Genomic DNA, 44,201 nt, shown 5'->3' with positions numbered 1-44,201 from the left:
GAGTCGTCAGCTAGGTTTATATTTAGGAATTTATCAAGGACTATTACGGTATTTTACACCAGCAGGAGAGTTAGTTCCCACACCTGAAGAAACCGCAGAAAAAGAAACTAAAAGAGCAGAAAAAGAAGTGAGAAAATCAGAGCGTTTAGCAGCAAAATTGCGGGAATTAAATATAGATCCTGATACAATTTAATGCCAAATTCTCAAATAGTAGCCGATATATTTCACATAATGACAGAGATAAATAAAGAATTAGATACACAAAGAAAAAGAGAAAAACGAAAAATTAAAGATTTAATTAAGAAAGGAAATACACCAGATAAATCTACATATAAAGCAACATTAGCCAGATTAAAGAATAGTAAATATCCTTTACTTAAGAATGAAGATAAGTTAACCAAAGAGCAATTAGAGAAACTTATTCAAGGTAAAAATGTCTCGTCTATTTTGAAGGAAACGCACGAATTTAAAGAAAAGATTTAATACTACACAGGATTGGTATACAAGAGCTAAATATCAGTAAATTATAGCTTACTTTGATAATAGGACAACCTTAGATTAGATTAGAGTTTATTTTATTGATCAGGACTAAGGAAACTACACTAAAAACCTCCACCTGAACAGGCGAAATATCTGGTTTATATTAACACAAAATAATACATATTCAAAAAGTTATGAATAAACTAAAGTGTCTATAAAATTTGTTTATTTATGTACATTTTTAAATAAATAACTGGTAACTTTAAGCAATAAATTAGAGCATTTTTTCATATTAATTTTTATAGAATTAAGTCAGAAAAGAAACTGTTACATGATAACAATATAATGAACGTCTTTAGCTGCATACTAAAAAGACTTAGAGCAATATATTTCCCTGTTCCCTAAAACTAAAAAACTTTGTATCTCAGGAGCATGGGAACTGGTATATATTACCAGATTAGGATTTTAGATTTGGTATCAAACTTATGTTCTGGAGAGGTCATGATATTTAACAATTTTCAGCAGAAACTGCACGAAGAAGCGGGACATTGGCGAGATGAAGGAATTATTAGTTCTTCTCAATATGACCAAATAGTTAAGCGACATAAACTGAAAACTAGTGAAGAATTTACTCGTGATGCTTTTGGTGTAATTGCCATTGTTGTTGGGAGTTTATTATTAGGATTAGGTTTAATGACTCTTGTGGGCGCAAATTGGCAGGGTTGGTCACGAGAAGTTAAGTTTATCTTGTTAATGAGTTTATTTCTATCTACAGCCATTACTGGGTTTTTGACTTGGAAAGAACCTAAACTTGCTACAAATCAAGATAAAAAGATCCAGGAAGGTAAACGGGTAATTGGAGAAGGATTGTTAATTCTTAGTGCTTTCATTTTAGGGGTAAACCTGATGTTAATGGGGCAAATATTTAATATTAGCAGTTCTACTTCTGAGTTATTTTTAGCTTGGGGGTTTGGGGTGTTAGTAATGGCTTATAGTCTTTCTCTCAATTCTTTGGGAATTATGGCTATTGTTCTAATTCAGATTGGTTATTGGATAGGAATTGGTAGTTTGGTGTCTGATCCTGGGGAGGTGAATTGGGCGCGTTTAGCTATTCGTCATATGCCCTTATTATCCTGGTTATTATTTGTCCCTCTAGCTTATATTTGCAGATCTAGGTGGATTTTTGGTTTGGGAGTTATGGCATTTATTATATCCTTACAATATAACATTAGACCTTTGCCACTGTTGACATTTTCTGATGTAGTTTCTTGGATAGCTTCCTTTGCTTTGGCTTTACCTTCTGCTTTACTTTGGAGTTATGATGATTTACTTTTTCCCACAGTTAATTATCGGTTATTTCAACCTCTAGCCCGGAATTTAGGCTTGATTTGTTTTGGTGTAATTTTTTATCTTTTATCTTTCCGTTGGCAATGGGAATCTGTAAATTATAGTGGATATCTATCATTACTGAATCCCTATTCTGAGTCTAATAATTTATCGAATGTATTGCCGTCTTTACAAATTATTGATGTAGGGATTATTAGCGGTTTAGCTGTGTTACAATGGTTGTTTTTGATTCGTCAGAATAACAGTCCCATTCGCCGGGAAGTATTTTTCAAAATTGGTATTATTACTACTTTTTTGGGATTTATTCTCGTTACTCCTTTTTGGCATCAAGCTATCAGCCAAATTACTGAACTGGGGGTTTTTATTTTCAATATTTTATTGGCAATATTAGCCTGGGGATTAATTCAAGAAGGTTTAAAGTTACGCAAAAGAACCTCCTTTTGGTATGGTATATTATTATTGACTCTGCAAATTATCAGCCGGGTTTTAGAGTATAATACTGAGGTTCTTTTCCGGGCTTTAGTATTTGGTATTTGCGGTTATTCTCTCATTACGGCCGGACTTTGGTTTGAACGTCGTTTTTCTAGTTCTAAAACTAGTAATAGCGGTGGTAGTGAGAATAGCGGAGATGATTCTAGGGGTAAAAAGTAATCAGAAATTCTCAACTAGAATTAAGAGGGTGTTTGAAAAGTTTTGAGGGGTAAGATTTTATGCTAATCGCCTAACGACGATCTGGATCATGGCAAGGTAAATAAAAGTGTCTGATATTTTCGGCAATAACTCAAATCTCTGATCATTCTATTTTATAGGCAAAATACTCAATAATATGCCTGTATTATTACTATCAATAAAGATTTTGGCTAGATCTTACCTAATATTAATTAACCCCCAGACTGAAATTATGAATTAGTCTGAGGGTAATTTACAAACAAGAGCTACTCCTAAATCAGCGTATTAACCACAGAAGAAGGTGCTATCCCATTTTGGGAATCGTTGTTAATTGATTGCTGTGGCTGGATTTCTTCCTGTACACCCCGCATTTTAATTAACTTAATAGCTCTGTTCACACTCTCCGGTAAAACTACCACCAAACTACCATCAGCAGCCATATCTAAGGCTTTGTTAATGGCCGTGGTTTCATCCAAAATTGATTCAAAGCGGTAATTAGGCTTAACTTGGGTAATACCTTGAACAATCAAATCTGAAGCTGAACCACGAGGTCTACCCCTAGTATCATCATCCTCTTTAACAATTAAATAGTCAAAGATATCTGCTGATAACTTACCCAGTGTAACAAAATCTTCATCACGGCGATCGCCAGGACCACCAATCACACCAATGCGCTGTCCCGTTGTCCAATTACGGACAAATGACCCCAAAGCCTCATAACTAGCCGCATTGTGAGCATAATCTACCAAAGCATGATATTTACCCAAATTAAACAAATTCATCCGTCCTGGGGTCTGACTTACAGAAGCGCGAAAGCCACGTAAACCAGCGCGAATTTGTTCAATAGTCACATCCTGAACAAAAGCAGCCAAACTAGCAGCTAAAGCATTAGCAATCATAAACGGTGCTCTTCCACCCATTGTTAAGGGAATATTTTCCGCTCTTTCAATGCGGTGTGTCCAATCACCTTTAACAATAGACAGATAACCATGTTCATAAACTGCGGCCACTCCACCCTGTTGGATATGTTTCCGCACCAGATCCGAGTCTGGATTCATGGTAAAGTAGGCAATATTCGCTTTAGTTTTTTCCGCCATAGCAGCAACCCGGTGATCATCAGCATTAAGTACCGCATAACCATTAGGGAAAACAGCTTCCGCAACTACACTTTTTAGATGTGCTAATTGCTCAATAGTATCTATATCACCAATGCCTAAATGGTCAGCGGACACATTTAATACTACACCCACATTAGCATTTTCAAAACCCAACCCACAGCGGAGAATCCCACCACGAGCCGATTCTAATACCGCTATCTCTACGGTCGGATCTTGAAGGATAACATGGGCGCTTTGAGGACCTGTATTATCTCCCGATTCTACTAAGAAATCACCGATATAAGTACCGTCTGTAGTTGTGTAGCCTACAACTTTACCAGTTTGCTTATAAATATGTGCTAACAAGCGAGTTGTGGTAGTTTTTCCATTCGTACCTGTAACTGAAAGTATAGGAATGCGGCTAGATTGTTCATTGGGGAACAGCATATCCATGACTGCACCAGCAACGTTACGAGGTATACCAATGCTGGGGGCGACGTGCATTCGGAAACCAGGGGCAGCATTAACTTCAACAATTACCCCGTCTAATTCTCGCAGTGGACGGCTAATATCTGAAGTGACAATATCTATTCCCGCTACATCTAAACCAATAATTCTGACTATCCGTTGTGCTAACCAGCGATTTTCTGGGTGAATTTCGTCTGTGCGATCTACAGCACTACCACCTGTACTTAAGTTGGCTGTAGCCCTTAGATAACAAATTGTCCCCTGGGATGGCACACTATTGATAGTGTATCCTTGTCTTTCTAGTAATTGGTAGCTGGTACGGTCTAGTTCAATTTTAGTTAAAACGTTATCATGACCTTCACCACGCTTAGGGTCAAGGTTTGTTTCTTCAATTAGTTCTGTAATCGTAGATTTGCCATTACCTACGACATGGGCGGGGATTCTCTCCGCTACAGCAACTACTTTGCCATTAACTACTAATACTCGATGATCTCTTCCCACATAATATCGCTCAACAATGATTGAGCGAGAGACTTGTCGAGCCATTTCATAAGCCGCTTCTGCGTCTTCCCAGTTGCGGATATCAATGGTAATACCCCGGCCATGATTACCGTCTAAAGGTTTAATCACAATGGGATAACCACCAACATATTCAATGGCTTCTTCTAAATCATCAAAGAAATTGATGACTGTACCTCTAGGAACTGGTACACCGTTAGCATCAAGAATCCGTTTAGTAGATTCTTTATCACCAGCTAGTTCTACACCAAGAATACCTGTGTTATTGGTCATTGTGGCTTGAATCCGTTTTTGATAGATACCATAGCCCAATTGAATTAAGAATCTAGCTGGTAAAGGCATCCAAGGAATACCTCTTTTTTCCGCTTCTTTAATAATGGCTTCTGTAGAAGGTCCAAGTGAAGCATCACGCCAAAAGTCTTTTAGGTCTTGAATGTCTTGCTCTAGTTCGGCCTTGGGATAACGTCCCCGGTCAATAATACTTTGACATAGCCTGACTGCGGCTCGGGCTGCATAGCGACCCGCTTCTTCATTTAGGTACTCAATCACTACCTGGTAAATTCCAGGTGTGGCAGTTTCACGGGTGCGACCGAAACCTACGTGCATTCCCGCTAATTCCTGGAGTTCCAAGGCTACGTGTTCCACTATATGACCCATCATGGTGCCTTCTCGCACCCGCATTAGAAACCCACCACGACAGCCTGGGGAACAGTAGTGACCCTCTAAACTTGGCAGTGCCTCTACTAATCCTTCATAAAAGTTAGCTATTTCATTTGATGGGGTTTCAGCAAGGTTATCTAAGCTAAGGCGCATAACGATAAGCTTGTGCCGTCGAATGCTCCAGTAATTTGGGCCGCGTAAGGTTTGGATCTTGAGGATTCTCATGGGAATAGGTAGATGGAGATTCGTAACCAAAATTCTAGTTTTTTGCCGTAATTGACCGTTAAACTGTGCATTTGAGGCAGTTTTTCCTTCGGAAATGGAATTGATCTCAACTCTAGAAGCAGAAATCAAGATCTGGTCAAATCAATGTAACTTCAGATACTTAATATCATTAGCTAGAGATGCGATGCACAGCGGGTAAAACAGTACGTTGGTAAAGATGGAAACGATCTCCGTAACTAAGTATATGTAGTCTTAAATTATGTACTGTCAGGGGTTCGTTAGCACTAACATTGGGTTCATTGGTATGAGTAAGTTCTGTGGGATCAACAATAGTAACACTGCCTTTACCCATAACTTGTAGCCAACCATCCCGTTCAAATACAGCACAGGTATCTTCATCAATACCAATGCCCAGTCTATCCGGGTGAGCGGCGATGGCGCTAACAAGCCTACCCATACGGTTTCGGTTATGGAAATGTTGGTCAACGACCACTTCGGGAATGAATCCTAAGCCCGTTGCCATGTCCACCAGGGAACGATTGGGTGTTTCACCACTACCACCACCTGCGATCATGTGATGTCCCATAACGGCTGCTCCAGCACTTGTTCCTGCTAAAGTCAGTTGTCCGGCTCTTACCCGCTGACGGATAATTTCCATGGCTGGTGTGTCGGAGAGGACTCCACAAAGACGAAGTTGGTCTCCTCCGGTTAAGAAGACACCACTACAGGCTTCGAGGGATGCTTTAATCTCAGGATTTTCGCATTGCTCCCGTTCCCGAATGTCTAGAATTTCCACCTTTTCTGCACCCATTTCTTCAAAAATGCGAACGTACCTACCAGCAATAATGGCAGGCTCACGGGAGGCTGATGGAATTATTGTAATATAAGCCTTGTTACCACCAGCGCGAATAAAAAAAGTTCTTAGAATTTCGCGTCCATGAACTTTGTCTTCCGCGCCTCCGATAACTAGTACGGCGGTTTTAGTAGCTTGGGGTGTCCTCATTTCCAGCGATTTAACTTCTAACTGCGGCATTGTGTTTCTGCTTGAGGGAGTCAACAATTTCAGGTTAATTGAACAAGGTTCGTTACTTGTTAATTTTCGCCCTTTGCTTTGATGAGGGGACACTGCTTGACGCACACGATGCCTCAATTTTCTCATGTCCGTCGTTCTCATGGCCAGCATTTTGTTTTTTACCTATCTACTTTTCCAGTCGGCTTTCATAGTGGTAAATTAACTATAATTCCCTTCTGGATTTAGGGTTTGGTTGGCCTTGACACTCTTACTTCTGAGGCTGGCTGGATGTATCCCGGAAGTTGTTAACTTTGGTGGGACTATGAATTTAAATTTAGTAGTGACAATATTTAAACACAAATCAAGTAACTAGAAAAACTTTTGCTCTAATTAAGAAATTAGAAGCACTGATATTTTTGGATACCGTGGGTAGATTTTTCTATAACTTACACTATGGTACGTTATTAGTTATGATGCTGTCTAGGTATCTATCGTTAAAATTAGTTCTATCGAATATGAATTACTGTGCGTTTTGATATAGTTACACTTTTTCCTGACTGTTTTACTTCTATTCTCCATTCTGGTTTATTAGGTAAGGCTTTAGCTAGACAGATTGCTCAGGTGCATCTGGTTAATCCTAGAGATTTTACCACAGATAAGCATCACAAGGTGGATGATCAACCTTATGGTGGTGGGGTGGGAATGTTGATGAAACCAGAACCGATTTTTGCGGCTGTGGAGTCTTTGCCGATTCTACCCCGCCGGGATGTGATTTTGATGAGTCCCCAAGGACAACCGATGAATCAGCCCTTGCTGCGCGAATTAGCCACGAATTACGAGCAGTTGGTTGTGATTTGTGGTCATTATGAAGGGGTAGATGACAGGGTGCTAAATTTGGTAACTCGTGAGATTTCTTTGGGGGATTTTATCCTGACAGGAGGGGAAATTCCCTCTATGGTTTTGATTAATGGTGTGGTGCGGTTGCTTCCGGGAACTGTGGGTAAGGAGGAATCTCTCAAAAATGAAAGCTTTGAGGAGGGTTTATTAGATTTTCCTCAGTACACCCGTCCTGCTAATTTTCGTGGCTGGAAGGTTCCAGATGTGCTACTAAGTGGTAATCATGGGGCAATTGCTCGTTGGCGCTTTGAACAACAAATTCAGCGCACAGCTTCCCGTCGTCCCGATTTACTGAAACAATGGCAAGAAGAGCAGGGGGAGTAGGGGAGAAAAATATTCTTTTGCACCTAACAACTAACTACTGACAACTAACAACTTACTATGAACATCAGAATTGGTAATGGTTATGATATACACAGATTGGTGAGCGATCGCCATTTAATTTTAGGCGGTATTCACATTCCCCATGAACTCGGTTTGTTAGGACACAGTGATGCTGATGTTTTGACCCATGCTATCATGGACGCTATGCTAGGAGCATTATCTTTAGGGGATATTGGTCATTATTTTCCCCCAACAGATCCTAAATGGGCTGGGGCTGATAGTTTGGTATTATTAAAACAAATACATCAATTGATTCGGGAACAAGGTTGGAAAATCGGCAATATTGATTCTGTCGTTGTGGCTGAACGTCCCAAATTAAAACCCCATATTTCTAAAATGCGGGATAAATTAGCCGCAGTTTTAGAAGTAGAACCAAATCAAATTGGTGTCAAAGCTACAACTAATGAAAAACTTGGTCCAACGGGAAGAGAAGAAGGTATTTGTGCTTATGCTGTAGTTTTGTTAGTAAGTGGTGATTAATTCATAACTAATAGGAGAATCACAGAATGTTTAGTTTAGAAAAACCAGAAGAACTAATTAAAATCAGACTCATTTCTAGTATTTGGAATAATCAATTTGATTCACCGGAGAAAATAGAAAGTTTATTTCAACTGTCTTCTCCAGATATTATCGTCTTAGATCAAAATCAGCAAATTGCATTATTAGTAGATGTCAAAGCGCAAGAAATTCTAGAAAGTCATGAAAATAATTTATCAAAAGTCAGCAATCTGTATTTACAAAACTCTCAAACAAACCCGCGATTTGTTATGTTAGCAAATTTAACAGAAATTAATGTTTTTAAATCTACTAATGGTGTATTTTATAAACCAGAGATATCATTAAATACAGGAAAAATTCTTAGTCATTATGATTCAGAATTTTGTGAGAAGACAATATTTAATTTCTATTTGAAAACCCTCATAGTATCTTGGTTAAGAGATTTGAGTTATCACTGGAAATCAGAAATACCACCTGCCTCTGAAAAATTTGAAAAAATAGGTTTATTAGCAAAGATAAAAAATGGAGAAACATATTCACAAAACTATGAATAAGAGTAAATAATTTATATTTAATTACCAGTATCAGGAATATCAAAATATTAAAACCATGACATTACAAAAAATACTCAATCTTACGAAACGCTTTTTCTTATTAATCACAATTATTGCATTTACAGCAATGACAATTACCGCTTGTAACCCAATTCAATTAAAAACCAATGCGGCTCAAGTTCCCCAATTAGTCAGAAGTATTCTGAATGATCCAAAAACATTTAATGCGGCACTTGGTTCTGAATCACCAAATATTTTTGATCTTACTTATGAAGGATTATTAACGCAAAATCCTATTAACGGTAAAATAGAAGGAGCATTAGCTCAATCATGGGAAATATCACCTGATAAAACCAAAATTACCTTTACCATACGTGAGGGTTTAAAATGGTCAGACGGACAACCATTAACAGTTGATGATGTCGTATTTACCTACAATGATATTTATTTAAATGAAAAAATTCCCACAGATACTAGAGATGTTTTGAGAATTGGTAAAGATCGCAAATTACCAACTGTGAAAAAAATAGATAATAAAAGAGTAGAATTTAGTGTACCTGAACCATTTAGACCTTTTTTGCTAAATACAAGGGCATCTATTTTACCTGATCATATTTTAGAAAAATCAGTGAAAACAAAAGATAAAGATAGTAAACTGGAATTTTTGAGTAAATGGAGTGTTGATACTCCCCCAGAAGAAATTATTGTTAATGGACCTTATAAAATTGAAAGATATGATACAAGTCAACGGATAATTTTTCGCCGTAATCCCTATTATTGGCGTAAAGATGCTCAAGGTAAATCACAACCTTATATTGAACGGATAATTTGGCAAATTGTGGAATCAACAGATGCTTCTTTACTTCAATTTCGTTCCGGTGATTTAGATTCTATTAGTGTTTCCCCTGATTATTTTTCGCTGTTAAAAGTTCAGGAAAAACAAGGAAATTTTACAATATATAATGGTGGTCAAAGTTCTAGCACTTTATTTCTTTCTTTCAACTTAAATAAAGGGAAAAGAAATAATCAACCATTAGTTGATCCTATTAAATCTCAATGGTTTAATAATGTCCAATTTCGCCAAGCGGTAGCTTATGCTATTGATAGACAAACCATGTTAAATAATACTTTTCGTGGTTTGGGTACTTTCCAAAATTCTTCTATTTCTGTTCTAAGTCCTTATTTTTTATCACCAGAAAAGGGACTAAAAGTTTATAAATATAATCCTGATAAAGCGAAGGAATTACTAATAAAAGCAGGATTCAAATATAATGACAAAAATCTTTTAGTGGATAATCAAGGTAACGAAGTCAGATTTAGTTTACTCACCAATGCTGGTAATAAAATTCGGGAATCAATGGGTTCGCAAATTAAACAAGATTTGAGTAAAATTGGCATTCAAGTTGATTTTACTCCCTTGGCATGGAATACTTTTATAGGTAAGATATCTAATACTTTAGATTGGGAGGCTGGTTTATTAGGTTTAATTGATGGATTAGAACCTAATGATGGTGCTAATGTTTGGTCACCTGACGGGGGATTACATATGTTTAATCAGAAACCCCAAGCTGGACAAAAGCCCATAGAAGGGAGAGAAGTTGCACCTTGGGAAGTGAAAATTAATGAACTTTATATTCAGGGCGCACAGGAATTTGATGAGGTGAAAGTCAAGGAAATTTATGGGGAAAGTCAACAATTAATACAGGAGTATTTACCTTTTATTTATTTGGTAAATTCCTCTGCTATGTCAGCAATTAGAAATCGTTTTGAAGGTATCCAATTTTCTGTCCTTGGTGGTGCTTTTTGGAATATTCATGAAATTAAAGTTACGAAATAGGTAATAGTGAAGAAATTCTTACTAATTACCAATCACCAAAAACTTTCTAGGTTGGCTAGAGTCTAAATCATTCTCATATTAATATCTGGTAATAACCTATGACATTAACAGAAAAACTATTCAATTCCACAAAACGTCTTTGGTTACTAATAATTATTATTGCTTTCACGACAATGACCATTACCGCTTGTAACCCAACCAAATTAAAAACTAGCACCGCTCAAGTACCCCAATTAGTAACTAGTATTCTCAGTGATCCAAAAACATTTAATGCTGCACTAAGTTCCGAATCACCAAATATTTTTGGTTACACTTATGAAGGATTATTAACTCAAAATCCCATTGACGGAAAAATAGAAGGTGCGTTAGCCCAATCATGGGAAATATCACCAGATAAAACCAAAATTACCTTTACCATGCGCGAAGGTTTAAAATGGTCAGACGGAGAACCATTAACAGTTGATGATGTCGTATTTACCTACAATGATATTTATCTAAATCAAGACATACCCACAGACACTAGAGATGTTTTAAGAGTGGGGAAAGATCGCAAATTACCAACAGTCAAAAAAATAGATAATACAAGAGTAGAATTTAGTGTACCCGAACCATTTAGACCTTTTTTGCTGAGTACAGGATCGTCTATTTTACCTGCTCATATCTTAGAAAAATCAGTCAAAACTAAAAATAAAGATGGTAAACTGGAATTTTTAAGTAAATGGGGTGTGGATACTCCTCCCGAAGAACTGATTGTTAATGGACCTTACAAACTGGAAAGATATGATACTAGTCAACGGATAATTTTTCGTCGTAACCCCTATTATTGGCGGAAAGATACTCAAGGAAAACCCCAACCATATATTGAACGCATAATTTGGCAAATTGTCGAATCAACTGATACTTCTTTACTCCAATTTCGTTCTGGTGATTTAGATTCTATTGGGGTTTCTCCCGACTATTTCTCCTTATTAAAAGTTCAGGAAAAACAAGGTAATTTTAAAATATATAATGGTGGTCCTAGTTCTAGCACTTCCTTTATTTCTTTTAATTTAAATAAGGGAAAAAGAAATGATAAACTATTGGTTGATCCTATTAAATCTAAATGGTTTAATAATGTCCAATTTCGTCAAGCGGTAGCCTATGCTATTGATAGACAAACCATGTTAAATAACACTTTTCGTGGTTTAGGTACACCTCAAAATTCTCCTATTTCTGTCCAAAGTCCTTATTTTTTATCACCAGAAAAAGGCTTAAAGGTTTATAAATATAATCCTGAAAAAGCTAAGGAATTGCTAATACAAGGAGGATTTAAATATAATGAAAAAAATCTTTTAGTAGATGATCAAGGTAACGAGGTGAGATTTGCATTATTAACAAATGCTGGGAATAGAATCCGAGAATCAATGGGTTCACAAATTAAACAGGATTTAAGTAAAATCGGTATTCAAGTAGATTTCACACCTTTAGCTTGGAATACCTTCATAGACAAACTTTCTAATACTTTAGATTGGGATGCTTGTTTAATCGGTTTAACAGGAGGTTTAGAACCTAATGATGGTGCAAATGTGTGGTCTCCTGAAGGTGGTTTACATATGTTTAATCAAAAACCTCAAGCGGGACAAAAACCAATTGTAGGTTGGGAGGTTGCTGACTGGGAAAAGAAAATTAATGAACTTTATATTCAAGGAGCGCAGGAATTTGATGAGGCTAAATTAAAGGAAATTTATGGCGAAAGTCAACAATTAACACAAGAATATTTACCTTTTATTTATTTGGTTAATTCCTATTCTCTATCAGCAATTCGCAACCGTTTTCAAGGTATTCAATTTTCCGCTCTCGGTGGTGCTTTTTGGAATATTCATGAAATTAAAGTTACGAAGTAGGTAATTCGTCAGGCTTCGCCCCGCTTCGCTAACACGCAGAGGCGCAGAGAGGAAGAGTTTGAGCTATTGGTTTCTTATTGGGATATTTCATTTCTGTTGTCCACAAGTTTGACGTTAAATGCGGGTGTTTCTACTATATGAATGGTGGTGGAAGCAATGCTTATACTTCCGTTTGTGTTGTCGAATTCGTCAAGAATCCGACTAAAGATGATATCTTTTTTGCCTCGACGTTGTTTGTAGTCCACTATATAACGCAGGGTAAATTCTAGCCAGTTGTCGTTAGCTGCTAGGGTGACAGCAGGTTCAATTTTGGCATCTTCAATTAAATATTTGTGTACCATGTGTTGCCATTGTGCCTTGGCTTGAGGCATATATTCCCCGACAACTTCGTTAGCTACCTGTTGCAGAATTTCTCTGGTTAAAGAGCGATCGCTCCCGTATTTTACTGGTACAGTAATTTCATCCCATACAAAGGGAAAATCTGCCGAATAATTAAATACGGGTTCTTTAAATACAAAACTATTAGCAATTCTGACAATACGACCATTATAAAGATCAGCTTTTACCCAAGCACCGCACTCCATTAAGGTAGTCCGCAAAATACTAATATCTATAACATCTCCCATTATCCCACCCAGTAATACTCTATCTCCTGGTTTGTAATATTGACCTAAGGAAATAGCTACCCAACCAGCAAAACTCCCAATTACTTCTTGTAATGCAAAGGCGACACCAGCACCAATTACCCCAAAAATTACTGTTAGTTTTCCCAGGCTATCACTAAATATCAAAACAATTAATAAAGCCATAATTGCATAGCCAATGAAGGTAATGGCTTTGCGGATATGATAGCGCAAATCACTGTCTTGAACTTGGCGCGGTAAAACTTGAGCTAAAATTCGGAAAACAATGGCAACTATAATAATTCCTGAAGTTACTTCAATCAATTTGACAACTATAGCATCCGCCAGTAAGTTTTGAATTGTCTTTGAAGCATTTTCCACAAGTTACTCCTTATTAAATAAAAAGTTAATTTACATTCATGAATCTGGTGTATTTTTACTGTTATCAGGGTTGAACAGATTATTTAAATAAGATAGCCGAAATCCTGGTGATTTGTAATCTTGAGGCAAATAATTTTCTGGTATAGTCGTCTGATTACCGTCTCTGACAGCAGAGTAATGGGGAGACAGAATTTCAATTTCTGCTTCATTACATTTATCTTGAATGTTTTGGTGGAGTTCTGAATAAATACTTGCCATGAGTATAGGTTTATTGGTATAAGCATTTAATTCATAGCTGACATAAAAATCATCTAAACTGGTTTGGAATACAAAGGGAACAGGCTCTGGTAAAATATTATTTGTTGCTATTGCTGCATCAATTAAAACTTGATGAACTTTTCGCCAAGGCACATCATACCCCAGTGTGATTGTAGTATTTAATATTAGATAATAATTAGGGTCTTGTGATAGGGAACTATAGTTGATAATTTGGCTAGTTAATACAGTTCCATTAGGAATAGTAATGATCACATTTTTAATGGTACGAATGCGGGTAACTAGCAGGGTTTTTTCTACTATATCACCTATAGCGTCACCAATTTTAATGCGATCGCCTATTTGGAAAGCACGAGTATAAATAAGAATAGTTCCCGCGACAACATTAGTAATAACAGCCGTTGAACCTAATGAAAATAAAACACCTAAAAATACTGAGATACCCTGAAAAGCTGGTGAACCAAATCCTGGTAAATAAGGAAATGCTAAGACTAATGCTAGGGCGACTATAATTAAGAATACCAGTTTATAAGTTGGTTCTGCCCAGTCATTATAAAAGCCGGAAATGGATATATTTCCATTACCCAATTCTGTGAAAATATAGCGAATAAATTTAAGACTGTAGTGGGTAATGAAGAAAATTAATGCTAATGCAAATATATTAGGTAAATAATCGGCAAATGCTAACCAACTTTTATAAATTGCTCCTAGAAAATAACTAATAAGTCTAGAACTTATTTGTTTTGTCCAAGGAAAAAAACTTAAAACTAAAGAAATGTAGATATATAAAATACTAATTACTATAATTATGCAGATAATCTTAACTAGCCTAGTCACAATATTACTGACTCTAGCTGTGGGTAAAAGTTCTATATTTTGAATTCTTAACTCAGGAATTCTAATTCCTCTCCAATTTTGTAATTTAGTAATAATTCTGGGATAAACTTGATTAAACACTTTCAGGAACACGAATAAAATTACTGTTGAAATAAAAGTATAAAATAGCCCCTTCAAAATATTATATAAGCTACGTTCTTTTCTGTATTGATTGATGGCATTTCTAATTATTTCTATACATTTTTCTGCTAGTATTTGTCTTGTTTTATTTACAGCTTTAGCATCTTTGTCTGTGATGGTAAATAATGTTTTATCCCCTATCACAATATTAGTTGTATCTGAATCTTCTACAACTCGCAATTTATCCATAGATATTAATGGATCATTAGCAATTTTTTCTAGTCTATTGGTGACAGCTTGCGCTCGCTCTTGGTGAGAAAATGAACCGACATTTTTCTGAATTACAAATAGTGTTGTATTTCCTAATAACACAGGAGTTCCATCTATTTTATTCACAATTTCTGAGTTTTGGGCAACAGGTATAGCTTTATCTTGAATAGTTACGGTTTTATCTTGAGAATAACCCATAGATATGTTTATCATAAAAATATAACATATCAGGCTAATCATGAATTTATTTAAAATATTTAGATACTTGTTTTTATTGGTGTATTTGTTCATGGTTTGATTAAATTTATGGACTTACTTAATCTACTTTTGATATGGTATCATTAAGGTTATAAACATAATCAACCTAAAAGCAAAGGCAATATTTTGAACAAATTTCGTACACAAGAAGCCGTGACAAGTAGGGGTTTAGCTTTTGCTTTACCCTTGCATAAATCAAACCGGATTCCTATAAAATAGATTTATAGTATAAATTGATGTTTGTGTATATCAAGCGCATATCAAGGATAATTATATTCACTTAAAATCTAAAATTGCTGTGACACAACCCGAAAATTTGCGATCGCTCTTAGAAGCCGTCGCCAATGGTAAAATAACCCCAGAGACAGCCTTCGACTCCCTCAAAGACCTAGCCTATCAATCTGTAGGTGAGTTTGCTAAAATAGACCACCACCGTCAATTAAGAACCGGTTTCCCGGAAGTAATTTGGGGGCCTGGTAAAACTCCTGAACAAATTGCTCAAATTATGGAGGTCATGCGTCATCGAACATCTGTAGTTATGGCTACCCGTATTGAACCTCAAGTATATTCTGCATTGCAAAAAAAAGTTAGGGGTATCCAATATTACGAACAAGCGCGAATTTGTGCCATTGTTCCCCCGATAATTGAAGTCAGATTTCCTGGTAAAATTGGCATTCTTTCCGCCGGTACTGCTGATTTAGCCGTTGCGGAGGAGGCCGCTGTCACCGCAGAACTTTCTGGTTTTTCTGTACAACGTCTCTGGGATGTAGGTGTAGCAGGAATACACCGTTTACTCAGTAACCGTCACCTGTTAGAATCAGCCTCAGTATTAATTGTTGTAGCAGGTATGGAAGGGGCTTTACCCAGTGTAGTAGCAGGTTTGACTGATTCTCCAGTCATTGCTGTTCCTACCAGTATCGGTTATGGTGCGAGTTTTTCCGGTTTAGCACCTTTGTTAACAATGCTTAACTCTTGTGCTGCTGGTATAGGTGTGGTAAATATAGATAATGGTTTCGGTGCAGCGGTTTTAGCAGGGCAAATTTTACGAACTTCAGAAAAATTACGCTTGTCAGCAGAAATATAGTAAGATGTAAAAGTAAAAATTACTTACGACCGTTGTTTATCTGATTTCACTCTTTTATGGAACACTTAAATGATTCCCTACTTCCACTGCTAGGAAATTTACACGAACATATGACTTTTCTGGCTGATGTTGGTAACGTTAGAGATGCAGACGTTTTAGGTCAAATACGAACTGCTTGGAATAACTTTGTCACAAGTGGCCAAGTGTGGGCACTGTCGATTGGTGTTATTATTGGCTATCTGTTCAAGAGTTTAACCAGTTACGGTTAAATTTATTTAAGATTTGAGATTTTGGACTGATAATTATTCAAGATCTAACATCTAGATATAATTTCTGCCTCTCCCTTCAGATTTATTTATGACAGAAAAACAAACTTGGAGTCAGCGGTTTGAGTCCGCGTTGCATCCAGCGATCGCTCGCTTTAATGCCAGTATAAGTTTTGATATTGAACTCATTGAATACGACATTACTGGTTCTCAAGCTCACGCGAAAATGTTGGCTCACACGGGGATAATTACCCATTTAGAAGGGGAAGCACTGTGTAATGGTTTAGAACAAGTTCGTCAAGAATATCACCAAGGGCAATTCCGGCCTGGTATTGATGCTGAAGATGTGCATTTTGCCGTAGAAAAGCGACTAACGGAAATTGTTGGGGATGTAGGTAAAAAGCTACACACAGCCCGTTCTCGCAATGACCAAGTAGGTACGGATACGAGATTGTATCTCCGGGATCAAATCCAACAAATTCGCCAGCAATTACGGGATTTTCAAGGGGTTCTACTGGATATAGCCGAAAAAAATGTAGAAACCCTGATTCCTGGCTATACCCACCTTCAACGGGCTCAACCTGTCAGTTTAGCGCATCATTTGCTGGCATACTTTCAAATGGCACAACGAGACTGGGAACGCTTGGAAGATGTTTATAGCCGAGTGAATATCTCTCCTTTGGGTTGTGGGGCTTTAGCGGGAACAACTTTTCCCATTGACCGCCACTATACAGCTAGTTTATTACATTTTGACAATGTTTATGCTAACAGCTTGGACGGCGTGAGCGATCGGGACTTTGCCATAGAATTTCTCTGTGCTGCTAGTATTATCATGGTTCATCTCAGCCGTCTGTCAGAAGAGGTAATTCTATGGGCTTCGGAGGAATTTCGCTTTGTCACCCTCAAAGATAGCTGTGCCACAGGTTCTAGCATTATGCCCCAAAAGAAAAACCCCGACGTACCAGAATTAGTGCGCGGCAAAACGGGGCGAGTCTTTGGTCATCTACAAGCCATGTTAGTAATTATGAAGGGTTTACCCCTGGCTTATAACAAAGACCTCCAGGAAGACAAAGAAGGCATATTTGATAGCGTGAATACGGTCAAAGCCTGTTTAGAGGCAATGACAATTTTACTGCAAGAAGGTTTAGAATTTCGTTATCAGCGATTAGCAACAGCAGTTACAGAAGATTTTTCTAACGCTACTGATGTCGCTGATTATCTTGCAGCCCGGGGTGTACCGTTCCGAGAAGCTTATAATATTGTGGGTAAAGTCGTGAAAACCAGTATTGCTGGTGGTAAACTACTTAAAGATTTGCAGATAGAAGAATGGCAACAAATCCATCCCGCATTTGCTTCCGACATTTATGAAGCCATAACTCCACGCCAAGTAGTTGCAGCCCGCAATAGCTATGGAGGTACAGGATTTGAACAAGTTAGACAGGCTCTTGTCAATGCCCGTATTCAAATTAATATATAGGTTTCTCTACCCCTCTCTAACAATCGCATAGAGTGAGGGTAATTTCTTCTTTATTGTATCATCCTGTTTAGAAGCGGAAAACGCTGTATATGGTGTGTTGGGTTGAGGTAACAAAACCCAACTAATTAAACTCTTTTGCTGCTGGCAATAATCTTTTCAAACTCTCTTTTATTTCCTAGAACCATTTTTATTATTGGTATAGAAATCTTAATTCTTCAACAACTGACCGAAAAGACGCGACACAAGCCCCGTCCTTCTAGGACGGCTTTATGTTAAAATTTGGTCATAGTCGCCACAGGGCATTGGGAGACTTTAAACGGACATGGAGGGACGATAAGACCACTTGTGGCGTGTTTCATTGAAGTGTCAAGAATCACCGCACCTTCAGGTCGGCGAGTATGTCAAAACTGGAAACAAGTAAAGGTGTACTCATGTACACCCTAAAAATTAAAAATATGAAAGAGTAAAATTTAACCAGATATACTTGTGACGGCTGAGATTTGAACTTTTACAAGATTATCAAAAACCTAGACTTGTAAGGGTTTAGCATTGCCAAATCCTTACCCGTAGAATCCAACGGTTAAGCCATTTTAAGTATACATTAATCAGCAGCGTCCATGGCTGCTGCCCCTGTGTCTTCCTCTTCACTATTGGGCGGTCTTTGTTGGAATCTTCTGCCCATTCTACCTGTTGTAGTCCGTTTACGAAACTTTCTGGCGTAAGCCTGGTTTCGTAGCGCCTTCTCTTTCTTTGGGTTACGGCGCTTTGCCATATTCACCTCATTAATAAACAACAAAAAATTGGCATCTAGGCATTACTTAGGCCATATCAGCTACCGATATTATTGATATACTTTTTTAGCCTAGTGCAGCAATCAATACACTTTAAATAGCATATCATTATATCGCACTAAAAAGTCTAATGTCAACCAGAATTTAGGGGCGGCAAACTTTAAATTAGAGGTTTGCTGATAGCCTAATAGAAAGGGGCCAGTAGGGGTGCAGGGCTTAATAATAGAAAATCCGACGGCGATGCCTTACTGGTAGGCATCGCGGATTTTAGATTTGTGATTAGCCCTTAATCTAAAATCCAATTAGGGATTTAATTGTTTACCGCTGCTGCTTCTCGTGCTGCTGCTGCTTGGTCTGGGTGAATACCCAATCGTGTGAGGTTAATTCGACCTTTATTATCAATTTCTCGCACTTTGACAATCACTTCATCACCAACACCGACTTCATCTTCAACCTTACCAACGCGGTAGTCAGCCAGTTGAGAGATATGAATCATGCCTTCTTTTCCGGGCAAAAATTCCACAAAAGCACCAATAGGTATAATTCGCGTTACACGACCAATATAAACATCACCTTCATGGAGTTTACGAGTCATGCCTTGAACAATGTTCCGCGCCTTCTTAGCCCTATTTTCATCAACTGCGGAAATAGTGACAGTACCATCATCCTGGATGTCAATTTTTGCGCCAGTTTCTTCAGTAATGCCCTTAATGGTTTTACCACCAGGCCCAATGACTAAACCAATCATGTCAGGATCGATCTTAATTGTCAACAGGCGGGGGGCATAGGGCGAAGTTTCTTCCCTGGGGGTATCAATAGTCTGGAGCATTTTTTCCAGAATGTGTAACCGGGCGGGTCGGGCTTGGTTGACAGCGTCGGCGATGACTTCTAAAGACAAACCAGATATTTTCATATCCATCTGTAAAGCGGTAATCCCAGTATCAGTACCAGCAACTTTGAAGTCCATATCACCTAAAAAGTCTTCAATGCCTTGAATATCGGTAAGGATTCGCACTTCGTCCCCTTCCTTAATTAAGCCCATAGCCGCTCCGCTGACGGGTTTAGTAATTGGTACACCGGCATCCATTAGGGATAAACTAGAACCACAAACAGAACCCATGGAAGTGGAACCGTTAGAAGATAGCACTTCCGAAACTACGCGAATAACGTAGGGAAATTTATCTTTAGGTGGTAATACGGGTAACAATGCTCTTTCTGCTAATGCACCATGTCCGATTTCTCTTCTACCGGGGGCGCGGAGGGGTTTGGTTTCGCCTACGGAGAAGGGTGGGAAGTTATAGTGATGTAGATAACGTTTGGCTTGGTCTAGTTGCAAGTCGTCGTTAAGGTTTTGAGCATCTCCGGGAGTTCCCAAGGTACACATTGATAATACTTGAGTTAGTCCCCGGTTAAATAAACCGCTACCATGGACTCGTTTGGGTATTATACCAACTCGACAAGATATGGGACGGACTTCATCAAGTTTGCGACCATCAACGCGGACATTATCTTCGATAATTTGCAGACGCATGAAGTATTTAGTAATGCTTTTGAAGGTATTACTAAGGGCTTTAGAGTCTGCTGTTGCAGCGATACGAATGGGGTCTTCTTCTGGTAAAGCTTTGATTTCATCAGAAATACTATCTTTAACCGCATCTAAAGCGATATCACGATCAGTTTTAGTTAACTCAAATTGCGCTAATATTTTTTTGATCTCTTGATTAGCGCGATCGCGGATATAATTTTCTAAGGTCTGATCAGGTTCGGGTGGTGTTTCTTGGACGAGTTTTAGCCCTAATTCATCCAGCAAATCTAACTGGGCTTGAATTAAATCCCGCACGGCTTCATAGCCAAAATCAATGGCTTCAATAATATCTCGCTCTGGCAATTGATTTGCACCGGCTTCTACCATGATCACCCCATCTGGTGAACCGGCGACAATTAAATCCAAATCTCCCGCTTCAATTTCTGCGTAGGTCGGGTTAATAATAAAATCATCACCCACTAAGCCTACCCGCACAGCGGCCATTGGTCCATTAAAGGGAATTTGGGCAATTAGTGTGGCAATTGAAGCACCTGTTACTGCTAACACATCGGGGGGAACTTGCTCATCCATGGACATAGTTAAGGCCACAATTTGCAAATCATCCCGCAACCATGAGGGGAATAAAGGACGGAGTGGACGGTCAATCAGACGACTGGTAAGAATTGCCTTTTCCGGCGGACGACCTTCTCGCCGCATAATTCCTCCCGGAATTCTTCCCGCTGCATACAATCTTTCTTCGTAATCTACGGTCAGTGGCAAAAAATCAATGCCTTCCCGCGCTGCTGACCTTGTAGCCGTTACTAAAACTGTTGTATCTCCTGATTGTATCAAAACCGACCCACCTGCTTGGGGGGCTAGTAGGCCAACCGTCAGTCGAATATCCCGTCCGTCAAAGGATATTGACTTTTCAAATTCTGCCATTCAGTTTTTTTTCCTTCTCTTACGCGTTTCTCACTCTGTGGCAATCCTAACATTTATGCAGTCTGGACGGCTTGTGTTATGAACAAACATAAAGCAAAATTTCCTAAGTTAGCTGTACAAAGGGCTTTATATCTGGGTTTGTCATCTCAGCTATATTTTTGCTGAACGATTTCATAATAGTTCATCAATCAATTAAGATGTAATTAGCTGTATGGTAATTCCCAAAAAAGGAATGGTCACCCCAAGCTAAATTACCAATTGAGTTATTTTTATGGTAAGGATAAATAAATTATTCTATCTTGATATTCATTGTCTTCTGAGGCCAAAGCAACTAATATTAATTTTTCTATATTTTCACCAATACTTAAATTTGGATTCAGGATTAAAATAACTAGTGTATCACTAATACAAAATTATTTTTCTCACACCAACAAAAAATTTCCGTATCTAATGTACCTTTTGAGGGTATATTTGCTTCTCCTATTACCTTAATCAAAATATCAGGTTCTCGTAATCTAATTTGATTTGGATATAGAGGATTAACATTTTCATTAATTAAATATTTTAAGGTCATACTGGCTTTTTCGCTTGTCTGGAAATTCTGAGTTAGTTTTTATGACCATGTTCTATTCAGTTTTTTATGTAAGTGCTGACAGTTTCTTGATTTTGCGAATAATAAAGAATGGTTGCATATACTTATTCTCACAAGTGTTGAATCCTATATACCTAGGGTAAATCAAGGCTTTCATGTCATTTATTCGTAATTAACGCAAGCTAAAGTATAAAATAATTAAAAATACTTTTATTATACCGTGGCAATATGAGTGTAATATAAATTATTTTATATTTATGACGTAACAATTTCTTTGAATCTTAAAAATTCTGACACAACCGACCCTGATATGGGTTGAACTAGTGTCAATATTTTCATTTTGTTGATTTAAAGAGATTCAGATCTGATTTTTGTGGAAACAATACCGAATAGCTGAGGATAAGCATTGTCAGTCAGCATTCCCTATCCTATACAAATCTACATTTTCATAAATGATTTAGGAGTGCATTATGTTTGATAACTCTTTTGATTCATCTTTATCAGGGTTGGGTAATTTCTCAACTTACCTGGATAAAGACCATTTAAGTTCCAGTCCAACAGTGTCTAGTTTACAGCAACTTCCATCATTAAATACACCTGTTGACAATGCGGGAAATACCCTAGCTACAGCCCGTTCTGTTGGGACATTAACAGCAACTCAAAGTTTTAGTGACTGGGTAGGAAGTGTTGATACTAACGATTATTATAGTTTCAATGTAGGCATTCAAAGTAACTTAACTTTGAGTTTAACAGGCTTAACCGCCAATGCGGATGTTCAATTACTTAATGGTTCTGGTGGTGTAATTACCACTTCTGCGAAAAGTGGCACTACTTCTGAATCCATTGCCAGTCTGTTGAATACAGGTAATTATTTTGTCCGAGTATATCGGTCTAGCGGTGACACGAACTACAGTTTGTCTTTAAATGCTACACCTATTGACAATGCCGGAAATACCACAGCTACAGCCCGTGCTGTTGGGACATTAACAGCAACTCAAAGTTTTAGTGACTGGGTAGGAAGTGTTGATACTAACGATTATTATAGTTTCAATGTGGGAACACAAAGTAACTTAACTTTGAGTTTAACAGGCTTAACAGCCAATGCGGATGTTGAATTACTTAATAGTTCTGGAACTGTAATTACCACTGCTGCTGCTACTGGCACTACTTCTGAATCCATTACCAGGTTGTTAAGTACAGGTACTTATTATGCGCGGGTATATCAATCCAGTGGTGACACGAACTACAGTTTGTCTTTAAATGCTACACCTGTTGATAATGCCGGAGATAACACAGGTACAGCCCGTGCTGTTGGAACATTAACAGCAACTCAAAGTTTTAGTGACTGGGTAGGAAGTGTTGATACTAACGATTATTATAGTTTCAATGTAGGCATTCAAAGTAACTTAACTTTGAGTTTAACAGGCTTAACCGCCAATGCGGATGTTCAATTACTTAATGGTTCTGGTGGTGTAATTACCACTTCTGCGAAAAGTGGCACTACTTCTGAATCCATTGCCAGTCTGTTGAATACAGGTACTTATTTTGTCCGGGTATATCGGTCTAGCGGTGACACGAACTACAGTTTGTCTTTAAATGCTACACCTATTGACAATGCCGGAAATACCACAGCTACAGCCCGTACTGTTGGGACATTAACAGCAACTCAAAGTTTTAGTAACTGGGTAGGAAGTCTTGACACTAACGATTACTATAGTTTCAATGTGGGAACACAAAGTAACTTGACTTTGAGTTTAACAGGCTTAACAGCCAATGCGGATGTTGAATTACTTAATAGTTCTGGAACTGTAATTACCACTGCTGCTGCTACTGGCACTACTTCTGAATCCATTACCAGGTTGTTAAGTACAGGTACTTATTATGCGCGGGTATATCAATCCAGTGGTGACACGAACTACAGTTTGTCTTTAAATGCTACACCTGTTGATAATGCTGGAGATAACACAGGTACAGCCCGTGCTGTTGGAACATTAACAGGAACTCAAAGTTTTAGTGACTGGGTAGGAAGTGTTGATACTAACGATTATTATAGTTTCAATGTAGGCATCCAAAGTAACTTAACTTTGAGTTTAACAGGCTTAACCGCCAATGCGGATGTTCAATTACTTAATGGTTCTGGTGGTGTAATTACCACTTCTGCGAAAACTGGTACTACTTCTGAATCCATTGCCAGTCTGTTGAATACAGGTACTTATTTTGTCCGAGTATATCAATCCAGTGGTGACACGAACTACAGTTTGTCTTTAAACATGATTGAGATTACACCCAATCCAAATCCAACACCGGAAGATTGGTATAATCAAAATCTCAAAGATGCTCAAATTATCACTTTAACCCGTTCCTTAGCTGCTGATGGTAATTTGAGTCGCAATGATATGATTTCCATTTTCAGTGATGCTAAAGATGGTAGTGTAATTGATGCCAATGAGTTAACTGACTTACGGACTCTTGTTAGTAACTCTACCCTGTTTACTATGGCTGATTCCGTGAAGGTCTTATCTAATAAGATTGCCAATAGTGACGTTGCTAACACTCGTTCCGGTTTTGGTAACTTGTCTGCAGGTAGTAATGCTACCCAAATGGAAAATCTGATTGGTAAGTGGTTCTTAGGAAATAATCGTCCTGGTTTGACCAGTTCCAGCTATTCCTATCAATATGTTAGTGGTTCTCTGTTCCAAAATGGACTTAGTGCTAATGACATTGACCAAGGAGCGCTGGGAGACTGTTATTATGTAGCAACCTTAGCTTCTATTGCCCAGGAAAAACCTGATTACATCCAAAATATGTTTACGGACAATGGTGATAATACCTTCACTGTGCGTTTTTATCGCAATGGCGTTGCTGATTATGTCACAGTAGATCGTTACTTACCAACTAATTTATCAGGTAGGGCCGCTTATGCTGGTTGGGGTGGAAGTTCTTATACTTCCACTACTAATGAACTTTGGGTAGCTTTAGCAGAAAAAGCCTATGCCCAATTAGCTGAATCTGGTTGGAGTCGTTCTAGCACTTCTACTAACTCCTATGCAGCTATAGAAGGTGGTTGGATGGGTTCAGTGATTAGTCAGGTAGCGGGATTAGGTAGTTCAGCAGCTGATGCCGCTTATATGACTCAAGCTCAACTGATTAATTTGGTTAATTCTAATCAAATTTTAACAGTTGGGTTTAATTATGCTGCTGGTAATACATTAGGGGTTGTTAATAATCATGCTTATACCATTACTGCCTATAATGCTACTAATCAAACTTTCCATTTACGGAATCCTTGGGGAACCCGCGATGTTGATGTCACCTGGAGTCAATTAGTCTCTTTGAGAGGTGTTATGGTATGGTCTAATACCTAGACATTATTGGCAGCAGTACGAATATTAATTATTTGTACTGCTGTTTATTTAATTAATAATGATTTCAATAATTAGAGGTGATGGGGATGAAACCATTATTATTGTTGTTTAGTTTATTAAGTTTTGATAGTATGATGGATTGTTGTCATTATTTACCTAGATATTTTCACAGTCAACCATCGTCACACTTACAGTCAAAGGCTGTTAATAAGAAAGTTATGATTAAGGTTTCTTTACTGTCTCAAGAAAATAAATTACCACCTTTAGGTATTCCTCCCCAACCTAACCGCGATATTGGTTTTGCGACTGTATTTGTCAGCTTAGAAAATCATCAGATGAAAAATCAAACGGTGATCATTAAAAAGATTGAAGTTCGTAATGTTTCTGATCGTAAATTACAATCTTTTAGTTTTCAACCGAAACGGATTGAATTAAAACCTTTAGAAAATTCGGTAATTGATATTCATTTAACTAATAAAATCGGCTATTCTGGAAAAGATCGAGTAAAGGCAATAATTACCTATCAAATCGGGGAAGAGGTTAATAAAATTGAATCTGAAGCTGTTGAGGTTGATAGACATTAGCTACTCAATCAGCTAATTGTAATTACCCTAAACTCAAAATACCAACTTGAAAATTCACGGTGATAAAGTTAATTCAGGAAAAATTCTTCCTCTTCTTGCTGGTTGTTTTGGTGTTAGCTGATTCATATTTAAAACCTCCATTTTCATTATTTTTTGACTATTTTAGTATTTTACTATCAGTCTTAAATTGATTTTTTCGTAGTTATGCTGTATATAATAAAACAAAACTACGAAGGGTCGATTTACGTCAATTTACTTTGCTTTCGTGTCATCTATAGCACCTCTAGTCATGGCAGCGATCGCTTTATCGGTGGCTTTTGGTAGGTGATAATATTTACCTCCAGCGGTTTTCGATAATTCCTTCGCAAAACCAGTTGAATTTTATGCAGATAAATTGAGATATTTGTCAAGAATATTGAGAAAATAAATAATATTTGACTTTGCTGAAATAAAAAATACAATCACGATTATAATTAATTTAGTTATTTAACATATATCACCAAGATTCACTACGGTTAATTTATATGCACATTTCAAAGTTTCAACTTTTCAATTACAAATCTTTTCAAGATTCTGGTCTACTGGAATTTACACAGGGTATTAATATTATTGTTGGTCAGAATAATGCCGGTAAAACAGCACTATTAGAAGCACTTACATTAAATTTTAGTGATGTCCCACATCGTAGTATTAAAACTTTACCAACTCAGTCTTCAATTACAAAAGAGATATCAAAATCTGAAATTACATTGTTACTACAGAATCAAGAATTACGAAATTTCTTGGATTATCTTGAATCCTCTCTTGGAATTCCTTATCCAAACTATGATCAAGAATGTGAATATGGCTGGGAAGGCACACCAGAAAATATAGATGCACTAGTCAAATCTTATTTTCAAAAAATTTTAGATAGTCAAGATTTGATAGAAATTAATTTATCATTGTCTAGCATAAATAACCAGATAATAGTTGAGGATGACAAGATAAGTAAAAGATTAAACTTTAATTTATATTTACCAAAAATGAAAAAAGACAAGGTCAAATATGATTTTATTAAAATCAAAAAAGAAAATGGGTATAGCTATAGTCCTGAATTTATTTATGAGAAAGTTTTAGATCCTTATTATGGAGATACCTGGGAAACAAGCCATGTTGAAATCTATGAGGGTGGAAATGAAGAAACAATCACCTACAAACTGTTCCAACTCTTTAAAAGCCGTATATACAGATTCTATGCTGAAAGATTAAATATTAGCAAGTGTGCTTTTGGAAATAAGTCAATTTTAGAACCAAACGCATCTAATTTAGCTGAGGTTTTGAGTGGTTTACAAAGTCGAAACTCAACAGCTTTTGACAGGTATAACAAATACATAAATCAAATTTTTCCCCATATTAAAAGAATAGCAATTGAACCCAGGGAGCATAATCAACTAGAAATTATGGTTTGGAATATAGAACCAGAAACCGAAAGGGAAGATTTAGCTGTTTCTTTATCATCTTGCGGTACAGGTATCGGTCAAGTATTGGCTATCTTATATGTTGTCATGAATTCACCAGAACCGCGAACTATAATTATTGATGAACCACAATCATTTTTACATCCAGGAGCAGCAAAAAAACTAATTGAGATATTGAAACAATTTCCACAGCACCAGTATTTTATAGCTACTCATTCACCAACGATAATTAATGCTGCTAATCCTTCTAAAATTATCATGCTTAAATATGAAGATTGTGAAACTAAAGTATCAGCGATAAATGCTAAAGAAGCAAGAGAACAACGGTCACTTTTAGCAGAAGTTGGTGTGAGTTTATCAGACGTTTTTGGTGCTGATAATATTCTTTGGGTAGAAGGTCCAACAGAGCAAATATGCTTTCCATTAATTTTAGAGAAAGTAGCTAAAAAATCATTATTAGGTACTACAATTTTGGCTGTTCAGGATGTAGGGCGTTTAGATAATAAAAGTAAAAATGCTAGTTTGATATTTGATATTTATGACAAGCTTAGTGGAGGTTCAAGCTTATTTCCACCTGCTATTGGATTCTTATTTGACCGTGAGACTAGATCGGATAATGAAGAGAAGGATTTGCAGGAAAGAAGTAAAAAACTTGTTACATTATTGCCTAGACGTATGTATGAAAATTATCTACTTCATTCTGAAGCAATAACAGCAATCATTAATGAATGTGACGAAAACCGTGAAGAAAAGCTTACTATTGAAGAGGTTAAAGAATGGATTGATAAAAACAAATACGAACTTGATTATTTTCCAAAAGATGTAAAAATTCAGGGAATTTCAGATAATGATTGGCGTTGTACAGTTGATGGTGCAAAGCTTATAAAGGAATTATTTGCACATTTTTGTGAAACGCGATTACGATTTTATAAAACAACACACTCCGTCAAACTTACTGAATGGCTAATTGATAATCAACCAGAACAACTTTTAGAAATAGCGGGATTATTGGTAAATATTTTAGATTTTAAAGATTAATAATTGATATCTATAGTTGCTAATAAATTTAGAAATTTTCTCTTTTCGTTTTTTATGATTGTGAAAAGAACAAATTTTCAAATGAATTAGTTTTATGCCATCGGTAAATATTAAAATCTCTTCTATCAACAGTAAGAATACGTCCATTTTCTAAATGTTCAGCAAGTACAACCAGGGAAGCATCAGCTAAATCCATTGGTAAATTTGCGTAATTTTCCATTAATTGAATCATCCTTTCAACATGATACTTTTCGAGATCAAAAATCTCAAAAGCACCCAAACAAAAACTTTTCAAAAAATTGAATGAGGCTGTATCACTAGCAAATTGTGTTAACATATAACAAGTTTCAGTAACTACTGGATAAGTTGAAATCAGTGGTTCTGAAATACTATTAAACGCAATTTGTGCTTGAAAATGATAAGTATCTCTTTGGTTAAACAAAGCTAAAAAAGCACCAGTATCAACAATAATCATAATCGCTCTTTTTCTTGTTTATCCTCAAGATAGTTAGCCATTTTTGTTTTATAAGTAACAGATAGATCAGAATCACCATTAAAACATCCGACTAAACCAAGTTCTTTAAATATTGCTAATGGAGTTTTGTTATTAGTCTGAACTTGGTTATAGTATTCTTCAATAGCTTGTTTAATAGCTTCACTAAAATCTTGATTCGTTTGTTGCTGAATATACGCAAGTTTTTCAACACAGTCATCATCAAGTTGGATTTCCAATTGCATAAAATTACCTCTACTGGCAAAATTAACGGCTAACTATCTATAAATTTACGTTAGCATCTAATCAAATAAATTTCAAAAAATAGCTGCCCTCTATCATATTCTTCCAACTGCTCCAATTTCATTCAGTCGAAACATACAATGTACCGCATGAAGGTGTTATTTCGTAGTTATGCTGTATATAATAAAACAAAACTACGAAGGGTTAATTTCCGTTAATTTACTTTGCTTTCATGTCAGCTATAGCACCTCTAGTCATGGCAGCGATCGCTTTATCGGTGGCTTTTGGTAGGTGATAATATTTACCTCCAGCGGTTTTCGATAATTCCTTCGCAAAACCAGTCGATACAAATTTACTCTCCGTATCAATTACTAACAATTGCATTCCCGAAGCCCTAATTCTGGCCGCAATGTCTAATAATTCGGCTTTGATATCTGGTTTTTCTCCCGGTTCTATGGGTTCACCTAAAGAACGAGCTAAAGGAATATTACCGCGTCCATCAGTAATTGCTACGATAACAACCTGCCCAATATCGCCGCCCATTTGGGCATTTATCCCCACCCTTACGGCTTGAGTTAAACCATGTGCTAAGGGAGAACCACCACCACAGGGTAATCTTTCTAACCTATTTTTAGCTAAAGCAATGGAACGGGTAGGAGGTAATAATACTTCTGCTTGTTCTCCTCTAAAAGGGATTAAAGATACTTGATCACGATTTTGATAGGCTTCTGTTAAAAGCTGCATAACTGCACCCTTGGCAGACTGCATCCGATTTAAAGCCATTGAACCAGAAGCATCTACAACAAATACGACTAAAGCGCCGGCTTTTCTCACTAACCGCTTAGAACGGATATCTCCCTGTTCAACAATTACCTTTTTATCTGGTTGTCTAGCTCGACGTGCTTTTTGATACGGGGCTGCGGCTCGCAATGTGGCATCTACGGCTATCCGTCGGGCTTTACCTTTGGGAATCATGGGCTTGATATAGCGTCCTCGGTCGTCTGAGAAGATAATACTGCGACTTCCTGATTTACCTTGACGTTGTGCCATTTGAGTAAAATAAAGCACTTCTGGGTCAAGAATTACCCCTTCTGGGTCAAAAATAAACTCTTCGGGAATGTCTGGAGGTTCTTGCTGTTCTTGGTCTTCTTCTTTTTCCTCTTCCTGTTCTTCCTCTTGTTCTTCTTCTTGTTCCGACTCGTCTTGACTTTCCTGTGGTGGTGGGGGAGGAGGTGGTGGTTGCTGTTCGTCTGGTGGTGTTTGGATGATCGTGGTTCTGGGGACTATGACCAATTCCACCGCGCGACGTAAATCATCCGCTGTTACACTATTACGTCCTTCTAATGCTGCTGCGGCTTTAGCAACACGCACTGCAAATAGTTCCGCGCGATGTCCTTCCACACCCCCACGAATGGCTTCATTGACCAGGTAGGTAATTTGTTCGGGGGTAATGGTGACTTCTTTTAACCATTCCCGTGCGAGGATGATTTGGGTTTGGAGGGAGTCTATGTCTTCGCTGTATTGTTGCAGGAATTGTGTGGGAGAATGAGAATAGGCGATCGCTTGTGCAACTGCCTGTACTCTTTGATCTATACCCAGAACTCCGTCTGCTGATAGTGCGATCGCTATTCTATCAAGTAAATGTTCTCTTAATGCCCCTTCTTCTGGATTATAGGTGGCAATAAACAACGGTTTACAAGGGTGTTGAAAACTGATTCCTTCCCGTTCGATTTGGTTGCGTCCGTCGGATAAGACTGATAAAAGTTGGTTACTAATTTGGTCATCTAATAAATTGATTTCATCCACATACAGCACGCCTCGATTAGCTGTAGCGAGTAAACCCGGTTGAAATATTGTATCACCCTGTTTAACCGACTGTTCCACATCCACAGAACCTAAAAGCCGGTCTTCAGTCACACCCAGGGGAATTTGGACAAAAGGTGCGGGGATAATTTCCGTTTCTAGCTCCTGTCTTTGTGCAGCTAAGAGTTGATCATCCCATTCTTCTGGATGATTGGGGTCACAGTTGCTAAGGGAATTTTTGACAACTTCAATAGGTGGTAATAAAGCGTGAATAGCACGCGCCATTACAGATTTGGCTGTACCGCGACGACCTGCAATTACCACACCCCCCAAAACGGGGTCAACTGCTGTCAACAGCAAAGCTATTTTAATTGCTTCTTGGCCGACTACAGCAGCCAAGGGAAAAGCAGTCATTGTCGGGGTAAGAGTAGGCGCTGGCATTGTTTCCTTAATAATTATTATGATTCTAGGATAGCAATTCTTGGCACATTTTAGAATATATTTAATGGCAATTCCTCAAGGAGCAAGATATATGACTAGGATTCAGGTTAAAAGTTTTACTTTAGAAGAATATCACCAACTCACCGAAATCGGCTTTTTCAAAGAAGATGATCACATTCAATTAATTAACGGAGAATTGATAGAAATGGTATCAAAAGGTAGATCGCATGAAACTTGTTTACGTAATTTATTGCGGGAACTTCCTAAAATGATAGGAGACAGAGGAACTTTACAATCTCAAGCCCCTATTATCATACCACCAAAAAGCGAACCAGAACCAGATTTTGCAATCATCAAAAATCGTGATGATAATTATTTATTATCTCACCCCCAAGGGACTGATATCTTATTAGTCATAGAAGTTGCAGATTCTTCGATAGATTATGACCAAAAGGTGAAAATACCTCTGTATGCAAAAGCCGGAATTGTTGATTATTGGATATTTAATTTATTAGATAATTGCTTAGAATGTTACAGTGAACCATATCAAAATAAACAAGGTCAATTTGGTTATGCAAATAGGCGAATTGTCTTACCAAATCAAGTGATATCTTTACCTTGTTTCTCTGATTTATCGCTAGATTTAAGTAAAGTATTTCCTCCGCATTAGATATCTGAATTTTTTGACAAATGATTCATAAATAACATATAATTATAAATAGGTTCAGCAACACTGTCAAGTTAAAAATTTATTTACCTTGGGTAAAATGGAGCTACAGATATGGTACAACAACTCACACCAGAAACCAAATTAGAAATCATCTACCCTGATAGTGATGGAAATCCCATGGCTGATAATACAGAACATTATGAATGGATAGTTAAAATCAAAGAAAATTTAGAGCTATTATTTGCTTCAGAAAAAGATGTGTTTATCGCTGGTGATTTACTGTGGTATCCGGTGGAGGGAAGTGTAAAAACCCGTCAAGCACCTGATATCATGGTTATTTTCGGTAGACCAAAAGGTAAACGCGGTTCTTATAAACAATGGGAAGAAAATAATATTGCTCCTCAAGTAGTCTTTGAAATTTTATCTCCAGGAAATCGCAGCCAAGAAATGGCTAAAAAACTCCTTTTTTATCAACGTTATGGTGTGGAAGAATATTATGTTTATCATCCAGAAAAAATTGAATTAACTGGATTTATCCTTCAAAAAGAATGGTTAGAAGATATCGAAGAAATTAATAATTGGGTAAGTCCGCGTTTAGGAATACGGTTGGAAATAACATCAAGTAATTTAGAAATTTATTATCCTAATGGAAAAAAGTTTCTCACATTTCTAGAATTAAATCAACGGGCAGAAAATGAGTATGAACGCGCAGAACAAGAATATAAACGCGCAGAACAAGAACGTCAAAATTATCAAGACCTATTAGCAAAATTAGAAGCTAAAGGTATTGATATCAATACTCTTTAAAATTCATATTCCTATCATTTTCGGTTAGTGATATGAGAAGCAATTTTATTTTGCTAGTGTGACAAATATTTATTTAAAAACAATGTTATGGGGTATGCAAATGATGAAATTAACAGGTTATAAAATAGTTGAAAAAATTTATTCTAGTAGTGAAACTTTGGTCTTTCGAGGTATAAGAGAAAAAGACAAAATATCAGTAGTTATCAAGTTTTTACGCCATGATTACCCAAAATTTGATAAATTGGTGCAGTTTCGTAATGAATATACTATTATCAAAAATCTCAATATTTCGGGAATTATTAAAACCTATGGTCTGGAAAATTATCAAAACGGATATGCTTTGATAATGGAGGATTTTGGGGGTATTTCTCTCCAGAAAAGAATGAAAGAATGGGGGGAAGGAGGTATGGGAAACAGCGCGACAGGATTAAGAGAATTTTTCACTATTGCTCTACAAATAGTTTCTATTTTAGAAGAATTGCATCATCAAAAGGTGATTCATAAAGATATAAAAACCGCTAATATTCTAATTAATCCTAGCACCTTAGAAGTTAAGATAATTGACTTTAGTATTGCTTGTTTACTTAAGAGAGAAACTCAAACTCTCGCTAGTCCTAATGTTTTGGAAGGAACTTTATCATATTTATCTCCAGAACAAACTGGACGTATTAATCGCTTAGTTGACTATCGGACAGATTTCTATTCTTTAGGTGTGACATTTTTTGAACTTTTGACTGGAGAATTACCTTTTGCTAGTAATGACCCCATAGAATTGATACATTACCATATTGCTAAACAACCTCCATTATTACATGATATTCATAGTCATATTCACCCGATTTTATCGGCAATTATTCATAAATTGATGGCAAAAAATGCTGAATATCGCTATCAGTCAGCTTATGGAATTAAGTATGATTTAGAAATGTGTCTAAAAGCTGGAGAAGAAACTGGAAATATTCAGACTTTTGAATTAGGAAAAAGAGATATTAGCGATCGCTTAACTATTCCTGAAAAACTGTATGGTAGAGAAGTAGAAGTAAAAACTCTGCTCACAGCTTTTGAGCGTATTTGTGCTAATAATAAGGAAATTATCCTGGTAGTTGGGTATTCGGGAATTGGTAAAACCGCTGTAGTTAATGAAATTCATAAACCCATAGTTTGTGCTAGGGGTTATTTTATTAAAGGAAAATTTGATCAATTTCAACGCAATATTCCTTTTTTCGCATTTATACAAGCTTTCCGAAATTTAATAGATCAACTATTAACTGAAAGTGATGCTCAATTGCAAGAATGGAAAACTAAAATTCTGTCTGCATTAGGAGAAAATGCTCAAGTTATTATTGCTGTTATCCCAGAATTAGAACAAATTATTGGTAAACAGCCTCCTGTTCCAGAATTGTCCAGCATAGCGACAGAAAATCGTTTTAATTTGCTATTTGAGAAATTTATCCATGTTTTTACTACTCAAAAACATCCTTTAGTCATATTCCTTGATGATTTACAATGGGCAGATTTGGCTTCTCTTAAATTGATGCAATTACTCATAACTACAAATGAAATTAGTTATTTATTGTTAATTGGTGCTTATCGGGATAATGAAGTATCTGCAACACATCCTTTAATATTAACTATTGAGAATATCTGCAAAACTGAATCTATAGTTAATACTATTAACCTAAATTCTCTCAATCAATCTGACCTAAATCAACTTATTGCTGATACTCTTAATTGTCCGACTACAGTAGCTCTACCTTTTACTCAATTAGTCTATTTAAAAACCCAGGGAAATCCCTTTTTTAGCCAGCAATTTATCAAATCTCTCTATGAAGATGGTTTAATTAGCTTTAACTTTGATTGTCGTTATTGGCAGTGTGATATTACACAAATTCAAGCCTTAGCTATCACTAATGATGTGGTAGAATTTATGGCACTGCAATTACAAAAATTACCCGAATCAACTCAATCAGTATTAAAGCTGGCAGCTTGTATTGGCAACCAATTTAATTTAGATACATTAGCAAAAATTAATCAAAAATCTCAGATAGAAACAGCGGTAGATTTGTGGAAAGCATTGTTAGAAGAATTTGTAATTCCGACAACAAAAATTTACAACTTCTTTCAATCTGATTTACTAAATAGTCAACAGTTATCAGCAGTTCATAACTACGAAGAACAGAAATTTAGTTACAGATTTTTACATGACCGTGTACAGCAAGCTGCTTATTCTTTGATTCCTGACCAGGAAAAACAATCTACCCATTTAAAAGTTGGGCAATTGCTATTAAAAAATACTTCGGAAAAGGAAATAGAAGAAAATATATTTGAAATTGTAAATCAGTTGAATATTGGCATGGATTTAATTACAGTTCAGTCAGAAAAATATACAGTAGCTCAACTAAATTTAATTGCCGGTTCTAAAGCTAAATCAGCTACAGCTTATGATGCTGCTTTCAGGTATTTAAAAATAGGTTTATCATTGCTTGCAGCCGATAGTTGGCAGCATGAATATAATCTAACATTAAACCTTTATATAGAAGCGGTGGAGGCAGCATATTTAAGTATTCATTCTGAGGAAGCAATAACATATATAGAAATAGTTAGGAAAAATGCAATTAGTATATTAGATGAAGTTAAAGTATACAAAAAGCAAATGCTAATGTATGACATGGAATTAACCTTTAATACGGGGATAAAATTATTAGAGAAACTAGAAGTTACTGTAGAAAAAGTACCCCTAATAAATGTTAACGTTGAGGATTTAATCCATTTACCAAAAATGACAGATCCTTATAAACTTGCAGCAATGGAGATACTAATGGGACTTGGTTTTGTGGCTTATTTCTTACAATCAGATATGGAATTGCTGATTACACTTACTATAATAAACCTGGCTATTAAATATGGCAATTCTGTGGAATCTGCTTATATTTATGTTTGTTATGGTTTGATAGTCTGCGATAGGTTTTCAGATATTGATACTGGATATAGTTATGGAAAATTAGCTGTTAATTTATCAGAGCAGTTTGATAATCAAGTGATCAGATTCAGAATTTTAGTGTTATGGTATTCTCATATTATTTATTGGAAACAGCATTTTCGAGTATCTATAGTTCCTTTACAAGAGATTGCTGAATATGGCTGGAAAATAGGTGAAACAGACTTTTTAGGTTTTGCTTATACCTTTAAGATGTTCATGATGTTATTTACTGGGGAAAATTTAATAACTGTATCTGAATATCTAGAAAGTTGTGCTGCTTTAATCTCTCATAGAAAACTCGATTGGCATACTCAAAATATCAAAACTTGGCAACAAATAATATTTAATTTGCGAGAAATAAATCAGGATAAATGCCAATTTAATGGTGATTTTTTTACTGAAGACTTGTTTCTGTTTTTAGTTAATACTAAAAATCATCACTCTCTCTTTGGATTTTATCTAACTAAAACTATGCAATTTTATTTATTTAAAGAATATAAAAAAGCCCTTGATAGTGCTATTTCTGCTAAAGAATATATAACATCTGTACCAGGACAAATTACTGTCAGCCAACATCATTTTTACTATTCTTTGTCTCTTTTGGCTGCATATAATTATCAGTCAGAACATGAACAAATGGAGTCTATAAAACAAGTTTTAGAAAATCAGGAAAAGATGCAGTATTGGGCTGTTAATGCACCCATGAATTATCAACATAAATATGACCTAATAGAGGCTGAAAAAGCGCGAGTTTTAGGACAAATGCTGTTAGCAATGGAATATTATGACCGAGCTATTCAAGGTGCAAATAATTATGAATATCTTCATGAAGAAGCTTTAGCTTATGAATTAGCAGCAGAGTTTTATTTATCTTTAGGTAGAAATGAAATTGCTTCATTATATATGACAAAGGCATATTATGGATATTTACGTTGGGGAGCAAAAGCTAAGGTAGACCATTTAGAAAAATCCTATCTCCAATTACTTGCTAAGACTCTACAAGCAGGAAAAAAACCTGTATCAATGATGATTTCTAAAAATAATAATATTTCGGAGGCTATTGATTTGAATACAGTTATAAAATTCTCTCAAGTAATTGCTAGTGAAATCCACATAGATAAATTGCTATCAACATTAATGCAAGTGATGATGGAAAATAGCGGTGCAAATAAATCTGTTTTAATTTTAGTTAGAAATAATCATCTATTTGTGGAAGCGATAAAAATAGCTAATACAACTATGATCCAGGAATCAATCCCAGTTAATTTAAGTAAAGATATTCCTATAACGGTGATTAATTATGTTTATAATACGGTGAAAATATTCGTAACAGATGATATTAAAACTAATCTTTTAATAGCTGCTGATTCTTATATTGTCTTCCATAATCCTAAAAGTTTATTATGTCTTCCTATTATTCATAAAGGTAAATTGATAGGTATTTTATATTTAGAAAATCAGCTAACTGTAGGGGCATTTACATATAATAAAATTGAAGTTTTGAATTTGTTAATGACTCAAACTGCTATTTCCCTAGAAAATGCTCAGTTATATACTAATTTATCAGAACAAGCAGACAGCCTCAAACAAGCTAATCAACAATTAGAAGAATATGCTATGACTCTCAAAATCACCAATCGTTTGCAAAAGTTGGCTGATTTATCGCTGGCTATTAATTCAACACTATCAACTAATAATATACTGGAATTGGTTACACAGCAAGCTGCGGAAATTATTGGAGCACACCAATCAATTATTAGTATTAATGTAGATGAAAGTTGCACAAAAGTAAGTCATACAATTCATCTTTCAGAGCAGCATGAATGGTGGCGAAAAAACTATGAAAAGTTTGATGAATCTGATTTTTATAAGTTAGTTTGTCAAATGCAAAATTCAATGCGAATGACTCAAGCTGAACTAGAAGCACATCCAGCCGCAGTTAATAATGTTAATAACAATTTACCCCTGCGCGGTTGGTTGGTAGCACCACTGATTAATATTAAAGGTAAACACATTGGTTTTATGCACCTTTCTGATAAATATGAAGGTGATTTTACAGAAGATGATGAAGCTATTTTAGTGCAGTTAGCACAAATGCTATTATTAGCAATGAATAATGCCCATCTTTACGAGGAATCTCAACGAGCTAATCGCATTAAAGATGAGTTTTTAGCCATACTTTCTCATGAATTAAGATCGCCCCTGACTTCTATAGTTGGTTGGTCACAAATGCTGAAAACTGGGAAATTAAGTCCCGAAAAAATAGCACTGGCTTTAGAAACTATAGAACGCAACGCCAAATTACAAACCGAATTAATTGAAGATGTAGTAGATATTTCTCGAATGGTTCGAGGTAATATTAGCCTCAATATTCATCCAGTAAATTTAGTATCACCAATTGAAATGGCAATTAATACTATGTATTTAGCCGCAAAAGCTAAATCAATTAAAATATTGTTCACAATTGAATCTGATAATGTAATGGTATTAGGTGATCCAATTCGTTTACAACAAATTGTCTGGAATTTACTCACCAATGCGATTAAGTTTACATCCCCCGGAGGACAAGTTGAAATCGGACTAAAAACATTAGAATCAGAAGCACAAATTCAAGTAATTGATACAGGATCTGGAATCACTCCTGATTTTATGCCTTATATTTTCGACTATTTTCGTCAAGCTGATGCTTCTAATACCCGAAATTATGGCGGACTGGGAATCGGTTTAGCAATTGTCCGTCACTTGGTAGAATTGCACGGGGGAAATATTTGGGCTAAAAGTTTAGGTAAAGGACAAGGAGCGACTTTTACAGTCAGAATACCATTAATCCAGTTACAGCCAGAACCAAACCCCGTGAGTGAGCCGCTAAATAATTCCGCAAATCCAAGTATTGATGGCGTAAAAGTGTTAGTTGTTGATGATAATATTGATATCTGCGATTTTTTAGTTTTTGCATTAGAAGAGTATGGAGCGGTAGTCATGACTGCGGATTCTGTTAGGGAAGCATTAAAATCTCTGGAACAATTTCCAGTAGATATCTTAATCACTGATATTGGAATGCCAGAGGAAAATGGTTATAATTTACTTGATCAAATTAGGTCTTTAGAATCTACCGAAAAAAGACAAATACCTGCGATCGCACTCACAGGTTATACTGCAAATGAAGTCATTGTCCAAGTATTAAACGCTGGGTTTCAAAAGTGTCTTTCTAAACCCGTAGATGTATTTGAATTAATTACAGTTATTTCCGAACTGGTAAAATAATTTTAAATTGTGTTAAAATATAAATTGATAAATTGATAAATTGCTTACCAAGGTGTATTAATCAACAATTACTCTAAATTATGAACCAACCACTAAACCAAGAACAATTAAACCAGATCATTGCTGAAGTTCAAACATTACAATTACGCCAAGAATCAGAACTTAATCAACAGCAAATTAAAGAGATTTTACAAGATTTAAATCTACCACCGGAATTATTAGATGAAGCCTTAATTCAAATTCGGCGTAAACAAGCTTTAGAAGTTCAACAAAGCCGTAATAAATTAATTGGTTTCGTAGTGGCTACATCTGTAATTATCGGTATAGGATTAACAGTGTTTTTTCATCAACAAAAAAGTTCTTTATTGGCTAATATTTCCGCACAACAAGACAAAATTACCCTAACATCAAATAATGAAAATTTAAAAAATATCTCCCGTCAAGCTAATTCAGAACTTGTTTATCGTGTGACTTTGAAAAATGCACCTATAGGTAAAAAACTCAATCTTTCTTGTAATTGGATTGACCCAAATGGTCAAGTTGTTAAACAAAATCAATATCAAACTCGTGAAATAAAAACTTCAGTTTGGGATACTGTTTGTCGTTATAGTATTAATCCTACCGCATCTGTGGGAAATTGGCAAGTACAAATGTTGCTTGAAGGTCGGAAAATTAGTGAAGAAACTTTTGTGGTGCAATAGTTATGTTTCCCTATCATTTTATTGGTTATTGGGGTGATAAAAGCAAAGAGTTTCTCACGCAGAGGCGCAGAGGCGCGAAGAGAGGAGGTGAGGAAGAGAAGTTTTTTTGGGATGTTGTTTATATTGGTTGTGAGTCTTTACCTGTATTACCAAAAAATACGATTGCGGGTATTTCGGCTGGGGGTTTTTCGATCTTAGATGTTTGGGTGAAGATAACAGATAATCAGTTAATTTTGGGGTGCGAAATTTTTGGTAAAGTGCCTTTATTTTGGACTCAGCAAGGTGGAGTAATTTGGTTTTCTTCTCAGTTACAATTGCTTTTAGAAATCATAGAAAAACCGGAGATTAATATTTCTGGTTTATATGGTTATAGTTGTTTTTCCTATGTTCCTAATCCTCTCACTCCTGTTAATCAAGTGTTTTCTGTAGCTGCGGGAACTGAGATTATTTGGAAAGATGTTGATAATCCTCAAGTTCATAGTATTTATCAATGGTGTGAATCAAAGTCACAAATTCAAGATGAAAATACAGCAGTTTCTCAATTACAAGTTTTACTGAAAAATTCTATTCAAAAACAAATTTCTAATTTAAAAGATGAACCTGTGGGGGTTTTTCTGTCTGGGGGTTTGGATTCTTCTATTGTTGCGGCTTTGTTGGTAGAAGCTGGGATAAAAGTTCGTGCTTACTCTTTGGATTTTGGTAATGTGGGAATTTCTGAATATCCCTATGCGGAACAAGTTGCAAAGTTTCTGAATATTCCTTTGGTTAAAGTTGATGCTAGTCCTGGTAAGATTAAACAGGCTCTAATTCCTACTATCAAAGCTTTAGATTTACCTTTTGGTGACGGTGTGACTGTTCCTTTATATCTCCTCAATCAAGTTGCTAGTCAAGAAACTCAAGTGATTTTTAATGGTGAAGGTGGTGATCAATTATTTGCTGGTTGGACTAATAAACCTTTAATTGCTGCGGGTATTTATCAATCTGAACACCCTAATCAAGAAGAAAGTTTTATTCAACAATATCTGCGGACTTTTCACCGTCTTTGGGGTTATGAATCAAGGGTGTATCAGCCGGAAATATATGCTCAGATTCAAGGTTTAAATGCTCAGGAATGGTTGTTAAATGCTCTTGATGCTAGTTTTTGTCCTTCGTTGTTACATCGTCTCCGTCGTGCCAGTTTGATGTTAAAAGGAGCGCAAAATATTCATCCCCGTGCGACTGCGTTGGGTTTTGCTCATGGGTTAGGTGTGAGATCGCCCTTTTGTGATTTACTGTTAGCAGAATGGACTTTTCAGCTATCTGGTGAACTGTGTTTACACGGTGCTTGTGAAAAGTATATTCTTAAACGCGCTGTCGAAAATTGGCTACCTAAGGAAATCGTTTGGAGACAAAAACGCGGTATGGGTGTTCCCCTCACCTCCTGGTGTCTAAATAATTTTTGGCATGATATTGGTAATTGGCTGAATCCTGGTATACTAAAATCGGAAGGTTGCTTTTTTCCTGATATTGCGTCACAAATTGTTACAGGTCAACTGGGGGGACAAATTCAAGGACGACGTATTGGTGAAAGTCTGTGGTTATTGATAATGTGGCAACTTTGGCACTATCATGTTTTTGGTTCTAAATTAGGCAAAAAGTCTTTATATCATCCATTTATTTTACCTCGATGGTTATGGAAAAAGTACCACCAATTCCCAATTTAGAACTAGAGCTTGCACAAGAGTTATTGCAAGTTCATGGTTCTCCTTTATACGTTTACGATAGCGATATTTTACGTCAAACTATTGCAGATATTACGGAAGCTATTAGTTATCCCCATACTAGGTTTCATTTTGCTAGTGTGACAAATGGTAATATCGCATTACTAAAAATATTTAAAAACGCCGGTTGGGGACTTCATGCTAATACTCCGGGTGATATTTATTTGGGTTTAAATGCTGGTTTTTATCCCCATGATATCGTCTATAGCGGTAGTAATTTAAATCGGGAGGAAATGGAACAAGTTATCAATTGGGGTGTGACAACCCTCAATTTAGATAGTATTTCTCAGTTACGTTTGTGTTGTGAGGTTTTTTCATTTCGCACAAAGACACAGAAAAACATAACAGAAAAGTTAAATCTTGGTTTGCGGTTAAATATTTCGGAGGATAGTCGTATTGGTGTTAGTTCTCTAGATTTTAATGAGGCTATTTCTATTAGTCATGCTGTAGGTTTAAAGATTTCTGGTTTACATTTTTATCGCGGTACAGGAACTAATGCAACAACAGCCTTTATTGATGTAATTGATTCGATTTTAGCAACTGCAAAAAAGTTACCAGATTGGCAATATTTAGATTTTGGTGGTGGTTTTGGTTATCCCTATCATCATGATCATGTGGCTTTTGATTGGCAATTATTTGGAAATCAATTAACTAATAAAATTAGTAAAATTGACAAAAATATTAATTTAATTATTGAGCCAGGACGCTCTTCTGTAGCGGGTTGTGGTACTTTATTAGCTAAAGTTGTTTCGGTAAAATGGCAAGGAGAAAAACAAATTATCGGTGTAGATTCTACTATTGCTAATATTGCTGTTATTTCTGTACATGGAGGTTATCGAGAAATTATAACTTTGAAAAATTCAACTTCTCAAAAATATCTAACTGACGTTTGTGGAAATACCACATATTCACGAGATTATTTAGGCAAAAATTGTCAACTTCCCGCTTTAGAAATTGACGATATTATTGCTATTTTAGATGTTGGTGCTTATGGTTATGCTATGTCTTCTCACTTTTTACATCGTCCCAGACCTGCGGAAGTCTTGTTAGAAAATGGTACATATCATTTAATTCGTAAACGAGAAGATTACAGCATTTTACTTAACAATCAAATTATGTAAAATCTGACTTCTTTAATTATTAATTAATTCCCAAAATAAGAATAGAAGTCGAGTATCTAAAACCACAATTTTTAACCAAATCAAAACTAACAAAACCATGAAATGTATTAACTGCGGAACTGACAACAAATTAAAAGACAGAACAGCAAATCAAGGAAGATGTATTAAATGTAATCATCCTTTTGTTTTTGAACCTACAAGTATGGGAACTGCAACAATTACCGATTCTATATTTTCTAAAACATTAGCAGATATTTCAGCTAGTTATACTTTATATTTTACACCCAAACAACTCCTTTATTTTTTAGATAGTCGGGTTAGAAAAAAGGCATTTCCAACAGCAGGATTTTGGTTTTCATATCTTTTTTGGAATGTTTGGGTAACAGGTTTTTTTGGAGGATTTACTTCTTTTATACCTAATTCTTTTCTTGTTGTTAATCTAGTTTACCAAGCAGTTACAATTTGGAATTTATTTAATAACACAAATTCAAGTAGATTAAACAATGCTAGTCGGAAAGCAAGTGCTAGAACCTTACAAAGACTGGGAGTGGTCATTCTGGTAGTGGGAATATCAGCAAGTTTATTTGTGTTAAATTCTTTCCCTGTTTTCTCTATTGTAGTAATTTTAGGGTTGCTATCAATATTTTTAGGAACTAGACAGTTAGGAAAAGTCGAAAATCTACCACAGGAACTTTTATTTTCTTCCATAGATTTAGATAGTTGGTTGACAAAATGGCAACAAATAAATGGTAAAGTTGATAAAGTTCTAACTTCACAACAAGAACAAATTGCACCTACATCTATTAACCCCGATATAACAGCTTATAGTTTTGATAGATTAGTAGTTTGTGATAGTGCTAATATTGCACAATTATTAATTGCTAATAATTTCCACTTTGAAAATAATTGTGCAATTCTCAGCATTACTGGTTATCCTCAAAGCATTTTCAATACAACAATGGAAATGTTACGACGTAACCCTGATTTAAAGGTTTATGCTATTCATGATTGTAGTCCTAAAGGTGTCAGTTTAGTTCATCATCTCCGCACCAGTGAAAAGTGGTTTTTAAATAGCAATGTGACAATTATTGACCTGGGACTTTTACCCCGTCAAATTATTGCGAGTCAGGGAAAAATGTTTACTCGGTTTTCTTCACAGTTAAAAGAAGAAGCTAAAAAATTATCTGTAGATATTCGTCAAAGTTTAACTGCTGAAGAATTAGCTTGGTTAGATACTGGTAATTTTGTCGAATTGGAATCTTTTACCCCACAAAAATTAATTCAAGTTCTCAGACATGGTATTTCTGGAAGCTTAAATTTAGAAAGTGATGATAACAGTAATATAATTTTAATTGGTGATTCAGGTATTAATTCAGGAAATGATATTTACCAGAAGTGTTGAATGTTAAGAAAAGCCTGATAAAAATAGCCAAAAATATGTTAAATTTTGGGCGAAGGATTAAAATATTTTGATTAACCATGATCATAAACTCATTTCCCAA

Annotated in this window: 28 protein-coding genes and 2 pseudogenes; 20 read left to right on the top strand and 10 right to left on the bottom strand. The window is 36.2% G+C overall.

Going from position 1 to position 44,201, the window contains the following annotated elements:
- From H6G44_RS15945 to H6G44_RS15935, 3 genes and pseudogenes are all read left to right on the top strand, one after another.
- Positions 1–193, top strand: a pseudogene (locus H6G44_RS15945) (DUF1627 domain-containing protein); the annotation flags it as partial.
- Positions 190–480: pseudogene (locus H6G44_RS15940) on the top strand (transposase); the annotation flags it as partial. The pseudogenes H6G44_RS15945 and H6G44_RS15940, both read left to right, overlap by 4 nt.
- Before the next feature lie 501 nt (positions 481–981).
- Positions 982–2,478, top strand: coding sequence for a DUF2157 domain-containing protein (locus H6G44_RS15935; protein WP_190387500.1), 1,497 nt, complete (start codon positions 982–984; stop codon positions 2,476–2,478).
- A gap of 290 nt (positions 2,479–2,768) precedes the next feature.
- Here the strand turns inward: H6G44_RS15935 and cphA are convergent, their stop codons facing one another.
- Both cphA and H6G44_RS15925 read right to left on the bottom strand, forming a co-directional pair.
- Positions 2,769–5,465, bottom strand: a complete 2,697-nt coding sequence (cphA, locus tag H6G44_RS15930) for a cyanophycin synthetase (RefSeq protein ID WP_190387525.1) — start codon at positions 5,463–5,465, stop codon at positions 2,769–2,771.
- Between the two features lie 169 nt (positions 5,466–5,634).
- Positions 5,635–6,498 (bottom strand): cyanophycinase, encoded by an 864-nt coding sequence (locus H6G44_RS15925; protein ID WP_190387501.1) that lies wholly within the window; start codon positions 6,496–6,498, stop codon positions 5,635–5,637.
- A gap of 504 nt (positions 6,499–7,002) precedes the next feature.
- Here H6G44_RS15925 and trmD point away from each other — a divergent pair.
- The 5 genes from trmD to H6G44_RS15900 all read left to right on the top strand — a co-directional run bounded on the left by trmD (position 7,003) and on the right by H6G44_RS15900 (position 12,530).
- Complete coding sequence (trmD, locus tag H6G44_RS15920; protein ID WP_190387502.1) at positions 7,003–7,698, top strand: tRNA (guanosine(37)-N1)-methyltransferase TrmD; 696 nt, start codon at positions 7,003–7,005, stop codon at positions 7,696–7,698.
- A 57-nt stretch (positions 7,699–7,755) separates the two neighbouring features.
- Positions 7,756–8,238 (top strand): 2-C-methyl-D-erythritol 2,4-cyclodiphosphate synthase, encoded by a 483-nt coding sequence (gene ispF, locus H6G44_RS15915; protein ID WP_190387503.1) that lies wholly within the window; start codon positions 7,756–7,758, stop codon positions 8,236–8,238.
- 26 nt (positions 8,239–8,264) lie between these two features.
- Positions 8,265–8,810, top strand: coding sequence for a hypothetical protein (locus H6G44_RS15910; RefSeq protein ID WP_190387504.1), 546 nt, complete (start codon positions 8,265–8,267; stop codon positions 8,808–8,810).
- Positions 8,811–8,865: 55 nt separating this feature from the next.
- The gene (locus H6G44_RS15905; protein ID WP_190387505.1) at positions 8,866–10,647 is read left to right on the top strand and encodes an ABC transporter substrate-binding protein; all 1,782 of its coding nucleotides are present in this window, start codon (positions 8,866–8,868) and stop codon (positions 10,645–10,647) included.
- A 98-nt stretch (positions 10,648–10,745) separates the two neighbouring features.
- Positions 10,746–12,530 (top strand): ABC transporter substrate-binding protein, encoded by a 1,785-nt coding sequence (locus H6G44_RS15900; RefSeq protein WP_190387506.1) that lies wholly within the window; start codon positions 10,746–10,748, stop codon positions 12,528–12,530.
- A gap of 74 nt (positions 12,531–12,604) precedes the next feature.
- Here H6G44_RS15900 and H6G44_RS15895 read toward each other — a convergent pair whose 3' ends face one another.
- Complete coding sequence (locus H6G44_RS15895) at positions 12,605–13,534, bottom strand: mechanosensitive ion channel family protein (protein WP_190387507.1); 930 nt, start codon at positions 13,532–13,534, stop codon at positions 12,605–12,607.
- Positions 13,535–13,570: 36 nt separating this feature from the next.
- A complete protein-coding gene (locus H6G44_RS15890; protein ID WP_242031768.1) occupies positions 13,571–15,250 on the bottom strand; it encodes a mechanosensitive ion channel family protein in 1,680 nt (559 codons plus the stop codon).
- A 343-nt stretch (positions 15,251–15,593) separates the two neighbouring features.
- Between H6G44_RS15890 and larB the strand changes: the two genes are divergently transcribed.
- Both larB and argH read left to right on the top strand, forming a co-directional pair.
- Entirely contained in the window at positions 15,594–16,379 is a 786-nt protein-coding gene (larB, locus tag H6G44_RS15885; RefSeq protein ID WP_190387509.1) for a nickel pincer cofactor biosynthesis protein LarB, read from the top strand.
- A 357-nt stretch (positions 16,380–16,736) separates the two neighbouring features.
- Entirely contained in the window at positions 16,737–18,122 is a 1,386-nt protein-coding gene (gene argH / locus H6G44_RS15880; protein WP_190387510.1) for an argininosuccinate lyase, read from the top strand.
- Positions 18,123–18,723: 601 nt separating this feature from the next.
- Here argH and H6G44_RS15875 read toward each other — a convergent pair.
- From H6G44_RS15875 to H6G44_RS20385, 3 genes are all read right to left on the bottom strand, one after another.
- Complete coding sequence (locus H6G44_RS15875; protein WP_190387511.1) at positions 18,724–18,894, bottom strand: hypothetical protein; 171 nt, start codon at positions 18,892–18,894, stop codon at positions 18,724–18,726.
- Positions 18,895–19,223: 329 nt separating this feature from the next.
- Positions 19,224–21,380, bottom strand: coding sequence for a polyribonucleotide nucleotidyltransferase (locus H6G44_RS15870; RefSeq protein ID WP_190387512.1), 2,157 nt, complete (start codon positions 21,378–21,380; stop codon positions 19,224–19,226).
- 391 nt (positions 21,381–21,771) lie between these two features.
- On the bottom strand, positions 21,772–21,954 hold the full coding sequence (locus tag H6G44_RS20385) for a DUF5615 family PIN-like protein (protein ID WP_242031770.1): 183 nt from the start codon (positions 21,952–21,954) through the stop codon (positions 21,772–21,774).
- Between the two features lie 488 nt (positions 21,955–22,442).
- Between H6G44_RS20385 and H6G44_RS15860 the strand changes: the two genes are divergently transcribed.
- The 3 genes from H6G44_RS15860 (at position 22,443) to H6G44_RS15850 (ending at position 28,416) form a co-directional block, all read left to right on the top strand.
- A complete protein-coding gene (locus H6G44_RS15860; protein ID WP_190387513.1) occupies positions 22,443–25,337 on the top strand; it encodes a pre-peptidase C-terminal domain-containing protein in 2,895 nt (964 codons plus the stop codon).
- Between the two features lie 86 nt (positions 25,338–25,423).
- Positions 25,424–25,921 carry a hypothetical protein gene (locus H6G44_RS15855; RefSeq protein ID WP_190387514.1) on the top strand — a complete coding sequence of 166 codons (498 nt, stop codon included), beginning with the start codon at positions 25,424–25,426 and terminating at the stop codon, positions 25,919–25,921.
- Positions 25,922–26,445: 524 nt separating this feature from the next.
- Positions 26,446–28,416 carry an AAA family ATPase gene (locus tag H6G44_RS15850; RefSeq protein ID WP_190387515.1) on the top strand — a complete coding sequence of 657 codons (1,971 nt, stop codon included), beginning with the start codon at positions 26,446–26,448 and terminating at the stop codon, positions 28,414–28,416.
- Positions 28,417–28,468: 52 nt separating this feature from the next.
- Here the strand turns inward: H6G44_RS15850 and H6G44_RS15845 are convergent, their stop codons facing one another.
- The 3 genes from H6G44_RS15845 to bchD all read right to left on the bottom strand — a co-directional run bounded on the left by H6G44_RS15845 (position 28,469) and on the right by bchD (position 31,396).
- Positions 28,469–28,891, bottom strand: coding sequence for a type II toxin-antitoxin system VapC family toxin (locus H6G44_RS15845; RefSeq protein WP_028082198.1), 423 nt, complete (start codon positions 28,889–28,891; stop codon positions 28,469–28,471).
- The gene (locus H6G44_RS15840) at positions 28,888–29,154 is read right to left on the bottom strand and encodes a ribbon-helix-helix domain-containing protein (RefSeq protein ID WP_190387516.1); all 267 of its coding nucleotides are present in this window, start codon (positions 29,152–29,154) and stop codon (positions 28,888–28,890) included. Before H6G44_RS15840 ends, H6G44_RS15845 begins: the two co-directional genes overlap by 4 nt.
- Before the next feature lie 217 nt (positions 29,155–29,371).
- Complete coding sequence (bchD, locus tag H6G44_RS15835) at positions 29,372–31,396, bottom strand: magnesium chelatase ATPase subunit D (protein WP_190387517.1); 2,025 nt, start codon at positions 31,394–31,396, stop codon at positions 29,372–29,374.
- Positions 31,397–31,487: 91 nt separating this feature from the next.
- Here bchD and H6G44_RS15830 point away from each other — a divergent pair, with 91 nt between their 5' ends.
- The 7 genes from H6G44_RS15830 (at position 31,488) to H6G44_RS15800 (ending at position 44,101) form a co-directional block, all read left to right on the top strand.
- The gene (locus tag H6G44_RS15830; RefSeq protein ID WP_190387518.1) at positions 31,488–32,066 is read left to right on the top strand and encodes a Uma2 family endonuclease; all 579 of its coding nucleotides are present in this window, start codon (positions 31,488–31,490) and stop codon (positions 32,064–32,066) included.
- A 111-nt stretch (positions 32,067–32,177) separates the two neighbouring features.
- Positions 32,178–32,873 (top strand): Uma2 family endonuclease, encoded by a 696-nt coding sequence (locus H6G44_RS15825; protein ID WP_190387519.1) that lies wholly within the window; start codon positions 32,178–32,180, stop codon positions 32,871–32,873.
- A 100-nt stretch (positions 32,874–32,973) separates the two neighbouring features.
- Positions 32,974–39,117, top strand: a complete 6,144-nt coding sequence (locus H6G44_RS15820; RefSeq protein WP_190387520.1) for an AAA family ATPase — start codon at positions 32,974–32,976, stop codon at positions 39,115–39,117.
- Positions 39,118–39,197: 80 nt separating this feature from the next.
- On the top strand, positions 39,198–39,818 hold the full coding sequence (locus tag H6G44_RS15815) for a DUF3859 domain-containing protein (protein WP_190387521.1): 621 nt from the start codon (positions 39,198–39,200) through the stop codon (positions 39,816–39,818).
- Positions 39,819–39,820: 2 nt separating this feature from the next.
- Entirely contained in the window at positions 39,821–41,521 is a 1,701-nt protein-coding gene (locus tag H6G44_RS15810; RefSeq protein WP_190387522.1) for an asparagine synthetase B family protein, read from the top strand.
- Positions 41,491–42,699: a diaminopimelate decarboxylase family protein gene (locus H6G44_RS15805; RefSeq protein WP_390802824.1), complete on the top strand. Its 1,209-nt coding sequence runs from the start codon at positions 41,491–41,493 to the stop codon at positions 42,697–42,699. The genes H6G44_RS15810 and H6G44_RS15805 overlap by 31 nt, the downstream gene beginning before the upstream one ends.
- Before the next feature lie 97 nt (positions 42,700–42,796).
- Entirely contained in the window at positions 42,797–44,101 is a 1,305-nt protein-coding gene (locus tag H6G44_RS15800) for a hypothetical protein (RefSeq protein ID WP_190387524.1), read from the top strand.
- Positions 44,102–44,201 lie beyond the last annotated feature (100 nt).

Origin of the sequence: Aphanizomenon flos-aquae FACHB-1287 (genome assembly GCF_014698755.1) — a bacterium.
GTDB lineage: Bacteria > Cyanobacteriota > Cyanobacteriia > Cyanobacteriales > Nostocaceae > Dolichospermum > Dolichospermum flosaquae.
The sequence above is the reverse complement of the archived record's forward strand: the minus strand, read 5'-3'. Positions and strand labels throughout refer to the sequence as shown.

What these genes read in the sequence shown, in the direction of transcription:
- H6G44_RS15935 (WP_190387500.1), top strand. Translation starts at nt 982, where the DNA reads ATGATATTTAACAATTTTCAGCAGAAACTGCACGAAGAAGCGGGACAT.
- cphA (WP_190387525.1), bottom strand. Translation starts at nt 5,465, where the DNA reads ATGAGAATCCTCAAGATCCAAACCTTACGCGGCCCAAATTACTGGAGC.
- H6G44_RS15925 (WP_190387501.1), bottom strand. Translation starts at nt 6,498, where the DNA reads ATGCCGCAGTTAGAAGTTAAATCGCTGGAAATGAGGACACCCCAAGCT.
- ispF (WP_190387503.1), top strand. Translation starts at nt 7,756, where the DNA reads ATGAACATCAGAATTGGTAATGGTTATGATATACACAGATTGGTGAGC.
- H6G44_RS15910 (WP_190387504.1), top strand. Translation starts at nt 8,265, where the DNA reads ATGTTTAGTTTAGAAAAACCAGAAGAACTAATTAAAATCAGACTCATT.
- H6G44_RS15905 (WP_190387505.1), top strand. Translation starts at nt 8,866, where the DNA reads ATGACATTACAAAAAATACTCAATCTTACGAAACGCTTTTTCTTATTA.
- H6G44_RS15900 (WP_190387506.1), top strand. Translation starts at nt 10,746, where the DNA reads ATGACATTAACAGAAAAACTATTCAATTCCACAAAACGTCTTTGGTTA.
- H6G44_RS15890 (WP_242031768.1), bottom strand. Translation starts at nt 15,250, where the DNA reads ATGATAAACATATCTATGGGTTATTCTCAAGATAAAACCGTAACTATT.
- argH (WP_190387510.1), top strand. Translation starts at nt 16,737, where the DNA reads ATGACAGAAAAACAAACTTGGAGTCAGCGGTTTGAGTCCGCGTTGCAT.
- H6G44_RS15875 (WP_190387511.1), bottom strand. Translation starts at nt 18,894, where the DNA reads ATGGCAAAGCGCCGTAACCCAAAGAAAGAGAAGGCGCTACGAAACCAG.
- H6G44_RS15870 (WP_190387512.1), bottom strand. Translation starts at nt 21,380, where the DNA reads ATGGCAGAATTTGAAAAGTCAATATCCTTTGACGGACGGGATATTCGA.
- H6G44_RS20385 (WP_242031770.1), bottom strand. Translation starts at nt 21,954, where the DNA reads ATGACCTTAAAATATTTAATTAATGAAAATGTTAATCCTCTATATCCA.
- H6G44_RS15860 (WP_190387513.1), top strand. Translation starts at nt 22,443, where the DNA reads ATGTTTGATAACTCTTTTGATTCATCTTTATCAGGGTTGGGTAATTTC.
- H6G44_RS15855 (WP_190387514.1), top strand. Translation starts at nt 25,424, where the DNA reads ATGAAACCATTATTATTGTTGTTTAGTTTATTAAGTTTTGATAGTATG.
- H6G44_RS15850 (WP_190387515.1), top strand. Translation starts at nt 26,446, where the DNA reads ATGCACATTTCAAAGTTTCAACTTTTCAATTACAAATCTTTTCAAGAT.
- H6G44_RS15845 (WP_028082198.1), bottom strand. Translation starts at nt 28,891, where the DNA reads ATGATTATTGTTGATACTGGTGCTTTTTTAGCTTTGTTTAACCAAAGA.
- H6G44_RS15840 (WP_190387516.1), bottom strand. Translation starts at nt 29,154, where the DNA reads ATGCAATTGGAAATCCAACTTGATGATGACTGTGTTGAAAAACTTGCG.
- bchD (WP_190387517.1), bottom strand. Translation starts at nt 31,396, where the DNA reads ATGCCAGCGCCTACTCTTACCCCGACAATGACTGCTTTTCCCTTGGCT.
- H6G44_RS15830 (WP_190387518.1), top strand. Translation starts at nt 31,488, where the DNA reads ATGACTAGGATTCAGGTTAAAAGTTTTACTTTAGAAGAATATCACCAA.
- H6G44_RS15825 (WP_190387519.1), top strand. Translation starts at nt 32,178, where the DNA reads ATGGTACAACAACTCACACCAGAAACCAAATTAGAAATCATCTACCCT.
- H6G44_RS15820 (WP_190387520.1), top strand. Translation starts at nt 32,974, where the DNA reads ATGATGAAATTAACAGGTTATAAAATAGTTGAAAAAATTTATTCTAGT.
- H6G44_RS15815 (WP_190387521.1), top strand. Translation starts at nt 39,198, where the DNA reads ATGAACCAACCACTAAACCAAGAACAATTAAACCAGATCATTGCTGAA.
- H6G44_RS15810 (WP_190387522.1), top strand. Translation starts at nt 39,821, where the DNA reads ATGTTTCCCTATCATTTTATTGGTTATTGGGGTGATAAAAGCAAAGAG.
- H6G44_RS15805 (WP_390802824.1), top strand. Translation starts at nt 41,491, where the DNA reads ATGGAAAAAGTACCACCAATTCCCAATTTAGAACTAGAGCTTGCACAA.
- H6G44_RS15800 (WP_190387524.1), top strand. Translation starts at nt 42,797, where the DNA reads ATGAAATGTATTAACTGCGGAACTGACAACAAATTAAAAGACAGAACA.